This window comes from Leptolyngbya sp. FACHB-671, from assembly GCF_014695745.1.
Lineage (GTDB): Bacteria > Cyanobacteriota > Cyanobacteriia > Elainellales > Elainellaceae > JAAUTN01.
Window position 1 is genome coordinate 1 of sequence record NZ_JACJOV010000154.1, and the last position, 57,671, is coordinate 57,671.

Consider the following 57,671-nt stretch of genomic DNA (forward strand, 5'->3'; position numbering starts at 1 on the left):
CGCAATGCTCACAACTTCCCGCTCGACCTCGCTTCTGTGAAGGCTCCTAGCATTGTTGGCTAGACTCTAGTCCAGCTCAAGCAAAAGCGCTCCCGAAAGGGGGCGCTTTTTGCTTGAAGCAATGAAGCTTTGATTGAGGTACAACGGATGCATCGGTTGATGAGACAATAAAGTTACATATATAAAAGTGGGAAAAGCCCCAAAAGTTTTTTTGGTGGTGTTACCCCAAAGTTTTGAGGAAACTTAGAAAAATGCTGAAGCGAATTGCAGTCGTCCTGCTAGTTGTATTAAGCCTGAGCTTGCAGAGCTGCGTTTCGGCGGCGGCTGGTTTGAAGGGATATGTCGATAGCTCTGATGGTTACGAGTTCTTATATCCCAATGGTTGGGTCCCGGTTCGCGTTGAAGACGGTCCTGATGTTGTATTTCATGACTTAATTCAAGAAACTGAGAATGTCAGTGTTGTGATTAGCCCGGTGCCCGCTGGCAAGACGTTACAGGAATTAGGGACTCCCAGTGAGGTGGGTTACAAGCTTTCTAAAAATGCGATCGCCCCTCCTGATTCAGGTCGAGAAGCAGAGCTGGTCAATGCTGAGTCAAAGCAGATTGGTGACACAATTTACTATTGGCTGGAGTATGCGGTGAAGCTGCCCAACCAGCAAGAGCGCCACAATTTAGCTAGTGTTGCTGTTCGACGAGGACAGCTATTTACGTTGAACCTCTCTACTACAGAAGGGCGTTGGCCCAAGATGAAAGCCCTGTTTCAGGATGTAGTGAGTTCTTTTTCAGTCTATTAACCTGAGTCGGGTTGTATGGAGGGTGCAGGACGTGAAACATCGCCTAGTCTCTCCACAAAAAATATTATTTTTAGTCCAATGAGAAGTGTCCCCACTTTTGTGCTGGCTTCTGCATCCCCAGCACGACGGCAGTTGCTCCAAGATGCTGGAATTGAGCCCATTGTCCAGGCCAGTGATTTTGACGAATCGCAGGTTCAGGCAACGAACCCAGCAGAATTTGTGCAGCTTCTAGCTCAACGTAAAGCAGAGGTCGTTGCTCCAAAGTTTAACAATGCTTTGGTGATGGGTTGCGATTCGGTGCTGGCGCTAAATTGTGAGATCCATGGAAAGCCTGCAAATCCAGCAGAGGCGATCACCCGCTGGCAGCAAATGCGAGGAAAAGTCGGCGAACTCTACACCGGACACGCCCTGATTGATCAAACTCAGCAGAAGACGTTGGTGCGCTGTCAGGTAACGCGAGTTTTCTTTGCTCAGGTAAGCAATCGCCAAATCGAGGCATACGTCTCTACTGGAGAACCATTAAATTGTGCAGGTTGCTTCGCAATTGATGGACGAGGGGGATTATTTGTTGAAAAACTGGAAGGCTGTCACACTAACGTGATTGGACTGAGCTTACCGCTGCTACGACAGATGTTAGGAGACCTTGGTTACGACGTTGTTGACTTTTGGCAGTAACTTTAGACTACAAGAACCCACAACTCTGCCAATTTAGGATTTGTCCCTTCAATGTTGTCTTTGCTAATTCTTCACTAATCCTCAAAAATACTGATGCATAAACCTTCTTGAGGACCGACAATTGCATCAAATTGGGCAATGCATTACCAGACGTTCAAATTTGAAGTACTCTAGTTCAAACACTTCTGAGAAAAACTGACTCCAAGAAAACTTGCTCCGAGAGAACAGTTATGGCTTACCACAAGTTTGACAAGAGTCTACAAAAGCAACTTTCGAGATCTGCAAGTTCTGAATCTGCAAATTCTGATCCTAATTTCAGGATTAGGGCTTTACAATAGCATCACACTAAGTCGTACTTGGCGCTAATATTGAAGCTATCTGTCTCCCTAGATCCACTTAGCAGATCCCATTAGATCCACCCAACTTGCTTCAACCGAATGGATTGTTCTATTGCAACGCTGTCTAATCTGCGCTCTTCTGCTCAGCATCAGACTCATTTGGGTCAACTGTGCGGTTCTAGAAAGCTGTTTCGCGATCGCTACAGGATCGTTCGTGCGTTAGGACGAGGCGGCTTTGGGGTGACATTCCTTGCAAGAGACATGACTCTGCCAGGTACACCCCTGTGCGTGATTAAGCAGCTTTGCCCTAAGGTTAGCAATCCAGCCATCCTTGAGCGAGCTAAAGAGCGGTTTGAGCGTGAAGCCAAGACCCTAAGCCAGTTGGGTAGCCATGCTCAGGTGCCACAGCTCTTAGACTATTTTGAGCTAGACGGCGAGTTTTACCTGATTCAGGAATACATCAAGGGTTGTACATTAGCCAAAGAGGTAAAAAATGGCGGCGTTCAGTCTGAGGCAGCAGTTAAGCAGTTTTTACGGGAAATTTTGCCCGTTCTAGACTACATTCATCGCCACAAGGTAATCCACCGCGATATCAAACCCCCTAACATCATTCGCTGTCAGGATGATGGTCGTCTTGTGCTGATTGACTTTGGCGCGGTCAAGGAACAGATTGCTCAGGCTAGCGAGGTGACTCAGAAAGCAACTACTACCAATTTTGTCGGTACCGTTGGCTTTGCCCCTCCAGAGCAGCTTTCTTTGAGACCGTTGTATGCCAGTGATATTTATGCGATTGGGGTGACGTGTCTGTATCTGTTAACGGGCAAGCCGCCGCTAGAGTTTGACTACGATCCTGCAACGGCTGAGATCTGCTGGCAGGAGTTTGTGCAGGTGAGCGACCACTTTGCTGTCATCCTGGGCAAGATGCTGAAAATTTCTCCTCGCGATCGCTACCGTTCTGCTAAGCAAATCCTCCGGGCTCTCGACTTAGAACCCCATCTCGATCAGCTAGCCGACTGCATGAACACCCAGCGGCGTTTGGCTAATCCAGAGCAGGAGGAAGCTACTAGCTCAGATGGCTACGTTTCTCCAATTTCTCGCACAGCCGCAGCCATTCGAGATTGGCGGACACGGTTGCAGGACAAGGAGCATAAGCAAAACCTTGACCTGGGAAACTGTTTGGCTAACGGTTATCGCAGCTAAGTCTTCAGGAAATTCAGGGAACAGTTTTAGAAAATTGTCGGCTCCAGGTCAGAATTTCCTCGTTGACTTGCTGCGATCGCTCCTCATAAAGAAAATGTCCCGTCTCCGGGATTTCTACCATTTGCAGTAGCGGATTAAGCGCTGGAAGTTGCCTTCCCCAAGCCAGGGGAATAATTTTATCTTGCTCCCCCCACAGCATCAGAGTAGGAGCTTGAAGCTGTGGCAACAACAGCTTTGTTTGAGGGCTAAAGTTCGTCTTAGTTCTAGCTTGGGAGAGCCGACAAAATGCCTGAGCCGCGCCCCTATCTAAGGCTGGCGCAACAAAACTGGCAACCGCCTCTTCCGTTACATTCTCGGGATTGATATAGGCTAATCGCAAAATTGACCTTAAAACATTGGGGCGACGAATCAGGTTAAATAGCGGTCGAATCAGCAAGGGTGAGGAAAAAGCTCCTTCCAGCGTATTTACAATCGGCTGAAGCCATCCAGGGAGCGTTTCCTGACGAGCAGCGGGCAGTGTAATCAGCACTAATCCCCGAATCATCTCTGGGTGCGCGACGGCTGCGGTTAAGGACACTAATGCTCCTAAAGAATGACCAACCAGTATCACTGGCTGTCCGATTAAGGTGCGCCAGAAATCGTAAACCTGATCGACCCACAAATCGACGCGATAGGGCGCTGCTGCTTTTTCAGAAGCCCCAAAGCCTAACATATCCAGGGCGTAAATGGTGTGGGACTGGCTCAGAGGAACAAGGTTGGAGTGCCACTGAGCGATCGCCGAACCAAAACCGTGTAAAAACAGTAGCGGTGGCGCAGTTGGGTCAGCCGTTTTAGCAGCCCGAATGTAGGTATAGCGAGTTTGCCAGCCTCGCCAAACCCAATCTCGCTGAAAGCCCATCTGAGCCTGCCAAGGTTGGACTAATGGTTTGATCGGCATATTAAGTAGGTTTTTGCACGTGCCATCTCTATTCCATCTCTATTGTAGGTTGGTGAAGCAAAGCGAAACCTAAGGCTTACAAGGGTTTTGCTGCATCAAACCAAACTACCTACTTCCGCTACAGATCAGCAAAAGTGAATTTCTACAGGTTTCATCCCGGTTACTGTGAAAGGACTTTAAACTTTAGATAGATGTAGAGGAATGTCTAAAATTCTTTCGTCAACTGTTCCAGCCAGCCAGACTGGTACAGATTGCAAGCTAGTTTCAGGAAAAACAGCATAAATTGTGAATATCATCCCAATCAGAAAGCCATCAGCGCGGTTGGGCAAAAAGGCGCTTGATCAATGTCAACTCATTATCGCCACGCTAGTGAATATCTGGAATGCTTGCTGCAACCTCAGCTAGATGGGTTGCCGCCCTCGCAGACCAATCTTGAACAGCTGAAGCAACAGCTTGCAGCTAAGCAAACCCATCCATCGCCCAAGATACCCGGTGGGTCACGCTTAACTCCCGAAACCATTGCGCGGCGTTGGCAAATTCTTCAGGCAGAGCCTATGACTCAGGCAGCTTTAGCCGATGCTCAGACGCTACAGCAAATGGAGTGCTATCGCCGCAATATCGAAAACTTCATCGGTACAGTCAAGGTTCCAGTAGGGGTGGCTGGACCACTGCGGGTCAATGGGCTGTTTGCTCAGGGTGACTACTACATTCCCTTGGCGACGACTGAGGCAGCATTGGTTGCCTCTTACCATCGCGGCAGTCAACTGATTAGCGAGTCAGGAGGCTGTACCGCAGTCTTGCTGAATGAAGGGGTTAGCCGTGCGCCTGGGTTTGCTTTTTGCAACTTGGCAGAAGTGGGGCAGTTTATGGTGTGGGCGATCGCCCACCAGCCTCAATTCAAACAATGCGCCGAATCCACAACCCGCTACGGCAAACTCACTGACTTGCGGATCACGGTCGAAGGCAATCACGTCTATCTCGACTTCCAGTTCACCACAGGTGATGCGGCCGGACAAAACATGGCGACGATCGCAACTCAGGCAATTTTGGACTACATTCAAGCTCACTCTCCGATTCAGCCTCAGTATTCGTTTGTTGAAGCGAATTTATCTGGAGACAAAAAAGCCAGCGCCCAATCCTTTCTCTCAATACGTGGCAAAAAAGTCACCGCTGAAGTGACCCTCCCCGCAGACTTGGTGCAAAAGCGGCTGCACACGACCCCAAAGCAGATGGTCAACTACTGGCAGATGTCGGCGATCGGCGGCACTTTAACGGGCACAATTGGCATTCAGGGGCACTACGCGAATGGGTTAGCTGCACTGTATATTGCTTGTGGGCAAGATGCTGCCTGCGTTGCTGAATCTGCCGTTGGAGTCACCCGCTTTGAAGTTACCGAAACTGGGGCACTCTATGCTGCGGTGACACTACCAAACCTGATCGTGGGCACGGTGGGAGGAGGCACAAGCTTACCTAGCCAGCAGGCATGTCTAGAAATTTTGGGGCTAGCTGGAGCCGGTAATGCCAAGGCTTTTGCTGAAGTCGGTGCAGGGCTGCTATTGGCAGGAGAGTTGTCTATCATTGGAGCGCTTTGCTCTGGTGAGTTTACCCGTGCCCATCAACGACTTGCCCGTGGCAAAGCAGCTCAATCTGTGGCTCAACCTAAAGAAACCTGATCAAATCCGTAAACATGTTCGAACGATTGCAAAACATTTTGGGACGCTGGTGGACGTATTTACAAGAACGGTTCCCCTTAGTAAAAAACGGACTGCTGATTGCTTGTTTTAGCTTTTCTGCAGTCAGCTATTCAGCCTTGCTGCGCGGACCAATTGAAGGTAGAACATCTCTACAAACTTTTGGAGCAGCTTGCATTGCTTTCCTAATTACCTTCTTATTTTTTCTCCAATTACGCATTGCCGACGAATTTAAAGATTATGCCGATGATTTCCGCTATCGCCCTTACCGTGCCGTACCGCGAGGTCTAGTCTCGCTCAAGGAACTGGGCATTGTTGGCATTAGCAGCGCCTTTATTCAGTTAGGGTTAACACTGGCGCTGTCTCCCTTTTTGGCACCACTTTTGCTGTTGGTGTGGGGCTATCTCGGTCTGATGACCAAAGAGTTTTTTGTACCCGCATGGCTCAAGGGTCATCCCGTTGTGTATATGCTGAGCCACATGGTGATTATGCCACTGATTGCGCTGTCTGCGACCGCTTGTGATTGGCTGTCAGCAGGCGTTGCACCATCGCAAGGGGTAGTATGGTTTGCCGTCGTCAGCTATTTAATTGGGTTGGTACTTGAGATCGGGCGCAAAATTCGTGCTCCCAAGGATGAGGAACGAGGTGTAGAGACCTATTCTGCCTTGTGGGGGCGACAGAACGCAGTTAGAGCCTGGTTGGGTGCGATTTGGCTGACCACACTTGCTTCTCTTTTGGCAGCGCTGTATATCCGTTTTGCCCCACTGTTCACCATTGTGTTGCTGTTGTTGTTGACAGCGGCAGTGTTTGTGGCGTGGCGGTTTTGGTATCACCCCGTGCGGCAGTGGGCAACGAGAATTGATCTGGTATCTGGGGTTTGGGCATTAACCATTTATCTATGTTTGGGAATTGTTCCAGTACTGCTGCGGGAATTTGCCAGTTAAGGCTGGTCTAAGTCGATCCAGGAGGGTTCGATGAGCTTTATTCTTCAAGCCAGTGATGCAAATGCGGCTAATCAGCTTGGGGGCAAGGCTGGTGCACTGGCAGCATTAGCCCCAAAAAAATTACCAATTCCTGGCTGGTTTGTCGTAACTCCAACTGCGTTTGACCGGAGTTTAGCTGATCGCGGTTTAGCTGATCACAGTTTGATTGAGGCTGAGCGATCGCCCCTTACCCCAACGGAGGTTCGCACAGCCCTTGACAACCTTCACCTCAGTGAATCTGTTCAAGCCGAATTGAGAACTGCTCTAGCTGCACTTTGTCCTAAAGGCGAACGAGTCGCTGTGCGATCTTCAGCCATTGACGAAGACGGAGCGCAGCACTCCTTCGCAGGACAACTGGATAGTTTCTTGTTTGTCGAACCGCAAGACGTAGCAAAACGGATTGTAGACGTGTGGCGATCGGGATTTAGCGATCGCCTGCTCGTCTACCGTCAGGAAAACCAGCTTGATCTCCCTACGGCTCCAGCGGTGCTGGTTCAGGTAATGGTAGATGCCCAAGTTTCGGGGGTTGCCTTTAGCGCCAATCCCGTGACTGGGCAAAGAGCGATCGCCCTAGTTTCAGCCGTTTATGGACTGGGAACAGCCCTGGTATCGGGAGAAGTGGATGCAGATAGCTATCAAGTAAATCGGGCAGGTGAAATCGTGAGTCAGCAGATCGCAGAAAAGCGATCGGCGCACCGCTATGTTCCCGACCGTCAAGAAATTGCGTCAGTCGAAGTGGATTCAGTGCTGGTTCAGCAGCCCGTTCTCACCGATGAGCAAGTTCGGGCGATCGCCAACCTTGCCCGTCAAGTTGAAGCGCACTTTGGTCGTCCCCAGGATATCGAATGGGCGATCGACCCATCCGGCAAGCTGTATTTGCTACAAGCCCGACCGATTACCGCTCTGGCGCAGATGCCCGACCCTGACGGAGTGCTAAATCTCTGGGACAACAGCAACATTGCTGAAAGCTATGGCGGAGTTACTACTCCGCTGACCTTTTCCTTTGCCCGTCGCGCCTATGAGGAAGTTTATCGTCAGTTTTGCCGAATCATGAGCGTGCCAGAAGGGGCGATCGCCCAGCACGACAGCACCTTCCGCCGCATGTTGGGCTTAGTGCAGGGACGCATCTACTACAACCTGTTGAGCTGGTATCGGGTGCTGGCACTGCTGCCCGGATTCAGCGTCAACCGCCGCCTTATGGAGCAAATGATGGGCGTTCGGGAAGAACTGCCTGCCGAGATTCTGACAGAGCTAACCGGAGCAAACTGGAAAGCCCGGTTACAGGACAGTTTTCGGTTAGTTAGCAGCATTGCAGGGCTGCTGAAAAACTATTTCACCCTGCCCCAGCAAATTCAACGATTTTATCAACGGTTAGAACGGGCGTTAAACCTATCTCATCTTCCGGCTGGTTTAGCGGAAATGCGACCCGATGAACTGGCAACCTATTACCGCAGCCTGGAGAGACAACTGCTCACCCGCTGGGATGCACCGCTGGTCAACGATTTCTTTGCGATGATCTTTTACGGCGTGTTGCGAAAACTGACGACTCAGTGGTGTAGTGACACGGAGGGAACGCTGCAAAACGATCTGGTCAGCGGTGAGGGGGGCGTGATCAGCGCAGAACCTGCCCATAGAGTGCAGCAGCTTGCGGCGATCGCAACTCAAGATCAAACGTTTGTACAACTGCTGTGCACGGGATCGCTCGAGCAGATTCTCCCTCAAATAGAACTGATCCCAGCTTTTCATCAGCCGTATCAGGAATATTTGCAGAAATTTGGCGATCGCTGTCTAGAAGAACTCAAGCTCGAAAGCCCCACTCTTTATGATGATCCTCTGGTGCTGTTGCGATCGGTGGGACAACTGGCGCAGTCTCAAACTCAAAGTTTCCCTTTTCAACGGGAATTTAAGGAGCTCAACGCAACCACTTCCCTAAGACAACAAGCCGAGGCAACGGTAAAACAATCTCTCCAAGGACATCCTTTACGCCGTCTGATTTTCTCTTGGGTGTTGAAAAATGCTAGGGAACGAGTGCGCGATCGCGAAAACCTGCGATTTGAACGCACTCGCCTGTTTGGTCGTACCCGCCAGGTATTTGTAGAACTGGGCAAACGTTTCTATGGGCAGGACGCACTAAGCTCACCTAGAGATATTTTTTACCTGGAATTGAACGAAATCCTCAGTTTCATTGACGGTACTGCGACCTGCACTGACTTAAAAGGATTGGTCGCTCTACGACAGGCAGAATTTGCACGCTATCGGCAGTTGCCTGCTCCGGGCGATCGCTTTGAAACTCACGGTATCGTCTACCAAAACTCGTTCCACCCTAAAGCTGCAGTAAAACCTGCTAGCGGAGACTCTTTAAAGGGCACAGGTTGCTGTCCTGGAATCGTTCGCGCTCCCGTGCAGGTGATCACTGATCCCAGACAGGCAACTCTTCGCCAGGGAAGCATTTTAGTTGCAGAGCGCACCGATCCCGGTTGGATTATGCTGTTTCCGGCAGCAGCAGGGCTGTTGGTCGAGCGGGGTAGTTTGCTGTCTCATTCTGCAATCGTGGCACGGGAGATGGGCATTCCAGCGATCGTCTCGATTCCCCAGGTGACTCAGTGGCTCAAAGATGGCGACTGGGTAGAGATGGACGGCAGCACGGGGATCGTGCGACGGATCGCGGTGGAGGCGATCGCCCAGGACTATTCCCAAGAAATTACCCCTTCCCCCAATTCGTCTGATTCTGCCTCACCTCTGGTGGAGGTCGGCAATGGACAGTGAAATTGCAGCCCGCGCTGACTTTTCTCAAATTCGCTACGCTCAGGTTTGGGAAGATGCCGATATCTTGCTGAAAGCGTTAGACATTCAGCCAGGACAGGTGTGTCTATCCATTGCCTCAGCTGGGGATAACGCTCTGGCAATGCTGAGCCGCAGTCCAGAGCGAGTGATTGCCCTAGACCTCAGCCCTGCTCAGCTTGCTTGCCTGGAACTGCGAGTCGCCGCTTATCAAGAACTTAGTCATGATGAACTGCTGATTCTAATTGGGTCTCGATCGGGTAAAGATCGAGAAGCCCTATATCAATGCTGTCGTAAGCAGCTTTCGGGCGATGTGCAGCAGTTTTGGGATCGTAGGAGTACCGCAATTCGCAAAGGCATCGGTGAGGCTGGACGATTTGAACGTTACTTCGCTATCTTTCGTCGCTACATTTTGCCTCTGATCCATCACCGAGAACAAGTGAATCGCTTGCTCAAAGGCGGCACTCTCGAACAACGCCAAACTTTCTATCAGCAAGACTGGGACACCTGGCGCTGGCGATCGCTGTTTCGCCTGTTCTTCTCGCGCTTTGTGATGGGACTGGGACGCGATCCCAGCTTCTTCAAATATGTGGAAGGTCGTGTGGGCGATCGCATTCTAGAAAGAACCCGTTATGCCCTCACTGCCTTAGATCCAGCCGAGAACCCTTACCTCCAGTGGATTCTCACCGGGCAGCACCTCACCGCCTTACCCTACGCCCTGCGTCCAGAAAACTTTGACGCAATTCGCAATAACCTCGATCGCCTGGAATGGCACTGCACTTCCCTGGAGAACTTCTTAGACACCGTTAGCGAGAACGCCATCAACCACTACAACCTCAGTGACATCTTTGAATATCTCTCGCCTGACCACTATCACCAACTGCTGCAACGCCTAGTCAAAGCAGGTCGCCTCGGCGGACGGTTAGCCTACTGGAATATGCTTGTGCCTCGCAGCAGACCTGCAGCAATGGCAGACCAACTCCAACCGCTGACGGAACTAGCACAATCCCTCCACGCTCAGGATAAAGCCTTCTTCTACAGCGCCTTCATCGTAGAGGAAATCATCAAATGACCCCTTCCTCTCTGTCCCTCTTCCCTCTCTCCGCCTCACTGAACCCTTGGCTTGCAATGGGCTTAGTTCTATCTACGCTGGTCGGGCTAATGATTGGACTGCGAGTTTATCAGTACCACTTCTCCCCTCATCCAGAACTGGTGCGGAAGTTGCTGCACATTCTAATGGGGCTGATCACGCTCAGCTTTCCCTGGCTGTTTAGCGAAACGCTGCCCGTGCTGGTGCTAGCCGGGATCGCTATTGTTTGGTTGCTGGCACTGCGACTCTACAAACCACTAACAATCCGACTAGGCAGCGTCTTAGGCGGCGTGGGCAGGCGATCGCTCGGTGAAATTTACTTTCCCATTTCCGTAGGCGTATTGTTTTTGCTGTCGCAGGGCGACCCGCTGCTGTTTTGCATTCCCATGCTGATCCTGACCTTAGCAGACGCAGTCGCAGCAGTAATTGGCGTGCGTTATGGGCAATTTCACTACACCACTACGGATGGATACAAGAGCGCAGAAGGTTCTATCACCTTTTTCACAATTGCCTTTCTTAGTGTTCACATTCCGCTGTTGCTGTTGACTGATATTGGACGGGCAGAAACCCTGCTGATTGCGCTAATTCTGGGACTGTTGGTGATGCTAATTGAGGCGATCGCCTGGCAGGGATTAGACAACCTGTTCATTCCTCTAGGCGGCTTCATTTTGCTGAAGCTTTATCTGGAAATGGATGCGTTGACGCTACTTGTGCGGCTCATTGTCACCCTGATTTTGGTCACGTTTGTGCTGTGCTGGCGACAGCGCACTACGCTCGACGACAGTGCGCTGCTGGGAACTGCTTTCATCGGCTATCTCAGTTGGACCCTGGGCGGGTGGCAATGGCTGCTGGCACCCGCCATTTTGTTTCTTACCTATCCACTGCTCATTTCCTGGATTAAGCAGCGAGAAATCCCACTTACGCCAGAAGAGCGACAGGCAATGCCCTGGCTACCGTCAGAAAGTGATTCCAAAAGTCCGAATGCCCATTGGGAGAGAATTCACAACATCTATGCCGTGTTGAGTGTTGCGGCTGCGGGGTTGTTCTGGTTATTTCTATTTGGCATATTCAATCGCCCCGAATTTCTCTACCCCTACACCCTCTCCTTTGCTGCAAACCTTGCCATCATCGGCATCGCTGGCATGTCTCCTTTGAACTACTGGAAACCCACTAATCTGACGCTGCTAACTACCTATGTGGTTAAAGGGTGGCTACTCATGTTTGCTCCGTTGCTGTTGTTAGAAGGACTATCCCTTACGTCTGTCTTCTGCGTACTGGTGTCGCTGGTGGGCATTGCTTTACCTGCGATCGCCTACTATTTCACCCAACCTTTTCTGCGAAAACGCCCTACCGATACGCTCAACTGGCTCTGTCGTGCTGGATATACAGCGATCGGGTCGCTTCTAGGGTTAGCTCCATATCTGTTGCGGTTTTAGAGCTTGGCTCCAATGTACCAATTTCTTCAGATTGAGAACTCAAATCAGCTTACAGAATTATCCAGGTTGAGTGGGCTGTCTGCTTTGGATGCTCAAAGTTTTGTGAGCCATTCGCCGGATGCTCATTGGGTGTTAGTCGAGGAGGGAGCGATTGCCGGGCGCTGCTCTCTTTGGTGGAGAAATGTTCCCCCTTATCCTGAGCAGAAACTAGGATTAATCGGGCACTACGCAGTTCAGAATGCGGACGCTGCTCATCGATTGCTCGACCATGCCTGCCAGCAGTTGTTGGAACAGGGCTGCACAATGGCAGTCGCCCCGATAGATGGCAATACCTGGCGACGCTATCGGTTGCTGAGCGAGCGGGGCAGTGAGCCAGTTTTCTTTTTGGAGCCGGATAATCCAGATGAATGGCGCGATCAGGTTCGGGCAAAGGGGTTTACAGTGCTGACTCACTATAGCTCTGCTATGAATTCTGATTTGACTCAGCAAGATTCTCGATTGGAACGGGTTGCAGGGCGGCTAGAAGAATTGGAAGTAAGGGTGCGATCGCTCAACCTCCAGCAGTTTGGCTCAGAGCTAGAAAAAATTTATCGCCTCTGTCTCACCAGTTTTCGCCAAAATTTTCTTTACACGCCGATTGCTTTCCCTGAGTTCGCCGCTCAGTACAGTCAGATACTTCCCCACCTTCAGCCTGAGTTGGTGCTGATGGCAGAGCATGAGGGGCGATTGGTTGGCTTTTTGTTTGCGATCCCCGATCTATTCCAGGCAAAGCGGGGCGAGAAAATTAGTACCGTCATCATCAAAACAGTAGCGGTGTTGCCCGATCGCCAATATGCCGGACTGGGAAATTTTTTGGTTGCTGAATGTCAGGCGATCGCCCACCAACGAGGTTACAGCCGCGCCATTCATGCTCTGATGCACGATGAAAACAATTCTCGTAGCTTGAGCCGCCACTATGCTCAGACGATTCGTGGCTACACCCTATTTGCCAAGTCGCTCACTCCATAAAATGGCTCAATGAATATTGCTGAAATCCTTCAGAGTCAGGCAAAAACTCAACCTGATACAGTAGCCATCATCGATCCTCGATTTGGCTCTCTAACATTTGCAGAGTTGCTACAGTTCGCAAATCAGGCTGCCGCGCTGTTGCAGCAGTCAGGACTGAGGGCCGGTGATGCAGCATTGATTTTCCAGCCCATGTCAGCACAGCTTTATGTGGCGCTGATGGCAGTCTTCCAACTGGGAATGGTAGCCATGTTCCTCGATCCATCTGCCGGACAGGAACATCTGGAACGGTGCTGCGCCCTCTATCCGCCTCAGGCACTCATTGCCAGTTCTAAAGCGCATTTGCTGAGGGTGCGATCGCCTGCTCTCCAGCAAATTTCAGTTAAATACTCAATCGGTTTCCCCGTTCCCGGTGCGAAACGCTGGGAATCGGCTCAGAGGTTACAACCGCTGACCCAAATTGCTTCTATTACGGCAGACACGCCAGCCCTGTTGACCTTCACTAGTGGCAGCACCGGGCAACCCAAGGCAGTAGTGCGATCGCACGGATTCTTAATTGCTCAGCATCGAGTTCTCCAGAAAAATCTGGAACTAACCGCTGGAAAAATTGACCTAACTACCTTGCCCATCTTTGCTCTAGCGAATTTGGCATCTGGCGTAACCAGCTTGATCCCCAATGCAAACCTACGCTTTCCAGGCAAGGTGAATGCCAGTCATGTGGTCCAGCAGATTCAAACTTACCAGCCTCACAGCACCGCTGCTTCTCCTGCATTTCTGGCGCGTCTGGTAGAGCACTGCCAAACCCAAAAACTAACCCTGCCTAGCTTTGAAAACATCTTCAGTGGGGGTGCGCCTGTCTTTCCGCAACTGTTAGAACAATTGCAGCAAATCGCCCCTCAAGCTAAAGTTACCGCTGTCTACGGCTCCACCGAAGCCGAGCCGATCGCCCACATTTCGCGGCAGCAAATCCAGCCTCATGACCTGGAGCAAATGGCTCAGGGACAGGGACTACTTGCAGGCTTGCCCGTACCCGAAATTCAACTGCGAATCTTGCCGCATCAGTGGGGAAATCCCATCGGTGCCTATTCTCAAACCGAATTTGATGCAGTCTGTCTACCCCCAAAGCAAGCAGGGGAAATCGTCGTTAGGGGCGCGCACGTTCTGTCTAGCTACCTGCACGAACGAGGCAATGAAGAAACCAAATTCCAGGTGAATGGAGTCATCTGGCACCGCACCGGCGACGAAGGCTACCTGGATACTCAAGGACGGGTGTGGCTGCTAGGGCGCTGTAGTGCCCGAATTCAGGACAAGTTGGGTATTCTTTATCCTTTCGCTGTTGAGACAGCCGCCTCTTTGCATCCAGCCATTCGCCGAACGGCAGTGGTGCAGCAGAATGAGCAGAGAGTGTTAGTGATTGAGCCCAAGTCGGGCGTTACGAGTAAAGGCTGGACGAATGTAGACGATCAGCGATCGCCCCTCCATGCACTCCACAAAACTCTTGTCTGGGCACAAATCCAAAACTACAAAATCGTCAAAAAAATCCCAGTAGACAAACGCCACAATGCTAAAGTCGATTACCCAAAGCTGCGGCAGCTTTTGGATAATAGGAATTAAGGCTTTCCCAAACCTCCATCCCCAATGAAAACCCTGCTAATTTTTCTCGTTCGCGGCTATCAGCTGCTGATCTCGCCGCTTTTTCCGCCGACCTGTCGGTTTCAGCCGACTTGTTCCCAATACGCGATTGAGGCGATCGCTCAACATGGCGCACTACGGGGAGGCTGGCTGGCAGCCCAACGCATTCTACGGTGCCATCCGTTTCACCCGGGTGGATATGATCCTGTTCCACTCAAAGTTCAACCTCAAACAGATGCAGAACCCCAAAAACATAGAGACGACGCAGTCTAGCTGCTGGTCAAACCTCAAGCTCAGTGAGCACTAGCTTTCGGACTTCTTTAGCTTTAGTGGGCTGTTTGCGGGCAGACATGGCTCGTGCCAAAATGCCCCAGGCTGACGGAGAAAGAAATGCGGGTGTAGCTAGCTTTAAGGCCACCAACAGTTTTCTCTGCTTTAGAGCAACAAGTCCCCAATGCAGCTTCAAATAATCTTGAATTGCGGACAGAGAAGGAATACTAGCCTGATGTTTTTCACTCACCAGTGAATAAATCTTGCGCTTCATCAAAATGTTAGTATCCAACCGCTTCTGCAAAGAAAACTTACGGTTTTGTGCCCCTTGCCAAATCGTGCGGTAGCTTAAGTAGCGGTTGATAAAAATTGCATCACCAAACTGAGCAATCTTGATCCAAGAGTCAATATCGTCACAGTTAGCATCTAGGCTCGAATCCCAACCGCCTGATTTAAGGAAAGCATCGCGTCGGAAAGCAACCTGAACGGGTGTTCCAAAGGGCACTTTCTCCAATAACATGCCGTAGTGGATGTCCTCTTGGGGAACGTAAAAGAATCTACCAGGTCCAGTCTGCCGAGTTCTACTCAGTTCGACCTCGTTTTCATCTACCTGAATCGCTTGACAAGAACAAATGACCGCTTGGGGACGCATGGCGATCGCTCGTTTCATCTCAGCGATGCACTGCAAGTCTAAATAGTCATCATCGTCAATCAGCTTGACCCAGTCTCCCTGAGCTACTTTGACTCCAATATTGATGGAAGCTGAGTGTCCTACGTTTTTAGTGTTGCGATGATAGATAACGCGATCGCCCAAACTGGTGACATATGCCTCAGTCTCATCGGTTGAACAGTCATCTACAACCACGACCTCAGAAGGTACAGTCTGAGCTAATGCTGATTCGACTGCTCGTTTGAGTAAAGAGACGCGATTATACGTGGTGATCACAATCGTGAACTTCAACACTAGATCTCACTCCTTGGCGAGGTATTGAGGATAGAATGCCCTACTGAAACAACGTAAGCTACTAGTCGACTAATCGAGCTTCTCCGTGAAAAACTCAACTAGATAAGTAGCCTGAGCCCTAAACTAGTGAGATTCAAGCAGTAAGGTCGTATAAGAACTTTCCATCAAGTTACCAAAATAGATGAACTGAAACAGTACCGCAGGTAAATTGGGGTGAGCTGCACTCAATTTGCAAAACCGAGGCGCTTACTGATGCTCAAAGCATAACCGGCACATTTGAGATGACATTGCAGAACCCGATCTGGCTACCCTGATTACCTTCAGCCTACTCAAGCTAGACTTCTATGACTCCCAAAATCAAGAAAGAGTTGCAGCCTTTCGCTTTAAAGTCTGGCTTTTAAGAATTGTTTCCTTTAGACGTTCCTGACTTGACGAATTCCACCAGTAGTATACGGGATTTTCCCTTTAGTCACCCCCGCCCGAAGGCTGAGGCTATCAGAGAAAACAAGTTGATGTAAAGCTACCATGAAGTCCGTAGGGAATATGATGCTTTAACTGCAGTCGAGCCACAGGTTCCTTTGTCAAATCTTTAGCATCCAAAATGACCAACTCAGAGCGCTCCATCTTCGCGTCGTAGACCAGTGTAAGCACCCATCCCCGATCTTCATCGTCTAATGCTTTACCATTTGCCTCAAATTGTTCGGTCGCAGACGTAGCGGGTGGGCGAGGCACAAAGATAGGTTCGCCGACATAGCCGTGCGGTGCAGCGCTCCATACTTGCCGCTTACCTGAAACCATATCTATTTTGAGAATTGCCTGAAGTGGCGCGTTGCCCTCAGCAGCATGGGCAGCGCCAAGATAAACATAGCGGTAGGGACGTCCAACCCGATTAGGATGCACAAAGGGAAATTCGCAGCAGCGGCTTTCGATTGACTGTCGCTCGACGGTATTAGCTTTGAGGTCAAGTCGAAAGCGCCAAAGCTGCCCCGGCTCTAGCTCCTCAAATTTGACCTGACGGTAATCTGCATTTGGCTCGACCGACGGAAGCGCGCCGTAACAAACAGAATCGACGTACAGATAGCCATCCTGCTCAAAGGCATTGGCATGGTGAAATACAAAGCCTGACTGAGTAGACAAAGTCTGCACAGGGGCTGAGCCGTGGCGCGGGATGACAATGATTTGAGTGGGGCGATCGCCCTGAAACTGAATACATTCCCCCGGACCCCGTAACCCCACCACAAATGGCACTGGATTGAAGTGAACCGGGTTTTGGAAAAAGATGCAGTAGTTTGGCGTAATTGCAAAGTCGTGGATGAAAGCAAAACCAGGAACCGCGTGAGCGTGTTGACGAATTACTTTGCACTGCTCGTCCAGCTCAAAGATGGTAATTGTCGTAGAAAGCCCCGGCTTAATCGAGAAGTTAACCAGGCAGGGTGCACCCCCATCTTCAGCGCAGGATGGGTCAATGCAGGGATGAGCAGCAAAGGCTGAGCCTGGCTTCAACACTCCGTCTAGGTGATCAATTCCGATAGTTTCGAGTGTATGGGGATCAAGTCGGTGCGGTTCTGCGGCTTCCCACAGGGCTAGTAGTTTGCCGCCCCAGTAGATCACTTGAGTGTTGGCGATATTTTTCAACCGAAAGTCAAAGGCGTTGGCTAGCCAGCCTCCTGGCTTTTGGGTGCCAAATACGCCTCGATAAAGAATTTTTTGTGCCTTTTGTTCTGCTAAAAAGCCTTCGGTTCGAATGAAGCGGTTGCGGAAATGGGCTTTCCCTTGGGAGAAGGCGATCGCACTAATCATGCCATCGCCATCAAAGGGATGCTGCAAAGGTTGCCCACCGACATCCAGCAAGCCTGGACCATTACGAAATAGAGTTCCTTCTAAATCAGGCGGAATTTCTCCTTCGACCTGATCGATCCAGTAGTCAAATTCCTCCCGAAGAGATTCATACCCCTTCTGCCACTCTTCAAGCTGATATGAATTAACTGGAACAGAAGTCGCGTGTTCGTGAAGCTGAAAGCTTTGCATAAATGAAATTGCTCCGTACTCATTCGAGCGCCTCTTCGACGGTTTGAGGCAGATTAGATTGAGAAACTAGCGGAATCAACTGCTTTTTTACGGGATGTAGGTCGGTCGCATCGGCTTCCACTTTAGGAGCTGAAGATGGAGGCAGAGCAACGGTTTCTGATAAATCCATACTTGACTCCTCAGCTTGAGCATTGGGCAGTAACCCCAAAAAGGGTAAAGGCAACAGCGTACTCAGGTTGGTGATGACAACCAACAGCCAGAGACGCTCAAAATTTGTCTCAGTTACGCCCAACCAATGCATCATCACCGCCCCAAACTCATAGGACAGCAGAGCCGCCAGGTTCGTTACAGACATTAACAAAGCAAATAGGGTGGCTTCCACTCCCGGAGGGCATAGACGTGCGGCTAAAACCAGCACTGGCATATAGGCAATTTGACCCATGACCGTCAAAATCAGACTGTCACCCAGGCTAAACCAGCGATCGTCAATACCGATCGCCCGATTTGCATGAGTTACCAACAGCAGCATCGTCATTCCCAGGACGGCGGAGATCACCATCGTCCAGCCAAAAATTACGCGAAAGGGAACAGTCTTGAAAAACCTCTGAAACATCCAGATACCGGCGAGTGAAGCAACACTAGTCACCAGTCGAACCCGTCCCAAAAACTCTGGCTCAAACCCCAGTTCGTTGGTCGTGAAGAAGAAGAAAGCAGATTCAGCCGTCGGTGTAGCCTGCGCCAGGAACAGAAACGCCGTCGGCATCCAAATGGATTTCTGACCAATTGCGCCACGCAACTGCTTTACCTGCTGCCGGACTGCCGACCATTCGGAGGTGTGGTCAACTCTTGACTCCGCAATTAATCCAGCAACTAAGGAGACGATCAGTGGAAAGGTCGCTGTGATAATGAAGACGGTATGAGTGCTGAAGTGTTGTAACAAAAAGCCGCTAAAATAAGCCGTCATTAGCCCGCCCAAGGCGGACGCTCCCCAGCAAACGGATTGCAGCGAACCCGCTTTGGCAAGATCTTCTGCACGGGCACGCTCGACCACGAGGGAGTCTACAATTACGTCGCTGACCGCTACAGAAAGGGAGCTAAGGGCGATCGCCACAGTCGCCGTCAGAGCGGAATGAGCGAAGAATGCCAGTCCCAACCAGGAGGCAGTTCCTAACAGTCCAGAGAGAATCAGATAAGGACGACGACGGTAGCCAAACAGTGGCAAGCCATCTGAAACGAAGCCAAATACTGGTTTGATAATCCAGGGCAGGGCTGCAACTCCCATCAAGGCAGATACTTCTGCTGGACTCAGCCCCAACTCATCTTTTAGAAAGAAGCTAATTGCCAGCCGCGCTAACCCAAGGATGCCTTGTACGAAGTAAACCAGCAGAATCGCCACCAGTTCAGGGCTGGGTTCGTTACCAAACAGCACCTTTTCGGTCAGAGATGCCTTGACTTTAGCTAAGTTGGGGGAGAGTGCAACCATTCACGCCTGGGTTTGTTAAGAAACATCAACGATTGCCTACTATGATAACGGTTTGCAACTGAGTGTCTACCTTTATCAAGTTGGGCAAGTTTTATCCAGGCTACCCAAACTAGCCCAAGACAGAACGTTTAGCTTCTAACGCGAAACAGTCCAGTTTTTTCAGGAGCAACTGCTAGTACAACGGGAACTTCTTGTAAGTTTGTCAAGATTCTGGCGAATCCCAGAATCTTGCTTGATTCATCCACCGCTAACTGGCGGAATGAGTACTACTTCATCTCCGGCGTGTAGAACGGCATCTGCTTCAACGAACTGGAGATTGATCCCAAAGCGAGTGAGGTCGCGCCATTGGGCAAGCTCTGGATGCTCGCTAATGAGGCGATCGCGCACTTCTACCACTGTTGTCCCAACGGGAACTTCTAGCGTTAGTTCTGGCACACCATACGCTTCCTGGTAGGCGGCGAAAAGCTTAACGGTAATGGCGATCGCAGACTGAGATAGGGCAGTATCAGACATACTATTCTGTCGTTACTTTTAGGACTAAGAATCGTTGTGCCAGAAGTTAGCTGTTTTCTCCAGTTGTTTGTCTAGATGAATCCAGGCTCTAGTTGGCAATGCTAGTCCATTTTGCTCAATAGCTGTAATGTTCATGAGCTTAGAGCATTGCTTGCGAACGAAACGCAATCCTGGCGATCGCTCAAAACTGATTCCTTGATGCTACTGTCAGGATTTGTTTACGCTTATGATTCTTTTTGTCTATACTTCAATTCGAGAATGTAAACAGGCATAAAGGTTTTGGCGAACCGCATCTACCAGAAAGCAGCAGCTACACCCAAAACTGATCCCTGGATTTGAGTAGGTTTAACATGAACCTTGACCAATTGGAGCAATTGAGAGATTGCTGTCGTGACGAAGCAGCCTTTGGAAAAATGTTACAAGTCTTGGCAGCAGAGTTTGGGCAGTCTCAAGTTGATCAGCAAAAGGCGCTGTTTCGGGTCATTGCCAAAATTCGAGAATCTCTAGATTTAGGTACCATCTTTAAGTCAGCGGCGACTGAAGTGCGTGAGTTGCTGGATGCCTGTCGCGTCGGTGTGTTTCGGTTTGACCCAGACTCTAATTGGAACAAAGGCGAATTTGTCTCAGAGTCCGTACTACCGGAGTTTGAATCGCTTTTGTCTACCCAAATTCACGATCATCACCTTGACGAACAGCTTGCTACTGAGTACGACAAAGGCTATGTTCAGGTGATAGAAGATACCTCTAGTGTCTGGACAGATGGACGCTACACCATCGCCCTAGAGAAACTACAAATCAGAGCCAGTTTGGTTGCGCCATTGCTGCAGGGCGATCGCCTCTGGGGGCTATTGTGCATTCACCAGTGCATTGGTCCGCGACGCTGGCAAGCTTCGGAGATTGAATTTGTAACTCAGATTGCAGCGCAATTGGGAGTTGCGATTCAGCAGGCAGAGTTTTTGGCGCAGACGCAACATCAGTCTGAGGCGTTGGCCCAGGCGCTAGAAGATTTGCAAAAGACGCAGACGCAGCTGATTCAAAATGAAAAGATGTCTAGCCTGGGGCAACTGGTTGCAGGCGTTGCCCATGAAATCAACAATCCGGTGAATTTTATTTATGGCAACCTGATCTACGCCAGCCAATATACTCAGGATTTGCTCGATCTGATTGCACTCTACCGCAAACATTACCCAGAAACTCACCCTGAAATTGGCGATCGCACCAACCTGATCGATCTAGATTTTCTGGTCGAAGATCTGCCTCGAATGCTGACCTCGATGCAAATTGGAGCCGATCGCATCCGTCAAATCGTGCTGTCGCTGAGAAACTTTTCGCGGCTCGATGAAGCATCCGTCAAACTCGTCGATATCCATGAAGGAATTGACAGCACCTTACTGATTTTGCAATACCGGCTCAAGGCAAAAACCGGAACCACTGGCATTAAGGTGATCAAAAAATATGGTGATTTACCGTTGGTTGAATGCTTCCCCAGCCAGCTCAATCAGGTATTCATGAATATTTTGAGCAATGCGATCGACGCGCTATATGAATCTGGGAGTCCTCTGAATCGTTCCGCTCAGGAGCCGATCGCCAACCTAGCCTCAGAAAATTCAGCCTCAGAAAATTCAGCCTCAGAAAATCACGCAGCCGAAACCTCGCTTGACGGACTTGCTAACTTAGCTCTGTCAAATTCTCCTCGGTGCAACCAGATCACAATTACCACAGCAGTGGCACACGGTTACCCAGATGACATTCCGCGTGCCATTATCTGTGTTGCTGACAATGGACCAGGAATGCCCGAAGCCGTTCGAGCAGAGATTTTTCACTCCTTCTATACAACCAAGCCCATCGGCAAAGGTACCGGGTTGGGGCTATCTATCAGCTACCAAATTGTTACAGAACGGCACAACGGCACCCTCTGCTGTATGTCACAAGTTGGGCAGGGCACAGAGTTTCGGATTGAAATTCCCGTCCAACAGATTAAGCAGTATTCAGAGAAGCCAAACCTAACTTCTCGCTCAAACTTTTTCTCAGATAAAGCGGAAGATTAACCAGACTTAACTCCATCAAGCGGCAGGTGTAGAAACTTGAGGAATCTGAGAGGCAGGTGGTGGTGCGGGAGTCGGGCAGGTCAAGTTCTCAAAATCGCAGCTATAGATGTAAGGTTCTTGCCAACTCAGCGGAATTTCTAGCAAATCTCGTGTTCCAGTCATTGCCTGTCCGACAAACAAAAGTAGCGCAATGCAGTTTAGCACTGTGTGAACAACACGCCAGCGATTGGAACGATCTTTATAAATGTCTTGGACGATCGCCAGCGAAAAAATCATTAGTAGTGCGGCGACTATACCATAGTGGAAGTGCGATACGTACCACTCGTCTGTACGCCGATAAACCCCATCTTGCCAACCCAAAATTACTAATCCGGCACCTGTAAGGGTGGCAAAGATGCCTCGCCAATGTGCTTCTCTCGCACGATATAGCACTATCAGGGAGGCAATGGTGGCAATAAACATCAGGACGATGAAGCCGACCTGAAGCGGCTCAAGCGTACCTTCTCGTTGCTGAGTGATAAATCCGCTATATCCGAACACGACTGAATAGGCTAGTGCTATCAGCGTAACTCCGACTACTGCACCTGTAAGCCAACGCCCCAGATTTAGGTGTTCCTTACCGACAATTGGGGAAATTTTGCTTTTGCCGCCTTCTTTAGCCTGAAGCCGTCGTTGTCGAGTTTGCCAGGCGAAGTTGACGACCATGCCAATTAGCGGAAAGACAAAGAAAACGGCGATCGCCGGATGGATTAATGCCCAAAAATCTTTAACTCCCATTAGAAACTCTCCATAACAGCACAAATTTTAAGCACAAACTAATACCAAACCCTGCCAGATAAGCACGACTCTGTACGGGTAGGTTTACTAGACAAAACCTGGATGGAGCAAAGATTCAACAGTGAAACCTGCTCTTACGGAAACTACGGTTAGTTACCCAGATCTGGATATAAAACCTCGCTTCAGAATTAAAGTCTTTATACAAGATGCACTTTCAGATGGCTCAAAACATCGCAGATTAGAAATGAATTGCTTAGGAAAACCTCCTCAGTCAATTCATTTCTAAATCTGCAATGAGATGAACTCTAGCCAAGCAACATTTCAGGTAAACAGGCTATTATCCTACAACTTGTGATTCCAGAAGGGTGTTAATCAGTAAACAAATTTATGAGAGGGGTTGTGAGTTGGGGATTAGGTAATGATTACTTCCAATCCCTACTCTCCAATCCTTAATTCTCTAGCTGCCCAGCGTTGCATAACCAAAAGTCGCGTTAAACATCCGACACCAGATGACAGCAGAGTTAAAGTCATCCAGGTTCACGTCCGCAGGAATGGCGTAGCGTTGGGTTCCTGCGGTGCTTTGCAGCGGGGCGAGCGTGACGTAGTCCTGTTCCTGGATGCCGCTAACGGGAGGTTCACCAGCCCGATGGAGAATTACATATAGATCAGGGCCGCTGTCGCTACGAAATGTTTCGTCGAACTCTAAGTAGCGATCGCCATTTTCAGTCACAATCTGTACCATTCCCTCCGTTGGATGCTCCGCAGCAACAAAAGTTCCAGTTTTTGTTGCGGTAGCCTGAGCAATCTGAATTGGACTAGCCTCAGTAGTGATAGGCAACGATTTAACCTGTGCTGCTAGAGATGGGGCGGCAGTTTGAGTATCAGCCTGAGCGTTGGTGCCAGCTAAAACCAGGAGAGAAACTACGCCAAATGAAACCAGAGCAATCAATTTCATGACTGTACAATTCCTTACCAACAACTCAACACACTGTAGGGTTTCATCATCAGTAGAGAATGATTGCGGGCTGAGAATTTAGGCATCAACTCCTACAGTCCCACTCATTCAATTCTCAGTCACTTCTAATCTAAGGTGACTAAAGAATAGACTTCCTGGATGAATTACTTTTTGAAGCGTGAATGGTAGCGTAGCCGCACCGCGCTACCATTCACGCAGGAGACATCATGAGCGCGATCGCGCTCACAACCCTGAACGACAATCTATTTGCAAAGCAGATCTAATTTAGGATGTTACCTTTCAAAAACTAAACCACTAAAATCAGACCGGAAGGTTATAGATAGATTAAATGCCGAGCTAGACGCAAAACACTGTTTGTTCTGCGTATATATATAAAGACCGTGAAAGACCGCTATTTAGGTAGGACATTTATGTCAATCCAGCTATACATCGGTAGGAGACGGCAGCCATGACAACTTCGCAATTGGGTAAGACGGAGTTAGATCAGCGCAAACCTTCCCGGTTTATGCGACCGCAAACGGCAACCTTGGCAATGCTGAGCTTGATTGGAATTGCCAGTGTAGTGGTGGGTGGGTGGTTTGCTGGTCAGGGAACCATCAATCGCATCTTTGATCAACTCGAACTTCTACAGGAAAATCCGCCACTCTGGTTAGAAGTGCCCATGGTGACTGGTGAGTATCTGCTGTTTCCTACGGTGGCGCTGCTGGTGCTGGTGCTGGTGGTGATGAAGGTGTCTCCCCAACCGCGTACTTGGTCGAGGTTAGTTGTGGTTGGCATTTTGATTGCGCTGACGCTGCGCTATCTGGCCTGGCGATCGCTCTCCACCCTCAATCTCTCTGACCCGCTCAATGGCGTATTTAGCCTGGGTTTGTTTCTCCTGGAACTGCTGATGCTAAGCAACGGCACGATTCAGCTTTTTCTGATGCTGCGAGTGCGCGATCGCCGCCGAGAAGCCGACGTGCTGTCGATGGATGTGCTGAATCAGAAATTCATGCCCACTGTAGACATTTTTATTCCTACATACAATGAACCGACGTTTATTTTGCAGCGCACGGTGATGGGCTGTCAGGCGATCGAGTATGCCAACAAAAATATTTACCTGCTCGACGATACTCGTCGCCCCGAAGTTCAAGCACTAGCTGAGGAATTGGGCTGCCACTACATGACCCGACCCGATAATCGTCATGCCAAGGCAGGGAACCTGAACCATGCGATCGCCCAAACCCAGGGAGAACTGCTCGTCGTCTTTGATGCCGACTTTGTGCCTACCAAAAACTTTCTCACCCGCACCGTGGGCTTCTTTCAAGACCCCCAGATTGCCCTGGTGCAAACTCCTCAAACCTTCTACAACCCCGACCCGATCGCCCGCAACCTGGGTTTGGAAAATGTTTTAACCCCAGAAGAAGAAGTCTTTTATCGTCAAATTCAGCCGATTCGCGACGGAGCAGGCAGCGTCATCTGCTCTGGCACTTCCTTTGTCTTGCGACGCAGCGCTTTGGAACAGATGGGCGGCTTTGTCACCGACTCACTTAGCGAAGACTACTTCACTGGAATTCGACTGTCGGCTCAAGGCTATCGGCTGATTTATCTCGACGAAAAGTTGAGTGCAGGGCTAGCTGCCGAAAACATTGCGGCTCAGGCAGTTCAGCGACTTCGATGGGCACGGGGAACGCTCCAGGCTTTCTTCATCAAAGCCAATCCACTGACCATTCCTGGACTTACTCCGCTTCAGCGATTAGCCCACCTGGAAGGACTGCTGCACTGGTTTACCAGCATCTCGCGAGTTGGATTCCTAGTTATGCCGCTGGCTTACTCCTTTCTGGGTGTGATTCCGCTGCGAGCAACGGCCGCCGAACTGCTCTATTTCTTCTTGCCTTACTACATTGTGCAGTTGACGGTGTTTTCCTGGCTCAACTACCGCTCTCGCTCAGCCCTGTTGTCTGACATTTATTCGCTGGTGCTGTGCTTTCCGCTGGCGCTGACGGTGATTCAGGCGATGCTCAATCCATTCTCAAAGGGCTTTAACGTTACGCCAAAGGGGACGGCTAGCGATCGCTACACCTTTAACTGGGGACTGGCAGCGCCGCTAATTGCTCTTTTTGTAGCGACAGCCGTCAGCCTTTGGGTCAACCTGGGAATTTGCATGATCAAAGGTGCGTGGCAGCAAACCGTGCCGCCAGAGGTCGCCGAACAGGTTAAGGGAATTGGCTTAGGCTGGATCTGGAGCGGCTATAACCTGATCATGTTGGGCATCGCGCTCTTGATTTTGCTGGATGTGCCTCGTCCTCACCCCTATGACTGGTTTGACCTGCGCCGTACAGTCCGTTTGACGGTAAACGATCGTACCTTTTGGGGTGTTACCACCATGATGTCGGAAGTTGGGGCAGAAGTCGCTCTAACCCAGACCAGTTTCCCAGCGATTCCTTTAGGTGAGTTTTTGCCACTTACATTAGAAATTATGGAAGAAGGAGTCACCTTGCATGGACAAGCAAGCCGCACGGGCTTTAGAGATGAGTTTCCCACCGTGCGAATTAGCTTTGACCAGGTGAATTTAAACCAACAGCGATCGCTCGTCGAGATGTTATTCTGCCGTCCAGGACAATGGAAAACTCACTATACGCCCGGTGAGTTTGCTTCATTCCTACTCTTGTTCAAAATCCTATTCAGACCGCGTGTATTGTTTGACCGAAACATCGACGTGAGTGCTGTGGCGGTCGCTAAAGGATAAGAGTCAACAGTTCATTAACCGATAGCAGTCGAGCAAATTGCAAGGCTGCTACAGTCATGCTAAATCACCGCAACACTGTAGGGGTGGGTTTAGCAGACAAAACTCAGATAGAGCCAAAGTTCAACGGCAAAACCCACCCCTACACATCTTGGAGCGTACTCAGAGCAATTGGGTTACACCATGATGCGATTGAGAACACACATAACTTTATCGGCATGATGGGGAACTGGAAGCGGTTTACTCCATGCACCTACCTCAGCAACGCCGAGAGTATGTTGCCTGAGAATGTAAGCTTTTACATTGTCCTCAGTTCCAATCACTAGCGTGGTGAGAATGCGCGGATCGGGATTGATTTGAATCAGAGAAGCACTATCAGTCATAGCAGTCTAAAACTCCAGGTTGAAGAACTAGGAGCTACGGATCAGGAGTTAGCTGTTAGAGAAAATCTTCCCTAGCCCCCAGTCCCTAGCCCCTGAGATTTATCTCCAAAAACCAAAGCCACCCTGCTGCTTTTTTGCCATAGCAAAGTCAGGGTGGCTAGTGGAGTGATAAACTGCCCTCTAGCCCTCCGAACTGTTGTCGCAGTTTTGAGGGTTAGTCGCCTGAGGCTGGTGCAAACAGTCTCAGGTGACGCTTTGATCTCGGATATGTTTTTGTACTGAGGAACCAGACTACTTGAGAATGAAGCTTTTCGCAAGTGGTTCTTGATACAGGTTTACAGTCCTGGACTTCTGATCATGACCTGTGCAGCTTTGATCCCGACATTCCGAGTTCTGAGGTCAAAGCTTCAAGTTCTGAGGTCAAACTTTCAGGCTTTGAGGTCAAGGTTTCAAGCTCTGAGGTCAAAGTTTCAAGTTCTGAACTCGAAATTTCAGATTTTGAGGTCGAAGTTCCGTGTTCTGAACTTGGAATTTCGTGTTCTGAGGTTGAGGGATGAGGGTTGGGAAGCGAAATTTCAATTATCGTAGAAGGGTAATGAAGCCCGCCTGTTCAAAGTGCCTGTCATGAGCTAGGGCTTCAAGAATATTTCGCTGCTGCATGATGCAAAATGAAGCGCAGTCGGTTAAACTCCAGGCTTGGTCAGGTCGTTGCTGGTATAAATTTAAGGCTTGGTGAAATAGCTCGCTGGTTTGGGAAATAACCTCAATATTGAGTTGACGAAGGGAGCGTTCAATACTCTTCGGCTGGCACTTGAGCACGAATTTCGTCAATCATGTTAAGAAACGATTGAGCAGAGAAATCTTGAGATTCAGATACCTCGGTTTGATTACCACTAGAAGCTACGTTTTCGTCCTCACTAACCAGGACAATTACCCGCACTTTCGCAGACTGAGTAACCTGTAATGGCTGATCTAGCATTAATCGCCCTGTAGGGTCGATCGTTCCAGTAGCTTCAAAGGCTTGCATAAGTTTTTCAAGAGGAAGGGTATATCAGAATTTTAGCAAGGGGCGATCGCCATCAATGCTACCGCTAATTGCTCCTCCAAACTGCAATCCTTCTTTTATCTTGTATAGCAAAAGCAAAGCTCAGCTTTTTACCAACTATCAGTTACTTCGAGAATCGATAGAGAAATTTATTCTCCATCACACATTTAGCAAACTGTCTAACTAGTTCATCTGAGTCATTTTCTGCCCGATCTTGCAAAAGTGCCGGTACTTTAGGATGGTCAAGAAAATATTGAACGATTGCTGCAAGTGCAGCACGTCTTGGGTTATCTTGCCAGATCTCCTTATCATCTTGAGATGGAGCATTCAGAGTACAATCATGAAGAGGCTCAAAGATCTGAAGGTCATCCTTCCACCCTTCAACCAGTGCTTCTACGGCTGCACTGCGAACATATCCATCGGCATCTGATTGCACTCGCTCTTTGAGCATCGTTAATACATCAGGGTCATCCTTCCACCCTTCAGCTAGTGCTCGTAGGGCTGCACTGCGAACATATCCATCGGCATCTGATTGCACTCGCTCTTTGAGCATCGTTAATACATCAGGGTCATCCTTCCACCCTTCAGCTAGTGCTCGTAGGGCTGCACTGCGAACATATCCATCGGCATCTGATTGCACTCGCTCTTTGAGCATCGTTAATACATCAGGGTCATCCTTCCACCCTTCCACCAGTGCTTGTAGAGCTGTACGGTGAGCAAGTTCATTGGCATCTGATTGCACTCGCTCTTTGAGAATCGTTAATGTATCAGGGTCATCCTTCCAACCTTTAACTAATGCCTCTAGGGCTGCATGGCGAACATATCCATTGACATCTGATTGCACTCGCTCTTTGAGCATCGTTAATACATCAGGGTCATCCTTCCAGCTTTTAACTAACGCTTGCAAGGCTGCACGGCGAACGTATTCATCGGCGTCTGATTGCACTCGCTCTTTGAGAATTGTTAATGTATCAGGGCCATCTTTCCAGCTTTTAACTAACGCTTGTAAGGCTGCACGGCGAACGCTTTCTGATGCATCTGATTGCAGTTTCTTGAGCATCGTTAATGTATCAGGGTCATCCTTCCAACCTTCAGCCAGTGCTTCTATGGCTGTACGGCGAACAAGTTCGTTAACATCTAACTGCACTCGCTCTTTGAGAATCGTTAGTGTATCAGGGTCATCCTTCCAGTTTTTAACTAACGCTTGCAAGGCTGCATAGCGAACAAATTCATATGCATCTGATTGCACTCGCTCTTTGAGAATCGTTAGTGTATCAGGGTCATCCTTCCAGCTTTTAACTAACGCCTCTAGGGCTGCGCTGCGAACGTATTCATCGACGTCTGATTGCACTCGCTCTTTGAGAATCGTTAGTGTATCAGGATCATCTTTCCAGTTTTCAGCCAATGCCTGCAAGGCTGCGCTGCGAACATATTCACTAGCATCTGATTGCACTCGGTTTTTAAGCCAACAAGCAGTGCTAGTACATTCTCTCCAACCTTGAGAAATTTCCCGCACAGCCGTCGCTCTTACTGACCAATCACAACTTGATTGGGTTAAGTCTTTGAGCCAAGACAGAGTTTCCTCATCTCCTCTCCAAGTTTTTGCAATTGAAGAAACAGCTTTAGTACGATTTTTAATGACTCTTTGAGCTTCTTCTACTTCTTTAAATTGTATGAAAGAGTTAGCTTTTTTAATTGGTTCATAATAAGTCAAACTTCTCAAACTATTTAGCAAGTTAACGTCTGTTGTTCTGATGCTGGAACGGTTTCTAACCTCGGCAAGACATTCAGCAGCTAAAAACAAGTTACCAAATTCGTCTACTTCATCCTTTTGTTCAATTAAGTAATCAATTATTGCCGCAGCTACCGCTTCTCCAATCAGTCCGGAGATTAAGCGTAACACTTCATGCCAAGATTCCTCTCGCCAATGCTTACCAAACACCTCCGTTTTTAGCTGCTCCTCCGTAAGCTGCTCTTCTACAAGGGCACGGCGTTTTTCTAAGCGATCAACAAACTCTTTCGCACAGAAATACTCTAGAAAAGTACGATGTACAAACGCATAATCATCATCTCCTAAAAAGCATAAAATGAAATGCCGATCACGAAACCGTTCAATTAGTAAATCAGCCTTCTCTCTAGGCTGCTCAAAGCCTCTGGATCTCAAAAAATCGGTCAAAATCTCTTGTAGTTTTTCACCCAAAATCAAATTGCCTGCGAGTCCTTTTTCGCCAGACTGCATTTCATAGGCAATTCGACGTAGCATTGCTTGTTTTTCCACTCGTCCAATAGCATCTGCTGGAAGCTTTAAACTCTTGTAGTCCACATCCCAGTTGTAGAGCAACACTTGTGATGCCTGATCATAAAGTTCAGATCGGTCTTTAGGCAATTCTTGTTTACGATTCAAAATCGCCATCATCGTCAGCAGTAGTGGATTGCCTGCTAACTCACAAATTGAAACAGAATTTTTAATGGCAGACTCCAATCGAGATTGTAAGCGTGCTCGGTCTGGATCATTTCCAAGCGCAAGATCATGCCATCGGTCGATAAACTCCTGAATTTGGTCTGGGTTGAGATCTTGCAGAGTAAATTGATGAAAGCCTGCATTCTGCAATCGCTCTGAATTAGGATGACCCACATAGCCAACAATTCGTGACGTAACCAGAACACGCACTTTAGGGTATTCGTTTGTAAAACGTATAATTTCCGTCACAATCCTACTTCTAATACCTGGATCAAACACTTCATCCAGTCCATCAAACATTACCCGTGCTTGTCCCTGTCGAAGTAAATTGTCTACATCAAGCCGCTCTAAGCGACAGATAGTTCGGGAACCTTGGTGGAAATATTCTAAAAAGCTGGTGATTGAGCTATGTTCCTGAGTGTATTCCCTCAACTCAACCAATAGCGGTAACTCATTGTTTGGAGCCTCTGCCCAAGTTAACGCGAGGAATTGCAGCAAGGTGGATTTACCAGATCCCGGATCACCAACGACAACAGCAAGCTGATAGTTTGGCTCTTTCAAAACTTCTAATACCGGACGAGCAACCTTCTGCACGTATTCGCGTTTGTAACGCTCCAGATCCTCTGTAAATAAATCTGACTCTAATTGTTGTGCTTCTCCTAATCTCCGTTGAGTTTCCTTTGTCAAGTCATAGTGAGAGGGCGGCAAGGCTTCACGCACACTCTGCGGAATAAACATCTTCCACAATCGGAGTTTGTATTGCTGATGGGTAATGTCCAGTGTGTTGAGCCTCAAATACCCATAACTATCTTGCAAACTCTTCTGATATCTTTCGACACTGAATCCTGGAGAAATTCCCCTCAATTGAGCAGTATTGTGAGTCAGCTCAACAACGCCCTGCTCAATTGCCTCTAGCCGCTCAGAGTCAAGTATTTCTCTCAAATCAGGCGTTTCACGAACAATTTTTCTCACCTTACGAACATATTCATTCGCAATCCGACTCCAGCTAAAGTCATCAGGCATAGCGGGAAAAGGCTGTTTGTGAAACTTAGATTCTTGCCAAACTTCCTCTAAACGTTTGGTGTCAATCGTTTTGCAATCCTTCTCAAAAGCTTTTCCTAAAATTAGTTTGACTTCTTGTTCATGAATGAACTGTTCAATCTCCCGCTCATAGCGATCTCTAATCTCAACTTCATAAATTCCCCATTCCATTAGCTCATCCTGCACCAGCAGCAAAAAGTCAGTCACGGCTCGACCAATTGCTTCTTGCACAGGCTTTTTCTGGGCTAATGTCTTAGTACTTCCTATCCAATCCTGAAAAAAGCCTTTGACATAATCCTCCATTGCACCTTGTCCTATCTTCAGCAAGACATTCTGAAAGACAAATCCGGTGAACTCTGCTGTTCCGATTACTGCTAACCATTCCCACATCTTGCTGTGCCTGAAGGATAACTAAACGCTCCCAATATGGCACAAATTTTCGACTATCAAAGGTAAAACAATTGAAGAGAAATAGCCACATCAAGATCACACGATCGAGGTTCGTCGTTCCACCTTTTGACCTCCAAACTGGGCACTTTAGCCTTTCTACTTGGAACTCCGACCTCAGAACTTGGAACTCCGACCTTTTTGCTTAAAACTTTGACCTTTCTACTTCAAGCTCTAACCTTTTTACTTCAAAAATTAAGCTCAGAACCCGAAACGTCGAGCAAATTGCTCCAATTCCCAAGCTCTGAGCTTCAGTTGTCGTCTTCGGAGGTCAAATGGTCAGACTTTCGACTAAACCGTTCTCTCTTGGCTCTTCGCCTTCCGAGGTTTCCGGGCAAACCGTTGCCCCATCTCACCCACCACCGCATCCATCCCACCCACATTTCCACTCGCCTTCGCGTAGTTATACACCTGCAACGCCGCCGCATACGCCTCACTGCCCACCGCCAAGCAAGTATCATCCAACAATTCCTGTAGCTGCGTCATCGCCAGCAACAGCGGATACAGCGCCTCAAATAGCTGTACATCCTTCCGCAACTCCTCCAGGTCAAACGAACGCGGCAAAAAGTCTGGGTTCTGCGTCGCCACCTCCAACGCCTTACTCACAAACGCCCGACTCTTATCGCCCATCTTAGGTAGAGCCTTCCGCTCATCTGCACTCAAATCCACCGAAAACGGTAGCTTTGCCTTAATCGTCGCTACCGCGTCCATCACCGCATCCCGATCTGCCTGACTCAATGTTGCACTAATCGAAGTCGTATTCATCGTAGAAGTCTCCCTGGACTGAAAATTTCTTCATTAGAGTGCCCAAGTTGGGAAGCGATCGCCCTTCCTCACAACGTAGCGAACGATCCAGGTCGAAATCCTATTCGTGCGGCAGGCGGGAATTCCTTCAGATTAAGCATCAGCGCCCCCACAGTTTTTGCTCAACTTGCCTGATGGGATCGATCGCTCATTCTAAAATAAGATGCGAGGGAACTAGAGGCTTGCTTATTATTTTATTGGTAGGTTTAGTGAAATTAAGCGATTGCCTGATTTTTGTTTACTGATTGCCTGGGTTGGGCGATCGCCATCAATGTCGTGGATAAACGTATGAACCCATTCATCGACAAGATCTACCAGGAATTGCTCCCGGAGGTGCGGATTGAGAGCATTGATCCACACAACCCCGTAGTGATTCGCCATGTTCCGGTTCCCTGGCAACGACTCGGAGCCGGAAACTATGCGGCAGTGGTTTACCATCCTGACTATCCCAATCTGGTGGTAAAGATTTATGCGCCCGGACGACCTGGCTTTGAGGAAGAGCAAGAAGTTTACCGTCGTCTGGGTTCCCATCCAGCTTTTTCAGAGTGTTTTTATGCCGAGAAGAACTTTTTAGTCCTCAAACGCTTATATGGCGTAACGCTTTACGACTGCATGAACCGGGGTTTGCGAATTCCAGAACAGGTGATTAAAGATATTGACCGAGCGCTAGACTATGCGCGCGATCGCGGTTTGCATCCCCATGACGTTCACGGGCGCAATGTGATGATGTTCGACGGCAGAGGACTGGTTGTCGATGTTTCAGATTTCCTCCACGAAGAGGAATGTTCCGCCTGGGAAAATCTCAAGAAGGCATATTACTGGTTTTACCTACCCGTTCTCTCACGATTTCGGCTACGAGTGCCCTATTTTGTTCTAGATATGGTGCGCGCAGGCTACCGTCTCTTCCGCCGCATCAAACGTTTCAGGCTACGGAGTAGTCCCAAGTCTCCATAGGCATAGGGGCGCAGCATTCGGCAAACGGACTTTGGAATAGACAGAGAATCTTTGCCCGAATGCTACGCCCTCCGAACGCTACGCCTCACAGAGAAATGCGATCGCATCCCTCTAACGCTGCAACAGTTTCATTGCCACCTGTCCCATTTGCTGCACGTAGGCAAGCTGAACTAATAGCATTCCAGCAGGCTCAACATAACGGGCATTTCGCAATGGTCCAGCATCAATGGGTTCAGATCCGGTTTCACGCAGCAAGTCAGCCGCGATCGCCTTTGCTTCTGCATCATCGCCACAGTAAAACACCGTTGGAGTTTGCCCATTAAATTGCGTAGAAGGGGAATGCAGCACCTCTGCAAACAAGGGCATTGATTCCACTAAACGCGCACCTGGAGCAAGTTTAGCGATCTCTTCCGCCGCAGAAGTAGTAGTGCCAACTGCCAATCCACTCATGTCCGGCAAGAGCGCATTCACACAGCTAAACAAGATCTTGCCGTCCAGCGAACCTGCCTGCTGAAGTGCATCTTCAACCGCTGCCCAGGCAACTGATAGCACCACCACATCGGCAAACTGTACCGCTTCGGCAGGCGTGCCGGTCAACGTCTCTGGACTCACGGATGCTGCGGCTGCTTTAAGCTTTTCTGGGCTACGGGAGTAGCTGAACATGAGTTGATGTCCATTTTTTGCCCAAAATTTACCCATACCCGCACCCATGTTGCCTGCGCCAATAATGCCAATTTTCATTGCTTTACTCCCGGTTGTATTTCCTAACGACTCACTTTATTGCCAATTTGAACGGACAAGATGCCCATTCTATAAAGGCTCCAGAAGTTGCACGTCACAAACATCTTTTACCCAAGCTTGGAAGCTTGTCTGCCACCTAACCGCTGTTCCTGAGCGGGTGGAAAAGAATGAACTGAGATCGTGGCATAAGCTCCCATCTGTTGCCCAATAATCAGCAACCGGATGAAGTCTCCTAGCCCCTCAATTAATCGGGCACGACGCAACTCACCACAATCAAGTGGGTTAAATCCGATATCTTGAACAAGCTGCATTACTGTTTGTCTAGCAGATTCGTCATCTCCTGCTACAAAGACTGATACGCTGTGAGATTTGAGTGGTTCTGGAGCCAGTTCAAATAACTCTTGTGCCATAGTGTTGAAGGCTTTTACCACTTTTGCCTGGGGCACCTCACCAGCTAGTTTCTCAGCCAAGGATTGAGTGATTGGTGGATAAGCGAAGCCCTCTGGGATTTCCTGATTGTTGCAATCGATCAAAATTTTGCCTGCAAGGACATCTGTTGAAGTCAACACTTCTGCTGGATCAACACCTCGAATCGTATACAGCAAAACATCTCCAAAGGCAGCAGCTTGATCGTTTGTCCCTCCCTGGGTATTCTCACCTGCGATCGCCACAATTGCCTGACCTTTCTCCGCAGTGCGGGCACCAAAAAATACTTCATGCCCCTGCTCAGCCCATAGAATGCCGAGCGATCGGCCCATATTACCGCTGCCAATGATGCCAATTTTCATTGTTCTTCTCATAGTGTTGTTCTTGAAAAGTTTTAACTCATTTCGGCAATCATGGATGTAGTTTTGGATATAGCCATCCAGCAAATAGCCTGGTCAGTCGAGGCATAACGACATAAGTCATGATTGAAACTATTAACAAGACGACTACCAAAGTTCGCAGTAAAGGAGGGAGTGGCAGGAGTAATGGCACAATAAACGTTGTGGCTAAGTTAAGTAGAATGAAAATGGCAATTCCCGAAAGAATAACCATTTTGTAGCGAGGTGGTGGGGATAAACCGGGTTGAGTGGGCAGGGTAAACCAGGTTTCTAGTCCAGTGAGAACAGAGATTTGTCCCGTATCAACGGTGAGTTGGCTGGCGCGTTTGAGTAACTTCTGTCGCAGAGGCGAAGCCTCCCACTGTTTGAGATGACTGACGCGATCGAATTTAAACACAATTCGATACTCAGGACTGGTGCTGCCGGAGCGAAATACATTTACGCCGAGATGTCCTTTAAAGGAACGGGCGGCTGCAATCAGATCGGTAAGAACTTGCTCAAAAGCCATTTCACAGCCTGGTTTAACCCGTTGCAGCACATCGACGGTGACTGGTGGATCATCCGCATTGTTGACGGAATCTATGATATTCAAGCTGATCACTCTCCCAGTTGCAATCCTGGAATTCCCACCTCAAGGCAAACTACCCTTCCAGGCTCAACTCCTGTTGAAGGCGGAAAAGACATGCCGCCGTTGGTGACAACGTAAATGCTGGTGCAAGCTTCTCCCCGCCCAAACGCAAGCGCTGTGCTACCCGTCATGTCTTCTGCGGCTCCAGCAATAATTGTGGCCTCTCCCACGGGTGAAATTCTCACTACGCTGTTATAGATGTGAGTGGTGCCATAGAGATTTCCCTGCTGATCAAAAGCAAAGTCATCCAGATTAATCGGAGCCACAAACACTTCGGGTTTGCCAGGTTGTCCGTTTGCGATGGGGATTTTGACGAGCTGCATTTTCTCTGTGTTGGAGGCATAAAGCACTCCCTCAAAAATCTTTAACCCATTGACCGCTGGAAATTCGCTGTCCGAAGAACTGCGGGCTAAGTGAGGATGCTCAAGCCAGATCTCAGCCTTTTTTTCGGATACTGTGAGTTGCCAAATGGCTCCCCGGTAGGAGTCAGCAATTAGGATGCGATCGCCATCTAAAAGCGTCATGCCATTAAGAAAAACAGCATCTGGTAATGTCACTAAAACACTGGTTTCTCCCTCTGACGAGACATTGTACACAGTGGAAATATTCTGCTCATCCCAGGCACTCAGCAGCAGATTGTCATCCGGCAGAAAGGCTAGTCCCGTTGCTTTACCAGCAATTTGAGCATGGAGAATGGGCGGGTTGTTTGCTTCAATTCGCCAGATGCTACCTTCATAGTGATTAGTGACGAAAAGGGTATTGTTTGCATCAACAGCAATGCTTTCTAAAAAGGTATTGACTGGAAATTCTGCGATCGCCTTTGCTGGAACCGGAGCAGTTGGCGTTTCCGCAAAAAGGGGAGGTAATCCCGGTGAGTCAGCCATGCAAATATTTCCTTGTCTATTTTCTAGTATCGCTAAAGACTAGACCAGATTTGCCCAAATTGTTTTGTACTGCGTGTAACTCTCCAATGCTTCTGCACCAGTACCAGTAGTATCATGCACAGTTAATTGTTACCAAATGGTTACTAGCAGGATTTCGTCACTATGGTCGAAAAGCAGTATGGTTGCCCGGTCGAATTTACGCTAGACAAAATTGGCGGCAAGTGGAAATGTGTGATTCTCTGGTGGTTGCGGCGAGGCACAAAGCGATTTGGTGAACTGATGCAGTTGATGCCAGGAATTAGCCGAAAGGTATTAACCACTCAACTACGTGAACTTGAAGCAGACGGCTTGATTAGTCGTCAAGTGTTTCAGGAAACACCGCCGCGTGTAGAGTATTCGCTGACGGCATACGGCGAGACACTGCGACCGATCACAGAATTGATGTGTAACTGGGGCAAGGCCAATGCTCCAGAGTTTCAGTTTGGCGTGATGTGTTTGCGTGGATTGCGAATTTTGGCGATCGCCAACTCACTCCTACGCCAACGACTAGAAGCTGAATTAGGTGAGTTGCGCGGCGCAAATTTAACAATCACTTCACTGGCGATCGCCCTCAACACCCTCAACCAGATCCGCCCAGACATTGTGTTGATCGATTTTAGTGTTGACGAGGATTTTAGTCTGCTCCACAATCCACTTAAAACATTAGCTACAGATTCTCAAAAGTCAATTCCAGTAATTGTTTTGACTGCTAATGATCATGAGCGCGATCGCGCTCTTTTGCAAGGGTTTTCACTTCATTTGATGGAGCCAGTGGAGACTTCAGAACTGGTGGGGGCGATCGCCAATTTAACCACGACAGAAGATGCCGAAAGTTACATGGAATGAGCTATTACCGCTGTTCAAGCCACCGCCGCACTTCCGCTTCTGAAACATTGTAAATTCCTTTCCCGGTAGCAGGGTCATAAGCACTCCACAAAATATCTTCGGGATGTGCCTTGGAATGCTGGAAGTTCTGCCATGCTTGAACCTCCGGTTCCTTCCCAATTAGTAAATGAATCAAAAATTGCTGGATATTTTCTGCCCAATTTTTGGTAGTAACCTGGGAGAAATTAGCGGCTGAGTGGTCGGAAGAGTAACACCTTACATCAGACTTAGAATTAGATGGAGAATGATTCACGATCACTGCCTCTCACAAAATATGGTTTCTAATCTCACGTTAGAAATTTAATTTTCTAAGATCAAAATGCTCTCTATATAGTTGCCATCAGTAAAATCGATGGATAATACCTATGTGTTGTTTTGGTCAGGCGAATGAAACCCAACCCCAAAAGTTCATTCACACTGACACAACTGCGAATTTTAATTGCGATCGCTACTTATGGAAGTTTTAGCGAAGCAGCATTGCAGTTAGAGATGTCTCAGTCGTCAGTGAGTAATGCGATCGCCACTCTCGAAACCGAACTCGGAGTCATTTTATTTGTCCGGGGTCGTCAGGGTGCCAGTCTGACACCTGTAGGTGAGCAAGTGTTAGCCTACGCCAAGCAAATGATGCAGCTTCAGGAAGAGATTTACAAAACCGTTAACCTTGCTAAAACGCTTCAGGGCGGGCAGGTTCGTATTACTTCATTTCGCAGCATCACTACTCATGTTTTGTCGGGCGTGATTGCTCAGTTTCGGCAACGGTTTCCCCAGATTGGCGTGACTATTTTGGAACAATGGGACAATCAACACATTGTCAGTGCTTTGCGTCAGGGGCAGGCAGACATCGGCATTATTGATCATCCGCTGGATGATCAGTTTGACACCTGGGAACTGTTGCAAGATGAGTATGTTGTCCTGTTGCCGTCCTCCTTTCAGGTCAAGGGAACTGGGTTAGATTGGGACGATTTACGCAATTATCCCTTTGTGATGTTCTCAGAAGGCGATCAGCATGACGAAGAGGTTTTTGCTCACTGTTCTGTCTTTGATACATTCTTGAAAGTCGCTTACTGGGTCAAGGCAGATTCCAGCATTGTCAGCATGGTGGCTCAGGGGTTAGGAGCGACCATTATTCCTCGTCTCGCAGCCGAACCAATTCCCAATACCATTCAGGTATTCAGCTTACCTGTACCGCTATTTCGTATGGTTCAAGTGGCAGTTTTGGCAGATGCTTTGTTTCCACCCCCCGTTTTTGCATTTTTGGAAATGCTCAAATCTGAGTCCAGATTCTATATCTGAGTTGCCGCTTTTACTGTGGAATGATCTGCGATGTTGATCGAAATCACTCACGCTAGCTAAGCAACTATTTATACTTCTGCACATTGGCAAGCCTTCAACATTTTTATTCTTACAGATTGAATTCTTGCAGTTCAAAAACCTTTGCGGTCTGCGAAACAGCCCTCACCAGACTAGTAGAGATCATCAGTAGCCACCTCCCTTTGGGCAAGCTTAAGGGTAAATTACTTCACTCACCTTATGCCAGTCTTTAAACGTCCGCTCAGCTTCCTGAACCGAAATACTCAGAAAGCTTCAGGATTCACTCCCAATCCCACATCATCGGTACTACAGCCGCCAGCATCCGCGCCACAGCAACCCAAAACCCTCGCTCAGCTAGAGCAGGAAATGGCAGCCGAGGCACAAGTTCTACCGACCCGACCGATGCGGCATTCCCCTAACCCTATCGGGCGGACGTTTAACAAAATCAAATGGACTGTTATTTTGCTTGGTATTCCGGCTGGCATGGTTTGGTTTGTGAACCTGCCTTACCCAATGATTCGCCGTCCAGTGGCGGAGGCTGCTCCTATCTTGCTGCTGCCCAGCTACATCAGCATGGACAACCACTATCGGCAGGCGATCGCTTCTGTAGAGCAAGCCGAACAGCTAATCAACAACCCCACCAGTCCCGCCGATATCGACCTGGGAGAGCAAAAAGTCGAGCAAGCACAAAAAAGCCTCAACGCATTGCCAATTGGATTCCTCAACGACTTTCCAGAATACCGCTACTGGTGGTACGACTGGCGCTTTAGCAGCAGCCGATTCTATGATGCTCGCACCACCGTTGCTCAGTTAGAAGCTGTGGTCTTTCAGGAGAAAAACGCTCAGGTAGCCTTGTTTGATGCGGAGCAGGCACTTAACACAGCGAAACAGCAGTATCAGCAGGCAACTACATCTGTTGATAAAGGAGTGGCGATCGCCGCTTGGCAATCTGCCCTCGACCAGCTTGCTGTAATCCCTAGTCAAACTCTTGCAGGTAGAACGGCTCAGCAGAAGTATGTAGCCGCTGAGCGTGATTTTGCGGCGATCGTTGGAGTTGCTGCTGGAAACGAGCGAACAAGCGCCATGATTGAGGCAGCAAGGGGGTTTGCATGGGAGGCTGCAAAAGCCGGACAAAACCCGCCTCACTCGGTCGAGCAATGGTTACAGGTCGAGGCTTTGTGGCAGCAAGCTATTCAGGGACTTGAGCAAGTTCCGAATGATGACCTAGTTGGTTATGCAGAAGCACAGCGGCTTTTGGCAGAGTACAACGCTAACTTAGGTCAAATCCGAGTTCGTCAGGAAAATGAACGGATTTCTGTAGCTGCTCTACAACGTGCAAAAGACCAAATTGCTTGGGTGAATAACTATGTTGATGGAGATATAGGCTACATCGCCAGCGAGTTGCAGTCAATCATTAATGATTTGGAAAAAGTTGAGGAAGGCACAACGGCCTATCTGGAAGCTCAAGAACTGCTACTCCTTGCAAATAACAAGCTTAATCAGCTTCAACCTCAATAGCCCCAACACAGGAAAAGTGATGGCTACATGAGTGAGGAATGGGTAGGGGCGCATCATTCGGCAGCTTATTCTAAGCTTGCAATACAATTCTCGCCCGAATGCTACGCCCACACAGAATTTGCATCATCTTAGCTGTGTCATTTCATTGCGGTACGATAAATGAATGAATTTCCGCTTAGGGTGCGCAATTTGGGCTTACAAGGAGTGGGTGGGCGACCTGTTTCCGCCGGGAAGCCGTGCGTCTGAGTTTTTGCAGTTGTACAGCAGACGGTTTACAGCGGTTGAGGGCAACACCACGTTTTACTCCGTTCCTAACGCTGAAATGGTGCAGCGATGGGCAACGGAGACACCACCAGGGTTTAAGTTTTGCCTGAAGTTGCCGAGAGATGTCACCCATCAAGGTTTGTTGGTACCTCAAATTCCAAGGGCGATCGCCTTCTTAGAACAGATGCAGGGATTGGGCGATCGCCTCGGACCCATCTTTGCCCAACTGCCACCTAGCTACAGCCCTGCCAGCCTGGATGACTTGAGCAACTTTCTCACTGCCTATGCGACCAAAACACCATTAGCAGTTGAGGTGCGTCACTCGGATTGGTTTCAGCCTTCTCACACAAACCAGCTCAACGCAGTGCTAGAAAAATTTGGCGTTGGGCGCGTTTTGCTTGATACTCGCCCAATTTATGAGTGTCCTGGCGATCCGCAGCTCAACTCCGAACGACGTAAACCCAAAGTGCCCTTGCAGCCGACCGTGACGGCAAACTTTAGCCTGATCCGCTACATCAGCCACCCTGAACAGGAGATGAATCAGCGGTTTCTAGCAGAATGGGTAACTCATGTGGATCAGTGGTTGCGTCAGGGCACACAGACTTATTTCTTTGTGCATTGCCCAGTTGAGGCGCGATCGCCTGCCAATGCTCGTCATTTTCAGCAGCTATTAGAACAGCACGGTGCGCCCGTTCCAGCTTTACCCTGGGAAGCGATCGCTCCTCCCCCTTCACAACTCAGTCTGTTTTAGTTTTGGGTCTTGTTACTCTTTATCTCTCCTTCTCCCTGCCGCTGCCGCTGCCCTTCCCTCCTGATAGGATGGAGTTCAGGTCACAATTGATGCAGCTAATACAAAGGTCACTATGGCTTCAGACGAAAAAAATATTGTTCCAACTCAGCCTTCTAAAGGGTTTCAGGCTCAGTCAGAATCTGCAAAGCCAGCAAAGGATGAGCGTCAACAGCTTTCTATCTACCGCAAATCCGAGCTTTACCCGTTACCTAACAATCGACCGATCGCCGACAACGATGTTGACAACCCAGATGAGCTAATGGGCTACCTGGACTAGGTTACGTCTTTTGCGGTTTCTGCCACCAGCAGATCGACTACATCCTCCATGCTGTTTCGGCGCTGGTATGCTTGCCGTTGCCGATCGGCACTCGTTCCATATTGCAAAGTGTGGTAGACGAGTTGAGAGACTTCATCCCAATCTCCCTGAGCCTCAAGAGCAGGTTTGACAAAGTTCAGCAGTTTGTCAATCATTTCACGAGCCGGAAGAGCCCGTTTATTGATCACATCAATCAGATGTTCTGTTAAGCCATGACGGGCAGCGTGCCAGTGAGCAGCCCGCAAAATCTCAGGACGAACATCTGTAAAGGGTTGATTTTCTGTCACCTCGCCATAGCAGGTTTGCGCCAGGGCACGGGTTAGCCCAGCGACCATGACGGCTTCGTCGATGGTGGTGCAGACATCGGTGACACGAAATTCGATGGTAGGAAAGCGTTCTGATAGGCGAACGTCCCAGTAGATTTTGGTGCCGTCTTTGATCGTTTCGGTCGCAATCAAGTCTTGGATGAGCGCATCATAGTCTGCTTTAGACTTGAATGCTAAAGGAAGTCCGGCCATGGGCCAGCGGCTCCAAAGTTCTGTTCTATAGCTTGCATAGCCTGTGTCTTCGCCTTGCCAAAAAGGAGAGCCTGATGCCAGTGCCAGCAAGGGAGACAGCCACAGACGGGCACGATTCATTACCTGGACGGCAATTTCGCGATCGCTCACTCCGACATGGACGTGACAGCCAAAGATAATCAGGTCGCGCATCAACTGCTGATAGTCCACAATTAAGCCTTTATAGCGCTCTCTGGGCGTCACCTGCTGGTCTGCCCATTTGGAAAAGGGATGCGTTCCGGCGGCAGCAATTTGGCTTCCGTCTTTGGCGGCAGCAGCAATGATTGCACCTCTCAGGCGAATTAGCTCTGAACGAACCTCTGCAAGGGTATGACAAACTTTTGTCGCAATTTCGATTTGCGAGAGGTACACTTCAGGCTGCACGGTGTCACCCAGGGTTTCCTGGGCGTTTGTTAAGATACGGGTGCCGTGAGGACACAGTTCTCGTGTGGTTGGGTCGATTATCTGATATTCTTCTTCGACACCGAGGGTAAATTCTTGGGCTTGGGGTGACATATCGGATATTTCCTTTCGTTAAAACGCCCCAAAAATATTCTCTTTGCAGGGGTGGGTAGCGATGAGTTTGAGCCTATGCATGATTGTAAGAGACGAGGCGGAGAATCTACCGTCCTGTTTGAATAGTGTCAAGGCAGCCGTGGATGAAATGGTGGTGTTGGACACAGGTTCAACAGATGAGACGGTGGCGATCGCCCAATCCTTTGGCGCACAGGTACATCACTTTGACTGGTGTGATGACTTCTCAGCCGCCCGTAATGCCGCGCTTCAGCACGTCACTGGTGATTGGGTGCTGGTTTTAGATGCAGACGAACGGCTGGAAACTGGAATTGTGCCTCAACTCAAGCAAGTGATGCAGCTAAACACTTGCCTGGTAGTGAATCTGGTGCGTCAGGAAATTGGGGCAACACAATCGCCCTATTCACTGGTGTCACGGTTGTTTCGCCGTCATCCTAAGATTCAGTTTTTGCGTCCTTACCATGCAATGGTAGATGATAGCGTTGCCGCAATTCTTCAGCGAGAACCCCAGTGGCAGGTGGTGGAGTTGCCAGATGTGGCGATTTTGCATGAGGGTTATCAGGCGGGGGCGATCGCCAGTCGCGATAAGCTGCAAAAAGCTCGAATGACGATGGAGCGTTTTCTAGTCAAGCATCCTGGCGATCCCTATGTTTGCAGTAAGTTGGGGGCATTGTATGTGCAAATCGACAAAGTTAGCTACGGGATTGAACTGCTAGAACGCGGCTTAAAGTCAGCGCAGGTTGATCCCCCAATTGGCTATGAGTTGCACTATCACTTGGGCATTGCCTACAGCCGCTTGCAGCACCTCGACCAGGCAGGAATGTACTATCAGTTAGCGATTCAGCAGCCAATTTTGCCCCGTCTAAAGTTAGGAGCCTACAACAACCTGGGTAATTTACGCAAAGCCACAGGCGATTTAACTGGAGCAAAAGCCGTCTACGAGCAAGCGCTGAGAGTTGATCCCAGTTTCACAATGGGTCATTACAATCTGGGCATGACGCTCAAGGCGATGGGGCAACTGGGGGAAGCGATCGCCCAATACCAGCAAGCCATTCAGCTTAACCCAAACTATGCTGAGGCTTACCAAAACTTAGGGGTAACGCTACTTAAGCTGGGTAAAGTGGCAGAGAGCCTAGCCGCCTTTGAACGGGCGATCGCCCTGCACCAACAGCATGACCCCACTGAAGCGCAGCGATTGCGCCAGGGTTTACAGGAAATGGGATTCCAAGTTTAATCAGGCATAGGTCATCAATTTGCCTGAAATGCAGAGTAGTTTTACCGATGAGTCTGAACGCAAACCTGAACGGGCTGCGTTAATTGTGGGAGCGGGTCAGGGAATTGGACTGGAGTTTGTGCGGCAGTTTTTGCAAGGCGATCGCGCCGATCTCCTCTTTGCTACCTACCGCAACCCAGAATCAGAACTGTTGTCTATCACCGATTCTCGCTTGCGCTGCCTGCCGTTAGATATTACAGAAGAAGCTCAAATTGCCACCATCATCGACAAAATTAAAACCGAGACAGCCGCCCTTCATAGCGTGATCAACTGCGTCGGTTTGCTGCACGATGGGGCGATGCAGCCCGAAAAGAGCATGCGGCATTTAAATTCAGAGCAGTTGATGCGTTACTTTCAGGTCAACAGCATTGGAGCCGTGCTGCTGGCAAAACACCTTCGGCCGTTGTTGAAGCACGGCGATCGCGCCATTCTAGCCACAATTTCAGCCAAGGTAGGCAGCATTGGCGACAACCAGTTGGGCGGATGGTATGGCTATCGGGCTTCCAAAGCAGCGTTGAATATGTTTATGCGAACCACCGCGATTGAATATCGACGCACTTGTCCTAGGGCGATCGTGGTGACGCTACATCCTGGTACCACAGACACTCAGCTATCCCAACCCTTTCAGCGGAGTGTGCCGCCCGAAAAGCTATTTTCTTGCGATCGCACCGTTCGCCAACTGCTAGCTGTCCTCGATCAGCTTCAGGAAAGTGACAGCGGTGAATTCTTTTCCTGGGATGGCAGCAAATTGCCCTGGTAGCTGCTGCATCACCAAGGGCTGCCAATCAGCGTAAACGCTGCCCAGTAGAAGGGGTGAGACAAGTCCTGGGTTTCATTTCTCACTACCCCATCCGGCAGAAGAATAGCGCCTGAGCGAGAGGTGTAGATTTCGCCATCCTGCAGTCGGACTTCGCCGTTGAGCATAGCAATCTGGGTCTGACGCAGTGCTTCTGCTTTAATTGGAACCTCGCGTAACTGTCCATAAAACTCGGTCATCAGGGCTAATGTTCCCTCATCACTGACGTACCAGAGGCTAGCCAGTGCTGACTTCACGCCTGCCTGTACTGCTAATCCGGCAAAGCCCAGCTCAGCTTGCTCGTCCCCTAGCGCCGTCCGACAGGCACTCAAGACCAGCAATTCCAAAGGAGGATTGCTCAGCCCGAGCTGGCGGATTTCGTCCAGCCGCAATTTCTGATTCCAGAACTGGATGTACGACTCGCCCAGTCCACCGGATCTAAATTCTCCGTGGGTTGCCAGATGCAGAATGCCGAAGGGACGCTGTTCTCGCTGCTGTCTAAGATTTTGTACCGTGAAGTCAGCATTGAGCAAAATCTCGCCCGGCCAAAGGTTTGGAACAATGGTTCGGAGTTCGGTTGGCACAGCGGGCAGAGGGAGTTGGTCGCTAAACTCAGAGGCACCCATCGCCAGAACTTCTAGGCTTCGCATATTGGTGTAGCGGGTGTCGGTGAGACTCAGGCTGGGCATTAACCCGACGCTGTATTTTTCGACCAGAAACTGATCGCCGTCATGCAGTGCCGCCAGAGGAATGAAGCGTAATCCTGTATCCAAAATAAAGGAAAGGTTTTCAATTTCCTCAGCCTGCAAGTCTTGCTCCAGGGGAGCAATAAGCCACTGGTAAAGTTGCTGAGCTGGGGGCAGATAGCCCGTTCCTAGCAGGCGAGGATCTGTGATTTGGCTGACTAGTTTGCGTCTGGCTTGTTCGACTTCGGCACGGGTTACGCCTGCCAGTCGCTTACGAATCGGTTCTCCACTTGAGGTGATGAGCAACAGTTCTAGTTCGTCAGTGGGCTGAGGTTGGAATGAGAGGGCAACGCTTTCATCCTGGCTCGACTGTCGTCCTAAATATTGCTCAAACTGCTGGCTGGCAGTTGCTTCTCGCTCGGCAAAGCCGGAGTTAAAGGTGCTTTCCACGGGAACAAAGCCGACGTAGATCAGCGCTGGTTTTACACCAGTTTCCTGCTGAATGTCTAGCAAGGTATTGCGAGCTGTTACCAGAGGTTGTGGGGTCGTAGGACTACTGCCCGTGTTGGAGTCGGGCTCGGATTGTGGCTCAGGCGTGGGGCGTTCGCAATTCACCTGACATTCAGGTCGCGGAATGATCGGGTTGCCAATACCAGGTTCATCGGGATCTTCTCTACCATCAGGACCATCAGGATCACCCGGATCAACACCAGGGTCCTCAAAATCAGTAATGATTCGAATATTTCCGACCGTGACGCTACCTCGAAAAGATCGGTTAGGCGGAGAAGAAATGGCAGAATCACCGCTGGTAATGGTTCCAGCCGTGCCATTGGTGGTACCGTCGCCGACGATGAAGGGAGTTTCTCCATTACCGCCATGCCGAATGGTGATGTCGCCGCCACCAGCTCCGCCAGAACTGAGAATGCTGACTCCCTCAGAATTGCCTTCTACTAGACCAGTTGCGCGAAAGAATCTCTCGGTCGTGATGTCAACCTGACCACCGCGTCCAAGCTGGCTAGAAGTGTTGATGGAGGTAACTTGAATATCGCCTGTAGGGTCAAGGGTGACACTGCCACCGTCGCCTGTGGTACCCGTTGCGGTGATCGCTCCCGTCGTAATCTCCGTGATGGCGTTGACCGAAATATTGCCGCCGCTGGTACCAGAACTGTTGAGGTTACCTGTCGTAATGGCAGTATCTGAGAAGAGACTAATTGCACCCCCCGCACCTGTACTGTTGCTGGTATCCAAGGCGGCTGTATTGATCTGACTGCCGTCCAGCAGAATACTGCCGCCGCTGGTCGTGACTGGTCCGGAGAAGGCGATCGCTCCCTCGCTCATCGTGCTCAAACTGCCGCCGCCGGTCGTGATCGCTCCCGTCGTAATCTCCGTGATGGCGTTGACCGAAATATTGCCGCCGCTAGTGCCAGAACTGTTGAGGTCGCCCGTGGTAATTGCAGTATCCGAGAGGAGGCTAACTGCACCCCCTGTACCTGTAATGTTGCTGGCATCTAAAGCGGCTGTGTTGATCTGGTTGCCGTCCAGCAGAATACTGCCGCCGCTGGTCGTGACTGGGCTGGAGAAGGCAATCGCCCCCTCGCTCGTCGTGCTCAAACTGCCGCCGCCGGTCGTGATCGCCTCTGTAAAGCTCACATCCCCCTGACTGGTCACCAGAAAAATTCCACCGCCTGTACTGATCGGGGCAGATACTGAAGTGGTCGCTTCACTGGTTAGGGTAAAGTCGCCGCTATTTGTGGCGATCGCCCCCGAAAGCAGAATTTCTCCAACGCTATCGATTGTAAAATCACCACCATCAGTATTGATTGGGCTGGAGACCGAGGTAGTACCACCACTCTCAATCCGAAAATTGCCGCTTCCTGTACTGACGGAGCCAAGAACTAAGGTTGCGCCTGAATTGAGGATAGTAAAGTCGCCACCGACGGTTTGCACTGCGCCAGAAAATGTCGTGCTGCCATTGCCGTTGATGGTGAAGTTGCCGCCGTCAGTGATGATATTGCCCGTCAGGTTAATGTCACCGCTGGGAAACAGACTAAAGCCGCCGCCATTGGTATCGAGGTTTTCGGGCAGCAGGACACTGCTGGGGCGAGTCACTCCACCAATGACAATTTCGCCGCCCGTGGACGATAGCCCGTTTCTCAGGTCAACCTCACCCGGTGTGTCAATCGTTAGAGCATTGGTTCCAGGAGCCGCACCAAACGAGAGTGGTCCAGTGGTGATGTTGCCTGCGGCCGTGAGGGCGATCGCCCCTCCTGCTCCACCCGTTAGATTCGTTGTGACGGTGCCAGCGCTGGTATCAATCCCTCCGGTTGTGCTGCTGATCGTGATTCCCTGACCTGCCGTGGCAATATTGCCCGTGACCACATTTTGATCTGCCCGTAGTGTCACGCTGGCATTCCCCTGCCCGGTGATGGTGCCGCCTGTAGTGTTGATCGAGCCACCGGTTCCGGTTGCTTGCAGCGTTACAGGATCATTAAAGGTGAGATCACCAAGCAAATTAACTTGCCCACTGCCGTCAGCCCGTCCAATTGTGATGCTGTCAAATCCATCCTGGAATACAGCCAACTCTGTAGCGAACAGATCAAGGAACAGTGGACCTCCAGCCGCATTTCCTCCTACTTGAATCGTATATTCGGGATTGGCGGTCTGAAGCAACACCGAACCCGTCCCTAAAATTGTGCTGTTGGGCAAGTCGATCGCATCTGCCGTGACGATCAGGTTGCCATCGCCCAGTTGTAGCGTAGCCCCATTGATGATGACTGCCGTACCAGCGTTAGGACTAGCTAGCTCCAGGGTGCCATTGCCCGTTAACGAGAAGGTGCCATTGGTGAGCGAAACCCCATTTTGAAAACTGGTACCTGTGAAAGTAATCCTGCTGGCATTGGATGAAATATTCCCCGATAGCTCTACCCCGCCCAGAGTTTGGTCGTTGCTACCGCTACCGACGATTGTGCCACCACCCGTATCAAGCCGTCCGTTGGGTTGAACTCGCAACGTACCCACACCGCTGTTGTCACTGTCAGCAGTTAAGACCAGGTTGAGCAAATCGCTACCCGCTACGCTGTCAAAGATTTCTGCGTTGATGTTGATGTCGTTTGCGGCTTGCAGCGTCAAGGTATTGCTGCCCGTTCCATCAAAGTCCAGTGCTGTTTGCAAGGTAATGTTGCCGACCTGCGCGCCTGCCGTTCCGGTGGAGACGATCACGTTTGCGCCTCCGGTGAGGGCAGCGATCAGATCGTCTACGTCTAGCACTGCGTTGTCATCGATCGCCGCAAACGGATCGTTCACCGTATCAACGCCATCCGTTGGCGCATCAACAATCGTGATGTTGTAAGGATCGATTAGCCAGGTTCCAGCCAAGCCATAGCGAGCAGAGACATCCGGTGCGCCATTCACGTCCAAAAAACCGCGGCTGCTGGTTTCTACCAGACCACCATTTCCACGCCGTACCCCACCTCTAGCACTCAAGCTGCCATAAACCCGCGTGGTGTCCTCTGACCAAACGATAATGCGACCACCATTTCCTCGCCTGAGCGCATCCGCGCTGAGGGTAGAGTTTTCGTCTACAAAGGTGACGCTGGCATTGGGAACGCTGCCTTCTCCCTGATAGTCACCGCCCATGCGAATGGTGCCGCCGCTATTGCCAGAGGCATTCAGAGTGGCATCGAGAAGAGCGACGCGATCGCCCAGAACGTTAATTTCGGGGGATTGGCGGTTAGGGGTTGAGGATGGGTGGGAGGCGTTGAGGGTGCCGGAGGCGATCGCCGTTCCCGGTTCGGTGGAAAGGGATAAGTTAGAACCCGTCAGGCTAACGGTGCCATCCCGATTCACAGTTACCCCTGTCGCGTGCTCCACATTTCCTGCTGTCAATAGCTCCGGCAACGACAGTGGCGTAAACGGTAACCCTAATCGCCCCCCAACCCGTGCCCCAATTGTCTCCAGGTCCAAGCTAAGCAGCCTTCCCTCCTGGCTAATTCGTACCAGATTTTCTCCAGGTACAGCCGCAACGGTGATCTGTCCGCCTGGTGCAGTTAGAATGCCCGTGTTGATCACGGTGCCACCTAGCAGGGTAAGCTGTTGCCCTTCACCAACTCGGAGACTTCCGGCATTCAAAATTGAGCCGGGCTGGGTGCTGGTAAAAGCAAAGGAACTAGGATTACCTACTAAGGAAGCGTAATTGTTGTCGGCGATCGCACTAAACCAGCGATTGCCAAACCCAATTCCGTCTGCTGTCGTTGCGGTAAAGGAACCTGATACATCTAACCGCGCACTTGCTCCAAAAATGATTCCAGCAGGATTGATCAGATACAGGTTAGAGTCACCGCCTGTGACTTGAATCAAGCCGTGGATGATAGACGCATCCCCCCCCGTAATGCGTCCTAGAATGTTTTGAATTTGAGAATTAGTCAGAAAATTGGCAGTCTGATCAGCATCCAATCCAAACTGATCAAAGCTGTGAAACAAATTTTCCCCATCACGAGAGAGTGCGCCACCATTGATGATGTAGCGATCGCCATCCCGGGTTACTCGTGTTCCTGCACCATCTTGAGCAGACGTAACCTGAGCCAGAGCTTGACTGGTGCCAACAAGTCCTGCGAGCGGAAGGCTTGCTAACAGCAGAACGATTCCTCGAATTACTCGGCTAATCACGGGTAATGTACTTTCCTTCTGATTGGGTAGCGCCCATCCAAGATAAGCTTGACCGTTCAAAACTCAAGCTCTTTCAGGCATCCCCATCATAAAACTTTAAATTTGGAATGCGTGGCAATCCCCCCCACCCCCTTCTCGCTCAATTTTCAGTCAGATTCTCAACCCTCAGCCTCACCCCGGATAAAGCTCTGTACCACTGTCCACACAGCCCAGAGCAGCGTCGGCACAAACAAAACAAGCATCAACAGTGCCAGCGCTGAAAAGGGAGATAACACGCTCAGCAACACCAACGCCAAAACCAAAACCATTAAAACAGATGGATTCATTGCTCTACTCAATTACTGCAAAAAACTATGACTTCACCCTAAAAAGAACTGCACTCATCAACCTCTAACATTGGGAGAGTTTTCTGAGATCTCACCTTTCAGTAAAAGAAGTATCTTTCTGATACTTCTTTCCAGTACTAAACCTTGAAATTTGCCTCCACCTTCAGGCAGAGCAAGTGGGGGTTGAAGCTGGTTCTTGAGTACGAGGTTCTGGCGTAACTGACCAGTCTACGATCTGATCTGGTTATCGCTTCAATTACTTCATTTAAGGGGAGTTAAAAAATGGCTTCTGTCAACCCAATTCAATTACAAAAGCACCTTAAAGGGATCGATTATCCAGTCGATAAAGAGAACCTAATTAAACATGCTAAAGGTCATGGAGCAGATGACAAGTTGATTTCGGTATTGAATCAACTGCCAGATAAAGAGTTTGAAACACCAGCAGATGTAAACAAAGCTGTGGGTAAAGTTGATTAGGAATGTTCGTTACTTGTTGTAGTTTATTGGTTCATCTTTTTGGATGAGATTATAACTTTCTAACACTTTGCTGATTCTCATGTAGGGGTGTAGCATTTGGAGCAAAAGCTCTTGATCTACTCTTGGGTTCGCATACCGAATGCCACGCCCTACAGCAGAGGAATTATGGCAAATAAACTGTAACAGAGTTGCTATATGTTAATCCTGCTTGGGAATTGAGCTTGGATTATGAGAGTATCCTTCTAGAAAAATTCTTGCCGAATTATTCTGAATTGTTTTTATCTACTGTCCTGCTAAAGTAATGCCAAAATTTGCCAATCCTGAAACATGGCAACAGGCTGAGCTATTAATGCAGCCTGCTTTTATTCGGGTCATCGACAATATTCGCAAACAGCTAGAGCAGTCTTCCTGGAAAGGCACCTATCGAGATGTGCAGGTTTGGGCTGAGGGGATTCCCGAAGAAACAAAGGCGATCGCCCTCCACCTCCAACAACAGCTCGCTGATGCCACACCTGAACAAGCTGCTGATATCGAAGAACAGTTAGCTCGATTGCCTCAACCTTACCCTGGCTACGAACTCTGTCTCCAAAAGCACGATCATCAAATCAACGTCGATCTGTGGCAACTGTGTTATCAGATCTGTTTTCGAAATTATGCTCAGTTGGAGTCAGGCGAAACTGAAGTCGTTGAAATTGACACTAACCTGATCGACGAGACAGGCGATGTAGATTGGCAGCAGTTGGACGCAAAAGCACAGCAGTTTGTTGGACGGGTTTTTGACGAGTTGTCTGCGATCGCCAACTCATAAGGGTCCGAACTCGGTAAGATCCGGACAGATAGTTTGACCGCAGGCGCAAGAAAAGCAGCATGAATCAGGAATTACGAAACCTCCAGGCAGCAGCAGGTGCAGTATTTGTTGAGGTTGCAGGGACTTCCGTTCCGAGTAGCTTTGGCAACGAAGCAGCAGCACTTCAGGCAGCACAAACGGGCGTGGCAGTATGCGATCGCTCCCACTGGGGACGTATTCTAGTTTCTGGTGATGACCGCATTCGCTTTCTGCACAACCAGACCACCAACGATTTCAATCGTCTTCAACCTGGGCAAGGTTGTGACACCGTATTTGTCAACTCTACCGGACGCACTGTCGACCTCGTAACCGCCTATGCGCTAGAGGATGTTGTGCTGCTGCTGACTTCCCCCAACCGCCGCAAATACTTGATCGAATGGATGGATCGGTTTATCTTTTTTGCTGACAAAGTAGACTTGAAGGACATCACGGACACCACTGCCGCCTTCAGTTTGCTGGGAAATGAAAGTGATGCGCTGTTGCAAAAACTTGGGCTGGATGAAGCGATTGCACAGCCTCACGCAACTCACCATCTAGTCAATCTTGCTGGGATAGAAACCCGCATCGCCACGGGTAGCGGTCTAGCAACTCCCGGATACACGCTAATTGCGAATGCCGAGCAGTCAGCGGCTCTCTGGCAACAACTCACCGAAGCAGGCGCAGTTCCGCTAGGCGAACAGACCTGGGAACGCTTGCGAATCGAGCAGGGCCGCCCCATGCCCAATTCTGAACTCACTGAAGACTACAATCCTCTGGAAGCAGGACTGTGGCGCACTATTTCGTTTAGCAAAGGCTGTTACATTGGGCAGGAAACGATCGCCCGCCTTGATACATATAAAGGCGTAAAACAGCAGCTTTGGGGAGTACGACTCAGTCAATCTGCAATTCCCGGTGAACCGCTACTGGTTGGTGAGGAGAAAGTCGGCAAACTCACCAGTCTGATTGAAACCGAGCAAGGACTGTTGGGACTAGCCTACGTTCGCACCAAAGCAGGAGGGGCAGGGCTAACGGTTAATGTTGGGGCTGGAACAGGGGAGGTCGTGGATTTGCCTTTTCTAACGCGCGATCGCATCGTTTAGGAGGTGAATTAAGGAGGAATGGGCTAACTTTAACTCCTTGTCTTTCCAAACGCTTTGATTTTATCGATGGAATTGTTAACTTGCTTCGTTTTTGAATTAGCACAGCCTTTCCGCAATGCTCATGGAATTTCCAAGAAAGGGTGCAATTGTACTAGGTATTAGTAATATTAATGACAGAAGCTTTTCGTCTTTGTTCACCTAAAACTAAACTCCGCCCTATTGTGGCGAGTCTTCCTCACAGTGGTTTAGTGATACCAAGGGACGTTGCACAAGCTTTGAACAAAAGTTTCGAGAGCTATCTTCCTAATCAGGATTGGCATCTCGATAGATTGTATGATTTTCTGCCTAATCTAGGTATCACAGTCCTAAAAGCTGTTTGTAGCCGCTACGTTGTTGATCTAAATCGACCGATTAGAAATCCATTGTTTGGTAGTTTTTGGCGATCGGTTATTCCTGAAGAAACTGCCTTCAATACACTGCTCTACCAGAACACTCCGTCTCGAAAGCAAATTGAAGAGCGAATTGAGCAGTTTTATTATCCATACCATAGGCAGCTAGAAGAGTTACTCAATCAGATGATTGACCAATTTGGTCGAGTCTATCTGTTAGATCTACACAGTTTCTTGGGGTTGATTGTTGACGAAGTCTGCTTAGGCAATGTCAATGGGCAAAGTTGTTCCGAATTTTTAATCTCTACTGTTGAATCTGCTTTCTCTGCAAGTGGCTATCAAGTTGTTCGTAATAAAGTTTTTAGTGGCGGGTATATTACGCAGCATTATGGGCAAATGCCTCACGTTGAGGCTTTACAGATTGAGATTCGATACCCCACATATTTAAAGCAGACACAGCTTGACCAAGACTATGTTCCTGACTGGGATGTGTCGGAGTTTCATCAAGCAAAACTTAATTTCGAAGCTATCTTCAGTAAGATTGCAAATTTATGTTCTGAGCACCTGCCAACAGGCTAACAATTGATACGTCCTGGGTTCTGAGAAGTTATCTCGTAGGTTGGGTGAAGCGAATGCGTAACCCAACAGAATCTGGGTGAGTGTTGGGTTGCACGTTGTTTCACCCAACCTACATCAGAAGATTTGTCAGTCAACCAGGCGTTTCGAGGCATAGTCTTATTGGAGTACAAACGAATTCCTTCAAAGCAGCGCCAACAATGTCCTTAAGCTCAACCATTCGCCGTTTAACTTGCCAACATCTGTCGTTGTTGGTTTTAGCGGTTAGCTGGCTCCCGTCGCCTGTCTGGGCTGCCTCAGCAGGTGAGTATCGGCAGCAGGGCTTAGCCTATCGGCAGCAGGAACGGTTTCCAGAGGCGATCGCCGCTCTCCAAAAAGCCGTCGAACTGGAACCCCAAAACGTCTCCGGTCGAGTACTGTTAGGCTGGACACTGCACCTGGCAGGGCAAGAGACGGAAGCCGCCAATGCACTGGTGATGGCGTTTTACCTAAATCCGCAAGATGTTCCTACCCTCAATGCTTTAGGAATTGTTTACCTGGTGGGCGGCGACCTGACCACTGCCGCTATCACTCACGCTTGGGCTGCAGCGCTGCAGCCCGATAACGAAATTGCCTACTATAACCTCAGCCTCACCTATCAGCGGATGCAGCAGCATGACTGGGCGATCGCCACTGCCACGCGTGCCACTGAGCTAGAGCCGACGAATCCACATCCACTGGTTGCGCTGGCGATCGCCCACTGGAGCAAAGGTGAACAACCCGAAGCAAAACAGACCTATCAGCAAGTACTAGGATTGGACGGGCGATTTGGCGATCGCCCCTTCCTCGACCTTGATCTAAAACGAGCTGCCTTCAGCCCTGAGCAAATTCAACTTGCAAAACAAGTTCTCTCAGAGTCAGAGTAACCTTACAACATTCCTACTGCCGATTCAGCTTGCGATAAAGCATTGCCTGAACAGGTTGTCCCTGACGAAAATGGCGTTCAACCACGGCTCGCACCTCGTCAGGATGCACTTTGGCGTACCAAACCTCGTCAGGCAACACCAACACCATTGGCCCGTTGCCGCACTGCCCTAAACAGCTAGACGCAGTAATTGACACATCGGCGATCGGATGTGCTTCAAATGCTGCCAGAACCTTCGCAGCATTCTGCTTGCGACAGGTTTTGTTTTGGCAAATCAACACATTTCTCGTAACAGTCAAAACTCCAGCCTCATCATGCCAACCCCTTCGATGCTAACCATTCTGGGTTAAACAAGCGGGATTGATAGCGGTTGCCGCCATCACAAAGAACGGTGGCAATCGTGTGACCTGGACCAAGTTGTTTGGCGATCGCCACTGCTGCGGCAACATTGATGCCAACTGAGCCCCCCATGAATAAGCCGTCTTTCTCCAAAAGCTGATAGATCACGCTTAGTGCTTCCGGATCGTGAATCTGAATTGCGTCATCGATCGGTGCTCCTTCCATATTGGCGGTGACGCGACTGTTGCCAATTCCTTCAGTAACGGAGCTTCCTTCGATTTTGATTTCACCCGTTTTGGCATAGCTGTACAGTCCGCTGCCCATTGGGTCTGCTAAGACGCACTTAATTTCTGAATTCTTTTCTTTGAGAAACATCGAAACTCCGGCATAAGTGCCACCTGTGCCAGTCGCGCAAGTCCAGGCATCAATTTTGCCGTTGGTTTGCTGCCAGATTTCGGGACCAGTGGTTTCGTAGTGCGATCGCCGATTTGCCAGATTGTCAAATTGGTTTGCCCAGATTGCGTTTTCCATCTCTGCTGCTAACCTGCCAGAGAGTTTCACATAGTTGTTCGGGTCACGATAAGGTACTGCTGGAACGGTTCGCACCTCTGCACCTAGTGTTCTCAACATATCGATCTTTTCCTGCGACTGCGTATCAGGAATTACGATCAGACACTTATAACCTTTGGCATTGCAAATGTGTGCTAGCCCAATGCCCGTATTACCCGCAGTGCCTTCTACAACGGTGCCGCCTGGTTTCAACAAGCCTCGCTCTTCCGCATCCTGAATGATAAACAGAGCTGCCCGATCTTTAATTGACCCACCCGGATTGAGGAACTCGGCTTTCCCCAGGATTTCGCATCCCGTTTCTTCGCTAAAGCTGTGCAGCCGAATGAGTGGTGTGTTACCAACTGCTCCCACAAATCCATCTCTAATATCCATGCCCAAATTCCTGAGTTCTTTTCCTGCCAAAATTCTAAAGCTTTGCCTAACGCTGTTTAATCTATCTCTACCCTAGACTTAACAGCGAACTTTGGGATGAACAGTTTTGAGTTTTGAATTTTGAGTTGGCTTAAGATGAAATTGCACCTTTTGTTGCCTGTGCCGTATGGCGATCGCCCCCACCACCAAACCAGCTCAAATTTTTTATCCCAGTTCCGACGGTGAACCTGTGGCAGAAACTTACATTCATTTCTATGCTCTGCTGGTCACGCTAGAAGTTCTCAGACAATACCTGGAGGGTCGTCAGGCAACAGTATTAGGAAACCAGTTTCTTTACTATGCCCAGGGTTTTCCTAAACTACGGGTTGCGCCTGATGTAATGGTAATTTTTGACGTTGCTCCGGGTGGGCGGGACAACTATAAAATCTGGGAAGAAGGACAGGTGCCGTCTGTCATCTTTGAAATGACTTCCAAGGGCACTCAAAATCAGGATCAGCACTTCAAGAAAACGCTATACGAACAGTTGGGCGTGCAAGAATACTGGCTGTTTGATCCGAAGGGCGAGTGGATCAAACAGCAGTTGCAGGGCTATCGCCTGCGAGGAGAGCAATATGAACCGATCACGGATGGTCGCAGCGAACCACTACAGCTTCGCGTAGAAGTTGATGGGCAATTGCTCGCTTTTTATCGGGAGGACACAGGCAACAAACTGCTGATTCCTGGTGAATTGGCTCAAGCTTTGCAAGAGGAAATGGCGGCAAGGCAACAAGCCGAAGAACGCGCCCAAGAAGAACGTCAGCGCGCTGAGCAAGCTGCTTTACAAGTTGAGCAGTTGAAGCAAAGATTGCGATCGCTTGGGATTGATCCAGATGCCAACCCCGACGCGGAATCAGCAATTTAGGCTAAAGATACTTCTCAACCGCAGTCGTGAATGTCTCGTAGGGGGCAACGCCGACCAGGTTTTCTACCAGTTCGCCATCTTTGAACACCATCACTGCCGGGATGCTGCGAATGCTGTATTTCTTAGCAGTTTCTTTGTTCTGGTCTAAATCAAGCTTTACAACCTTTGCCCGTCCGTCATACTCTTCAGCCAACTGATCGATCAAAGGAGCAATTTTACGGCAGGGACCACACCAGCTAGCCGTGCAGTCAACGACTACCAGCTTCTCGTCAGCTAGCAGTGTATCAAAGTCACTGTCCTGAATATAAGCGGCGGTTCCCATGATTGTGTCCTCTGAGTTGGGGCGATCGCTAAAGCAGTTGTAGACTGCACAAACGGTCAAGTCCCCTTCACTATCCCACGTTTAGGGACGGCTCAGTGAAGTGGATTGCTCAATCAGCCGCTGAAACTCTACCAAAGCTGCTTGATGCTGCTCCTCAGCAACCCAGGTAAAGTCATTGTGCCCTGCGCCCTCTACCCACAGAGAAAGCTTTGGTTCCGGTGCAGCGTCGTACAGCCTTTGACCATGCTCTACGGGAATATCTGCATCTGCCTCGCCATGCATCACCAGTACAGGGCAATTGACCTGAGCAATCCTTCGCACACTAGGAAATTTGTCAAACGGCAGGATGGGGATAGGCACCACTACTCGAAACGCAG

At 49.5% G+C, this 57,671-nt stretch carries 50 protein-coding genes (1 of these 50 running past the window's edge); 27 read left to right on the forward strand and 23 right to left on the reverse strand.

Annotated elements, in window-relative coordinates; translation table 11 throughout:
- The first annotated feature begins 251 nt into the window (after nucleotides 1-251).
- From psbP to H6F93_RS27825, 3 genes are all read left to right on the forward strand, one after another.
- Entirely contained in the window at nucleotides 252-794 is a 543-nt protein-coding gene (gene psbP, locus H6F93_RS27815) for a photosystem II reaction center PsbP (protein WP_190642495.1), read from the forward strand.
- A gap of 78 nt (nucleotides 795-872) precedes the next feature.
- Entirely contained in the window at nucleotides 873-1,469 is a 597-nt protein-coding gene (locus H6F93_RS27820; RefSeq protein WP_190642496.1) for a Maf family protein, read from the forward strand.
- 437 nt (nucleotides 1,470-1,906) lie between these two features.
- Entirely contained in the window at nucleotides 1,907-3,007 is a 1,101-nt protein-coding gene (locus tag H6F93_RS27825) for a serine/threonine-protein kinase (RefSeq protein ID WP_190642497.1), read from the forward strand.
- 13 nt (nucleotides 3,008-3,020) lie between these two features.
- On the opposite strand, the gene H6F93_RS27830 is transcribed toward H6F93_RS27825, so the two are convergent.
- Nucleotides 3,021-3,944, reverse strand: coding sequence for an alpha/beta fold hydrolase (locus H6F93_RS27830; RefSeq protein ID WP_190688153.1), 924 nt, complete (start codon nucleotides 3,942-3,944; stop codon nucleotides 3,021-3,023).
- Between the two features lie 344 nt (nucleotides 3,945-4,288).
- On the opposite strand from H6F93_RS27830, the gene H6F93_RS27835 reads away from it, so the two are divergent.
- The 8 genes from H6F93_RS27835 to yidD are packed head-to-tail and all read left to right on the forward strand — an operon-like array spanning nucleotide 4,289 to nucleotide 14,835.
- Complete coding sequence (locus H6F93_RS27835) at nucleotides 4,289-5,617, forward strand: hydroxymethylglutaryl-CoA reductase (RefSeq protein ID WP_190688157.1); 1,329 nt, start codon at nucleotides 4,289-4,291, stop codon at nucleotides 5,615-5,617.
- 14 nt (nucleotides 5,618-5,631) lie between these two features.
- On the forward strand, nucleotides 5,632-6,579 hold the full coding sequence (locus H6F93_RS27840) for a UbiA family prenyltransferase (RefSeq protein ID WP_199314135.1): 948 nt from the start codon (nucleotides 5,632-5,634) through the stop codon (nucleotides 6,577-6,579).
- 30 nt (nucleotides 6,580-6,609) lie between these two features.
- On the forward strand, nucleotides 6,610-9,384 hold the full coding sequence (locus tag H6F93_RS27845) for a PEP/pyruvate-binding domain-containing protein (protein WP_190688162.1): 2,775 nt from the start codon (nucleotides 6,610-6,612) through the stop codon (nucleotides 9,382-9,384).
- Entirely contained in the window at nucleotides 9,374-10,471 is a 1,098-nt protein-coding gene (locus H6F93_RS27850; RefSeq protein ID WP_190688165.1) for a BtaA family protein, read from the forward strand. Before H6F93_RS27845 ends, H6F93_RS27850 begins: the two co-directional genes overlap by 11 nt.
- The gene (locus H6F93_RS27855) at nucleotides 10,468-11,925 is read left to right on the forward strand and encodes a diacylglycerol/polyprenol kinase family protein (RefSeq protein WP_190688168.1); all 1,458 of its coding nucleotides are present in this window, start codon (nucleotides 10,468-10,470) and stop codon (nucleotides 11,923-11,925) included. The genes H6F93_RS27850 and H6F93_RS27855 overlap by 4 nt, the downstream gene beginning before the upstream one ends.
- A 12-nt stretch (nucleotides 11,926-11,937) precedes the next feature.
- Nucleotides 11,938-12,933, forward strand: coding sequence for a GNAT family N-acetyltransferase (locus H6F93_RS27860; RefSeq protein WP_190688172.1), 996 nt, complete (start codon nucleotides 11,938-11,940; stop codon nucleotides 12,931-12,933).
- A gap of 9 nt (nucleotides 12,934-12,942) precedes the next feature.
- Entirely contained in the window at nucleotides 12,943-14,544 is a 1,602-nt protein-coding gene (locus H6F93_RS27865) for an AMP-binding protein (protein WP_190688176.1), read from the forward strand.
- 24 nt (nucleotides 14,545-14,568) lie between these two features.
- Nucleotides 14,569-14,835 carry a membrane protein insertion efficiency factor YidD gene (gene yidD, locus H6F93_RS27870; protein WP_190642505.1) on the forward strand — a complete coding sequence of 89 codons (267 nt, stop codon included), beginning with the start codon at nucleotides 14,569-14,571 and terminating at the stop codon, nucleotides 14,833-14,835.
- A 7-nt stretch (nucleotides 14,836-14,842) separates the two neighbouring features.
- On the opposite strand, the gene H6F93_RS27875 is transcribed toward yidD, so the two are convergent.
- The 4 genes from H6F93_RS27875 to H6F93_RS27890 all read right to left on the reverse strand — a co-directional run bounded on the left by H6F93_RS27875 (nucleotide 14,843) and on the right by H6F93_RS27890 (nucleotide 19,820).
- On the reverse strand, nucleotides 14,843-15,796 hold the full coding sequence (locus H6F93_RS27875) for a glycosyltransferase family 2 protein (protein WP_524538030.1): 954 nt from the start codon (nucleotides 15,794-15,796) through the stop codon (nucleotides 14,843-14,845).
- A gap of 495 nt (nucleotides 15,797-16,291) precedes the next feature.
- A complete protein-coding gene (locus H6F93_RS27880; RefSeq protein WP_190642506.1) occupies nucleotides 16,292-17,824 on the reverse strand; it encodes a carotenoid oxygenase family protein in 1,533 nt (510 codons plus the stop codon).
- Nucleotides 17,825-17,843: 19 nt separating this feature from the next.
- Nucleotides 17,844-19,307 (reverse strand): folate/biopterin family MFS transporter, encoded by a 1,464-nt coding sequence (locus tag H6F93_RS27885; RefSeq protein WP_190642507.1) that lies wholly within the window; start codon nucleotides 19,305-19,307, stop codon nucleotides 17,844-17,846.
- A 237-nt stretch (nucleotides 19,308-19,544) separates the two neighbouring features.
- A complete protein-coding gene (locus tag H6F93_RS27890) occupies nucleotides 19,545-19,820 on the reverse strand; it encodes a MoaD/ThiS family protein (protein ID WP_190688180.1) in 276 nt (91 codons plus the stop codon).
- 350 nt (nucleotides 19,821-20,170) lie between these two features.
- On the opposite strand from H6F93_RS27890, the gene H6F93_RS27895 reads away from it, so the two are divergent.
- Nucleotides 20,171-21,868 carry a GAF domain-containing sensor histidine kinase gene (locus tag H6F93_RS27895; RefSeq protein ID WP_190688182.1) on the forward strand — a complete coding sequence of 566 codons (1,698 nt, stop codon included), beginning with the start codon at nucleotides 20,171-20,173 and terminating at the stop codon, nucleotides 21,866-21,868.
- A gap of 15 nt (nucleotides 21,869-21,883) precedes the next feature.
- Here the strand turns inward: H6F93_RS27895 and H6F93_RS27900 are convergent, their stop codons facing one another.
- The gene (locus tag H6F93_RS27900) at nucleotides 21,884-22,645 is read right to left on the reverse strand and encodes a DUF4079 domain-containing protein (RefSeq protein WP_190688184.1); all 762 of its coding nucleotides are present in this window, start codon (nucleotides 22,643-22,645) and stop codon (nucleotides 21,884-21,886) included.
- Between the two features lie 457 nt (nucleotides 22,646-23,102).
- Nucleotides 23,103-23,600 carry a DM13 domain-containing protein gene (locus H6F93_RS27905; protein WP_190688187.1) on the reverse strand — a complete coding sequence of 166 codons (498 nt, stop codon included), beginning with the start codon at nucleotides 23,598-23,600 and terminating at the stop codon, nucleotides 23,103-23,105.
- Nucleotides 23,601-24,069: 469 nt separating this feature from the next.
- On the opposite strand from H6F93_RS27905, the gene H6F93_RS27910 reads away from it, so the two are divergent.
- Nucleotides 24,070-26,349 (forward strand): glycosyltransferase, encoded by a 2,280-nt coding sequence (locus tag H6F93_RS27910; protein WP_190688189.1) that lies wholly within the window; start codon nucleotides 24,070-24,072, stop codon nucleotides 26,347-26,349.
- A 173-nt stretch (nucleotides 26,350-26,522) separates the two neighbouring features.
- Here the strand turns inward: H6F93_RS27910 and H6F93_RS27915 are convergent, their stop codons facing one another.
- From H6F93_RS27915 to H6F93_RS27930, 4 genes are all read right to left on the reverse strand, one after another.
- Nucleotides 26,523-26,729, reverse strand: coding sequence for a hypothetical protein (locus H6F93_RS27915; RefSeq protein WP_190688191.1), 207 nt, complete (start codon nucleotides 26,727-26,729; stop codon nucleotides 26,523-26,525).
- A gap of 790 nt (nucleotides 26,730-27,519) precedes the next feature.
- The gene (locus H6F93_RS27920) at nucleotides 27,520-27,756 is read right to left on the reverse strand and encodes a hypothetical protein (protein ID WP_190688194.1); all 237 of its coding nucleotides are present in this window, start codon (nucleotides 27,754-27,756) and stop codon (nucleotides 27,520-27,522) included.
- Between the two features lie 142 nt (nucleotides 27,757-27,898).
- Nucleotides 27,899-31,666 carry a HEAT repeat domain-containing protein gene (locus H6F93_RS27925; RefSeq protein WP_190688198.1) on the reverse strand — a complete coding sequence of 1,256 codons (3,768 nt, stop codon included), beginning with the start codon at nucleotides 31,664-31,666 and terminating at the stop codon, nucleotides 27,899-27,901.
- Between the two features lie 348 nt (nucleotides 31,667-32,014).
- Nucleotides 32,015-32,488: a hypothetical protein gene (locus H6F93_RS27930; RefSeq protein WP_190688202.1), complete on the reverse strand. Its 474-nt coding sequence runs from the start codon at nucleotides 32,486-32,488 to the stop codon at nucleotides 32,015-32,017.
- 273 nt (nucleotides 32,489-32,761) lie between these two features.
- On the opposite strand from H6F93_RS27930, the gene H6F93_RS27935 reads away from it, so the two are divergent.
- Nucleotides 32,762-33,481 (forward strand): serine/threonine protein kinase, encoded by a 720-nt coding sequence (locus tag H6F93_RS27935; protein ID WP_242043655.1) that lies wholly within the window; start codon nucleotides 32,762-32,764, stop codon nucleotides 33,479-33,481.
- 111 nt (nucleotides 33,482-33,592) lie between these two features.
- Here H6F93_RS27935 and H6F93_RS27940 read toward each other — a convergent pair whose 3' ends face one another.
- From H6F93_RS27940 to H6F93_RS27955, 4 genes are all read right to left on the reverse strand, one after another.
- Nucleotides 33,593-34,222 (reverse strand): NADPH-dependent F420 reductase, encoded by a 630-nt coding sequence (locus H6F93_RS27940; RefSeq protein WP_190688205.1) that lies wholly within the window; start codon nucleotides 34,220-34,222, stop codon nucleotides 33,593-33,595.
- Between the two features lie 107 nt (nucleotides 34,223-34,329).
- Nucleotides 34,330-35,022 (reverse strand): NADPH-dependent F420 reductase, encoded by a 693-nt coding sequence (locus H6F93_RS27945; RefSeq protein WP_242043656.1) that lies wholly within the window; start codon nucleotides 35,020-35,022, stop codon nucleotides 34,330-34,332.
- Nucleotides 35,023-35,059: 37 nt separating this feature from the next.
- Nucleotides 35,060-35,638, reverse strand: coding sequence for an antibiotic biosynthesis monooxygenase (locus H6F93_RS27950; RefSeq protein ID WP_190688208.1), 579 nt, complete (start codon nucleotides 35,636-35,638; stop codon nucleotides 35,060-35,062).
- Between the two features lie 5 nt (nucleotides 35,639-35,643).
- Complete coding sequence (locus H6F93_RS27955) at nucleotides 35,644-36,558, reverse strand: SMP-30/gluconolactonase/LRE family protein (protein WP_190688211.1); 915 nt, start codon at nucleotides 36,556-36,558, stop codon at nucleotides 35,644-35,646.
- Between the two features lie 162 nt (nucleotides 36,559-36,720).
- Here H6F93_RS27955 and H6F93_RS35965 point away from each other — a divergent pair, with 162 nt between their 5' ends.
- Nucleotides 36,721-37,443, forward strand: coding sequence for an HxlR-like winged helix-turn-helix transcriptional regulator (locus H6F93_RS35965; RefSeq protein WP_190688214.1), 723 nt, complete (start codon nucleotides 36,721-36,723; stop codon nucleotides 37,441-37,443).
- Nucleotides 37,444-37,447: 4 nt separating this feature from the next.
- On the opposite strand, the gene H6F93_RS27965 is transcribed toward H6F93_RS35965, so the two are convergent.
- Nucleotides 37,448-37,735: a hypothetical protein gene (locus tag H6F93_RS27965; RefSeq protein WP_190688217.1), complete on the reverse strand. Its 288-nt coding sequence runs from the start codon at nucleotides 37,733-37,735 to the stop codon at nucleotides 37,448-37,450.
- Between the two features lie 134 nt (nucleotides 37,736-37,869).
- Here H6F93_RS27965 and H6F93_RS27970 point away from each other — a divergent pair, with 134 nt between their 5' ends.
- The 4 genes from H6F93_RS27970 to H6F93_RS27985 all read left to right on the forward strand — a co-directional run bounded on the left by H6F93_RS27970 (nucleotide 37,870) and on the right by H6F93_RS27985 (nucleotide 41,642).
- Nucleotides 37,870-38,775, forward strand: coding sequence for a LysR family transcriptional regulator (locus H6F93_RS27970; RefSeq protein WP_190688220.1), 906 nt, complete (start codon nucleotides 37,870-37,872; stop codon nucleotides 38,773-38,775).
- 237 nt (nucleotides 38,776-39,012) lie between these two features.
- Entirely contained in the window at nucleotides 39,013-40,311 is a 1,299-nt protein-coding gene (locus H6F93_RS27975; protein ID WP_190688223.1) for a hypothetical protein, read from the forward strand.
- A gap of 163 nt (nucleotides 40,312-40,474) precedes the next feature.
- On the forward strand, nucleotides 40,475-41,326 hold the full coding sequence (locus tag H6F93_RS27980; protein ID WP_190688225.1) for a DUF72 domain-containing protein: 852 nt from the start codon (nucleotides 40,475-40,477) through the stop codon (nucleotides 41,324-41,326).
- Between the two features lie 112 nt (nucleotides 41,327-41,438).
- Entirely contained in the window at nucleotides 41,439-41,642 is a 204-nt protein-coding gene (locus H6F93_RS27985; RefSeq protein WP_190642523.1) for a hypothetical protein, read from the forward strand.
- On the opposite strand, the gene H6F93_RS27990 is transcribed toward H6F93_RS27985, so the two are convergent.
- Entirely contained in the window at nucleotides 41,639-42,754 is a 1,116-nt protein-coding gene (locus H6F93_RS27990) for a carboxylate-amine ligase (RefSeq protein WP_190688228.1), read from the reverse strand. The genes H6F93_RS27985 and H6F93_RS27990 overlap by 4 nt on opposite strands.
- Nucleotides 42,755-42,833: 79 nt before the next feature.
- Here H6F93_RS27990 and H6F93_RS27995 point away from each other — a divergent pair, with 79 nt between their 5' ends.
- Both H6F93_RS27995 and H6F93_RS28000 read left to right on the forward strand, forming a co-directional pair.
- Complete coding sequence (locus tag H6F93_RS27995; RefSeq protein WP_242043657.1) at nucleotides 42,834-44,006, forward strand: tetratricopeptide repeat protein; 1,173 nt, start codon at nucleotides 42,834-42,836, stop codon at nucleotides 44,004-44,006.
- A 28-nt stretch (nucleotides 44,007-44,034) separates the two neighbouring features.
- On the forward strand, nucleotides 44,035-44,805 hold the full coding sequence (locus H6F93_RS28000; RefSeq protein ID WP_190688235.1) for an SDR family NAD(P)-dependent oxidoreductase: 771 nt from the start codon (nucleotides 44,035-44,037) through the stop codon (nucleotides 44,803-44,805).
- Between the two features lie 8 nt (nucleotides 44,806-44,813).
- On the opposite strand, the gene H6F93_RS28005 is transcribed toward H6F93_RS28000, so the two are convergent.
- Together H6F93_RS28005 and H6F93_RS28010 are read right to left on the reverse strand one after the other, a co-directional pair.
- Nucleotides 44,814-50,252, reverse strand: coding sequence for a CHAT domain-containing protein (locus tag H6F93_RS28005; RefSeq protein ID WP_190688238.1), 5,439 nt, complete (start codon nucleotides 50,250-50,252; stop codon nucleotides 44,814-44,816).
- 98 nt (nucleotides 50,253-50,350) lie between these two features.
- On the reverse strand, nucleotides 50,351-50,518 hold the full coding sequence (locus tag H6F93_RS28010; RefSeq protein WP_190688241.1) for a hypothetical protein: 168 nt from the start codon (nucleotides 50,516-50,518) through the stop codon (nucleotides 50,351-50,353).
- 282 nt (nucleotides 50,519-50,800) lie between these two features.
- Between H6F93_RS28010 and H6F93_RS28015 the strand changes: the two genes are divergently transcribed.
- The 5 genes from H6F93_RS28015 (at nucleotide 50,801) to H6F93_RS28035 (ending at nucleotide 54,791) form a co-directional block, all read left to right on the forward strand.
- Nucleotides 50,801-50,995 carry a DUF2795 domain-containing protein gene (locus tag H6F93_RS28015; RefSeq protein WP_190642529.1) on the forward strand — a complete coding sequence of 65 codons (195 nt, stop codon included), beginning with the start codon at nucleotides 50,801-50,803 and terminating at the stop codon, nucleotides 50,993-50,995.
- A gap of 301 nt (nucleotides 50,996-51,296) precedes the next feature.
- A complete protein-coding gene (locus tag H6F93_RS28020) occupies nucleotides 51,297-51,803 on the forward strand; it encodes a hypothetical protein (RefSeq protein ID WP_190688244.1) in 507 nt (168 codons plus the stop codon).
- Nucleotides 51,804-51,862: 59 nt separating this feature from the next.
- The gene (ygfZ, locus tag H6F93_RS28025; protein WP_190688247.1) at nucleotides 51,863-52,921 is read left to right on the forward strand and encodes a CAF17-like 4Fe-4S cluster assembly/insertion protein YgfZ; all 1,059 of its coding nucleotides are present in this window, start codon (nucleotides 51,863-51,865) and stop codon (nucleotides 52,919-52,921) included.
- A 170-nt stretch (nucleotides 52,922-53,091) separates the two neighbouring features.
- Nucleotides 53,092-53,889: an N-formylglutamate amidohydrolase gene (locus H6F93_RS28030; RefSeq protein WP_190688250.1), complete on the forward strand. Its 798-nt coding sequence runs from the start codon at nucleotides 53,092-53,094 to the stop codon at nucleotides 53,887-53,889.
- Nucleotides 53,890-54,086: 197 nt separating this feature from the next.
- Nucleotides 54,087-54,791, forward strand: coding sequence for a tetratricopeptide repeat protein (locus H6F93_RS28035; protein ID WP_190688254.1), 705 nt, complete (start codon nucleotides 54,087-54,089; stop codon nucleotides 54,789-54,791).
- Between the two features lie 13 nt (nucleotides 54,792-54,804).
- On the opposite strand, the gene H6F93_RS28040 is transcribed toward H6F93_RS28035, so the two are convergent.
- Nucleotides 54,805-55,089, reverse strand: a complete 285-nt coding sequence (locus tag H6F93_RS28040) for a (2Fe-2S) ferredoxin domain-containing protein (protein WP_190642533.1) — start codon at nucleotides 55,087-55,089, stop codon at nucleotides 54,805-54,807.
- Nucleotides 55,090-55,102: 13 nt separating this feature from the next.
- Complete coding sequence (locus tag H6F93_RS28045; RefSeq protein WP_190688257.1) at nucleotides 55,103-56,071, reverse strand: cysteine synthase A; 969 nt, start codon at nucleotides 56,069-56,071, stop codon at nucleotides 55,103-55,105.
- Nucleotides 56,072-56,237: 166 nt separating this feature from the next.
- Between H6F93_RS28045 and H6F93_RS28050 the strand changes: the two genes are divergently transcribed.
- Nucleotides 56,238-56,972 (forward strand): Uma2 family endonuclease, encoded by a 735-nt coding sequence (locus tag H6F93_RS28050; protein WP_190688260.1) that lies wholly within the window; start codon nucleotides 56,238-56,240, stop codon nucleotides 56,970-56,972.
- Between the two features lies 1 nt (nucleotide 56,973).
- Here H6F93_RS28050 and trxA read toward each other — a convergent pair whose 3' ends face one another.
- Both trxA and H6F93_RS28060 read right to left on the reverse strand, forming a co-directional pair.
- Complete coding sequence (trxA, locus tag H6F93_RS28055; protein WP_242043659.1) at nucleotides 56,974-57,354, reverse strand: thioredoxin; 381 nt, start codon at nucleotides 57,352-57,354, stop codon at nucleotides 56,974-56,976.
- 21 nt (nucleotides 57,355-57,375) lie between these two features.
- On the reverse strand, nucleotides 57,376-57,671 hold the 3' portion of the coding sequence (locus H6F93_RS28060) for an alpha/beta hydrolase (protein ID WP_190688265.1). The gene runs 544 nt beyond the window's last position; 296 of the gene's 840 nt are visible here — the last part of the coding sequence; its start codon lies off the right edge, out of view — the gene reads right to left on this strand; its stop codon occupies nucleotides 57,376-57,378.

What these genes read in the sequence shown, in the direction of transcription:
- psbP (WP_190642495.1), top strand. Translation starts at nt 252, where the DNA reads ATGCTGAAGCGAATTGCAGTCGTCCTGCTAGTTGTATTAAGCCTGAGC.
- H6F93_RS27820 (WP_190642496.1), top strand. Translation starts at nt 873, where the DNA reads ATGAGAAGTGTCCCCACTTTTGTGCTGGCTTCTGCATCCCCAGCACGA.
- H6F93_RS27825 (WP_190642497.1), top strand. Translation starts at nt 1,907, where the DNA reads ATGGATTGTTCTATTGCAACGCTGTCTAATCTGCGCTCTTCTGCTCAG.
- H6F93_RS27830 (WP_190688153.1), bottom strand. Translation starts at nt 3,944, where the DNA reads ATGCCGATCAAACCATTAGTCCAACCTTGGCAGGCTCAGATGGGCTTT.
- H6F93_RS27835 (WP_190688157.1), top strand. Translation starts at nt 4,289, where the DNA reads ATGTCAACTCATTATCGCCACGCTAGTGAATATCTGGAATGCTTGCTG.
- H6F93_RS27840 (WP_199314135.1), top strand. Translation starts at nt 5,632, where the DNA reads ATGTTCGAACGATTGCAAAACATTTTGGGACGCTGGTGGACGTATTTA.
- H6F93_RS27845 (WP_190688162.1), top strand. Translation starts at nt 6,610, where the DNA reads ATGAGCTTTATTCTTCAAGCCAGTGATGCAAATGCGGCTAATCAGCTT.
- H6F93_RS27850 (WP_190688165.1), top strand. Translation starts at nt 9,374, where the DNA reads ATGGACAGTGAAATTGCAGCCCGCGCTGACTTTTCTCAAATTCGCTAC.
- H6F93_RS27855 (WP_190688168.1), top strand. Translation starts at nt 10,468, where the DNA reads ATGACCCCTTCCTCTCTGTCCCTCTTCCCTCTCTCCGCCTCACTGAAC.
- H6F93_RS27860 (WP_190688172.1), top strand. Translation starts at nt 11,938, where the DNA reads ATGTACCAATTTCTTCAGATTGAGAACTCAAATCAGCTTACAGAATTA.
- H6F93_RS27865 (WP_190688176.1), top strand. Translation starts at nt 12,943, where the DNA reads ATGAATATTGCTGAAATCCTTCAGAGTCAGGCAAAAACTCAACCTGAT.
- yidD (WP_190642505.1), top strand. Translation starts at nt 14,569, where the DNA reads ATGAAAACCCTGCTAATTTTTCTCGTTCGCGGCTATCAGCTGCTGATC.
- H6F93_RS27880 (WP_190642506.1), bottom strand. Translation starts at nt 17,824, where the DNA reads ATGCAAAGCTTTCAGCTTCACGAACACGCGACTTCTGTTCCAGTTAAT.
- H6F93_RS27885 (WP_190642507.1), bottom strand. Translation starts at nt 19,307, where the DNA reads ATGGTTGCACTCTCCCCCAACTTAGCTAAAGTCAAGGCATCTCTGACC.
- H6F93_RS27890 (WP_190688180.1), bottom strand. Translation starts at nt 19,820, where the DNA reads ATGTCTGATACTGCCCTATCTCAGTCTGCGATCGCCATTACCGTTAAG.
- H6F93_RS27895 (WP_190688182.1), top strand. Translation starts at nt 20,171, where the DNA reads ATGAACCTTGACCAATTGGAGCAATTGAGAGATTGCTGTCGTGACGAA.
- H6F93_RS27900 (WP_190688184.1), bottom strand. Translation starts at nt 22,645, where the DNA reads ATGGGAGTTAAAGATTTTTGGGCATTAATCCATCCGGCGATCGCCGTT.
- H6F93_RS27905 (WP_190688187.1), bottom strand. Translation starts at nt 23,600, where the DNA reads ATGAAATTGATTGCTCTGGTTTCATTTGGCGTAGTTTCTCTCCTGGTT.
- H6F93_RS27910 (WP_190688189.1), top strand. Translation starts at nt 24,070, where the DNA reads ATGACAACTTCGCAATTGGGTAAGACGGAGTTAGATCAGCGCAAACCT.
- H6F93_RS27915 (WP_190688191.1), bottom strand. Translation starts at nt 26,729, where the DNA reads ATGACTGATAGTGCTTCTCTGATTCAAATCAATCCCGATCCGCGCATT.
- H6F93_RS27920 (WP_190688194.1), bottom strand. Translation starts at nt 27,756, where the DNA reads ATGCAAGCCTTTGAAGCTACTGGAACGATCGACCCTACAGGGCGATTA.
- H6F93_RS27925 (WP_190688198.1), bottom strand. Translation starts at nt 31,666, where the DNA reads ATGTGGGAATGGTTAGCAGTAATCGGAACAGCAGAGTTCACCGGATTT.
- H6F93_RS27930 (WP_190688202.1), bottom strand. Translation starts at nt 32,488, where the DNA reads ATGAATACGACTTCGATTAGTGCAACATTGAGTCAGGCAGATCGGGAT.
- H6F93_RS27940 (WP_190688205.1), bottom strand. Translation starts at nt 34,222, where the DNA reads ATGAAAATTGGCATTATTGGCGCAGGCAACATGGGTGCGGGTATGGGT.
- H6F93_RS27945 (WP_242043656.1), bottom strand. Translation starts at nt 35,022, where the DNA reads ATGAGAAGAACAATGAAAATTGGCATCATTGGCAGCGGTAATATGGGC.
- H6F93_RS27955 (WP_190688211.1), bottom strand. Translation starts at nt 36,558, where the DNA reads ATGGCTGACTCACCGGGATTACCTCCCCTTTTTGCGGAAACGCCAACT.
- H6F93_RS35965 (WP_190688214.1), top strand. Translation starts at nt 36,721, where the DNA reads ATGGTCGAAAAGCAGTATGGTTGCCCGGTCGAATTTACGCTAGACAAA.
- H6F93_RS27970 (WP_190688220.1), top strand. Translation starts at nt 37,870, where the DNA reads ATGAAACCCAACCCCAAAAGTTCATTCACACTGACACAACTGCGAATT.
- H6F93_RS27975 (WP_190688223.1), top strand. Translation starts at nt 39,013, where the DNA reads ATGCCAGTCTTTAAACGTCCGCTCAGCTTCCTGAACCGAAATACTCAG.
- H6F93_RS27980 (WP_190688225.1), top strand. Translation starts at nt 40,475, where the DNA reads ATGAATTTCCGCTTAGGGTGCGCAATTTGGGCTTACAAGGAGTGGGTG.
- H6F93_RS27985 (WP_190642523.1), top strand. Translation starts at nt 41,439, where the DNA reads ATGGCTTCAGACGAAAAAAATATTGTTCCAACTCAGCCTTCTAAAGGG.
- H6F93_RS27990 (WP_190688228.1), bottom strand. Translation starts at nt 42,754, where the DNA reads ATGTCACCCCAAGCCCAAGAATTTACCCTCGGTGTCGAAGAAGAATAT.
- H6F93_RS27995 (WP_242043657.1), top strand. Translation starts at nt 42,834, where the DNA reads ATGATTGTAAGAGACGAGGCGGAGAATCTACCGTCCTGTTTGAATAGT.
- H6F93_RS28000 (WP_190688235.1), top strand. Translation starts at nt 44,035, where the DNA reads ATGCAGAGTAGTTTTACCGATGAGTCTGAACGCAAACCTGAACGGGCT.
- H6F93_RS28010 (WP_190688241.1), bottom strand. Translation starts at nt 50,518, where the DNA reads ATGAATCCATCTGTTTTAATGGTTTTGGTTTTGGCGTTGGTGTTGCTG.
- H6F93_RS28015 (WP_190642529.1), top strand. Translation starts at nt 50,801, where the DNA reads ATGGCTTCTGTCAACCCAATTCAATTACAAAAGCACCTTAAAGGGATC.
- H6F93_RS28020 (WP_190688244.1), top strand. Translation starts at nt 51,297, where the DNA reads ATGCCAAAATTTGCCAATCCTGAAACATGGCAACAGGCTGAGCTATTA.
- ygfZ (WP_190688247.1), top strand. Translation starts at nt 51,863, where the DNA reads ATGAATCAGGAATTACGAAACCTCCAGGCAGCAGCAGGTGCAGTATTT.
- H6F93_RS28030 (WP_190688250.1), top strand. Translation starts at nt 53,092, where the DNA reads ATGACAGAAGCTTTTCGTCTTTGTTCACCTAAAACTAAACTCCGCCCT.
- H6F93_RS28035 (WP_190688254.1), top strand. Translation starts at nt 54,087, where the DNA reads ATGTCCTTAAGCTCAACCATTCGCCGTTTAACTTGCCAACATCTGTCG.
- H6F93_RS28045 (WP_190688257.1), bottom strand. Translation starts at nt 56,071, where the DNA reads ATGGATATTAGAGATGGATTTGTGGGAGCAGTTGGTAACACACCACTC.
- H6F93_RS28050 (WP_190688260.1), top strand. Translation starts at nt 56,238, where the DNA reads ATGGCGATCGCCCCCACCACCAAACCAGCTCAAATTTTTTATCCCAGT.